The organism is Pseudoduganella umbonata (assembly GCF_014192225.1).
Lineage (GTDB): Bacteria > Pseudomonadota > Gammaproteobacteria > Burkholderiales > Burkholderiaceae_D > Rugamonas > Rugamonas umbonata.
The window spans coordinates 1-57,671 of the sequence record NZ_JACHXS010000003.1; the positions used below are offsets into that span (position 1 = coordinate 1).

General features: G+C 67.3%; 38 protein-coding genes (1 of these 38 running past the window's edge). 17 read left to right on the forward strand and 21 right to left on the reverse strand.

What is annotated here, in order from left to right; translation table 11 throughout:
- Positions 1-102 precede the first annotated feature (102 nt).
- The gene (locus tag FHS02_RS08875; RefSeq protein ID WP_137313091.1) at positions 103-1,401 is read right to left on the reverse strand and encodes a sugar MFS transporter; all 1,299 of its coding nucleotides are present in this window, start codon (positions 1,399-1,401) and stop codon (positions 103-105) included.
- A 271-nt stretch (positions 1,402-1,672) separates the two neighbouring features.
- Here FHS02_RS08875 and FHS02_RS08880 point away from each other — a divergent pair, with 271 nt between their 5' ends.
- Positions 1,673-4,348, forward strand: a complete 2,676-nt coding sequence (locus tag FHS02_RS08880) for a bifunctional diguanylate cyclase/phosphodiesterase (protein WP_137313092.1) — start codon at positions 1,673-1,675, stop codon at positions 4,346-4,348.
- 106 nt (positions 4,349-4,454) lie between these two features.
- On the opposite strand, the gene FHS02_RS08885 is transcribed toward FHS02_RS08880, so the two are convergent.
- From FHS02_RS08885 to FHS02_RS08895, 3 genes are all read right to left on the reverse strand, one after another.
- Positions 4,455-5,291 (reverse strand): ferritin-like domain-containing protein, encoded by an 837-nt coding sequence (locus FHS02_RS08885; RefSeq protein WP_137313093.1) that lies wholly within the window; start codon positions 5,289-5,291, stop codon positions 4,455-4,457.
- A gap of 58 nt (positions 5,292-5,349) precedes the next feature.
- The gene (locus FHS02_RS08890) at positions 5,350-6,741 is read right to left on the reverse strand and encodes a PQQ-dependent sugar dehydrogenase (protein ID WP_137313094.1); all 1,392 of its coding nucleotides are present in this window, start codon (positions 6,739-6,741) and stop codon (positions 5,350-5,352) included.
- Positions 6,742-6,984: 243 nt separating this feature from the next.
- Complete coding sequence (locus tag FHS02_RS08895; RefSeq protein WP_137313095.1) at positions 6,985-7,365, reverse strand: KGG domain-containing protein; 381 nt, start codon at positions 7,363-7,365, stop codon at positions 6,985-6,987.
- A gap of 441 nt (positions 7,366-7,806) precedes the next feature.
- Between FHS02_RS08895 and FHS02_RS08900 the strand changes: the two genes are divergently transcribed.
- A complete protein-coding gene (locus tag FHS02_RS08900) occupies positions 7,807-7,959 on the forward strand; it encodes a hypothetical protein (protein ID WP_175424742.1) in 153 nt (50 codons plus the stop codon).
- A gap of 249 nt (positions 7,960-8,208) precedes the next feature.
- Positions 8,209-8,355: a hypothetical protein gene (locus FHS02_RS08905; RefSeq protein ID WP_175424743.1), complete on the forward strand. Its 147-nt coding sequence runs from the start codon at positions 8,209-8,211 to the stop codon at positions 8,353-8,355.
- Between the two features lie 63 nt (positions 8,356-8,418).
- Here FHS02_RS08905 and FHS02_RS08910 read toward each other — a convergent pair whose 3' ends face one another.
- The 4 genes from FHS02_RS08910 to FHS02_RS08925 all read right to left on the reverse strand — a co-directional run bounded on the left by FHS02_RS08910 (position 8,419) and on the right by FHS02_RS08925 (position 11,827).
- Complete coding sequence (locus FHS02_RS08910) at positions 8,419-8,634, reverse strand: hypothetical protein (protein ID WP_137313096.1); 216 nt, start codon at positions 8,632-8,634, stop codon at positions 8,419-8,421.
- 245 nt (positions 8,635-8,879) lie between these two features.
- Complete coding sequence (locus FHS02_RS08915; protein ID WP_137313097.1) at positions 8,880-9,242, reverse strand: hypothetical protein; 363 nt, start codon at positions 9,240-9,242, stop codon at positions 8,880-8,882.
- Between the two features lie 214 nt (positions 9,243-9,456).
- A complete protein-coding gene (locus FHS02_RS08920) occupies positions 9,457-10,230 on the reverse strand; it encodes a nuclear transport factor 2 family protein (protein WP_175424744.1) in 774 nt (257 codons plus the stop codon).
- 193 nt (positions 10,231-10,423) lie between these two features.
- The gene (locus tag FHS02_RS08925) at positions 10,424-11,827 is read right to left on the reverse strand and encodes an LLM class flavin-dependent oxidoreductase (RefSeq protein WP_260115642.1); all 1,404 of its coding nucleotides are present in this window, start codon (positions 11,825-11,827) and stop codon (positions 10,424-10,426) included.
- Between the two features lie 375 nt (positions 11,828-12,202).
- On the opposite strand from FHS02_RS08925, the gene galB (FHS02_RS08930) reads away from it, so the two are divergent.
- Positions 12,203-14,950 carry a beta-galactosidase GalB gene (gene galB / locus FHS02_RS08930; RefSeq protein ID WP_229422554.1) on the forward strand — a complete coding sequence of 916 codons (2,748 nt, stop codon included), beginning with the start codon at positions 12,203-12,205 and terminating at the stop codon, positions 14,948-14,950.
- Positions 14,951-15,090: 140 nt separating this feature from the next.
- Positions 15,091-17,295, forward strand: coding sequence for a hypothetical protein (locus FHS02_RS08935; RefSeq protein ID WP_137313099.1), 2,205 nt, complete (start codon positions 15,091-15,093; stop codon positions 17,293-17,295).
- 17 nt (positions 17,296-17,312) lie between these two features.
- Here the strand turns inward: FHS02_RS08935 and FHS02_RS08940 are convergent, their stop codons facing one another.
- Positions 17,313-18,095, reverse strand: coding sequence for a ThuA domain-containing protein (locus FHS02_RS08940; RefSeq protein ID WP_137313100.1), 783 nt, complete (start codon positions 18,093-18,095; stop codon positions 17,313-17,315).
- Between the two features lie 198 nt (positions 18,096-18,293).
- Here FHS02_RS08940 and FHS02_RS08945 point away from each other — a divergent pair, with 198 nt between their 5' ends.
- Complete coding sequence (locus FHS02_RS08945) at positions 18,294-20,327, forward strand: tetratricopeptide repeat-containing protein (protein ID WP_137313101.1); 2,034 nt, start codon at positions 18,294-18,296, stop codon at positions 20,325-20,327.
- A gap of 10 nt (positions 20,328-20,337) precedes the next feature.
- Here FHS02_RS08945 and FHS02_RS08950 read toward each other — a convergent pair whose 3' ends face one another.
- Entirely contained in the window at positions 20,338-20,949 is a 612-nt protein-coding gene (locus FHS02_RS08950; RefSeq protein WP_137313102.1) for a histidine phosphatase family protein, read from the reverse strand.
- 145 nt (positions 20,950-21,094) lie between these two features.
- Between FHS02_RS08950 and FHS02_RS08955 the strand changes: the two genes are divergently transcribed.
- Complete coding sequence (locus FHS02_RS08955) at positions 21,095-23,914, forward strand: glycosyl hydrolase 115 family protein (protein WP_137313103.1); 2,820 nt, start codon at positions 21,095-21,097, stop codon at positions 23,912-23,914.
- A 171-nt stretch (positions 23,915-24,085) separates the two neighbouring features.
- Complete coding sequence (locus FHS02_RS08960; RefSeq protein WP_175424745.1) at positions 24,086-24,244, forward strand: hypothetical protein; 159 nt, start codon at positions 24,086-24,088, stop codon at positions 24,242-24,244.
- A gap of 75 nt (positions 24,245-24,319) precedes the next feature.
- Here the strand turns inward: FHS02_RS08960 and rnk are convergent, their stop codons facing one another.
- Positions 24,320-24,727: a nucleoside diphosphate kinase regulator gene (gene rnk / locus FHS02_RS08965; RefSeq protein WP_137313104.1), complete on the reverse strand. Its 408-nt coding sequence runs from the start codon at positions 24,725-24,727 to the stop codon at positions 24,320-24,322.
- Positions 24,728-25,139: 412 nt separating this feature from the next.
- On the opposite strand from rnk, the gene FHS02_RS08970 reads away from it, so the two are divergent.
- The gene (locus FHS02_RS08970; protein ID WP_137313105.1) at positions 25,140-26,078 is read left to right on the forward strand and encodes a DMT family transporter; all 939 of its coding nucleotides are present in this window, start codon (positions 25,140-25,142) and stop codon (positions 26,076-26,078) included.
- Between the two features lie 121 nt (positions 26,079-26,199).
- Positions 26,200-26,424: a hypothetical protein gene (locus FHS02_RS08975; RefSeq protein ID WP_137313106.1), complete on the forward strand. Its 225-nt coding sequence runs from the start codon at positions 26,200-26,202 to the stop codon at positions 26,422-26,424.
- A gap of 95 nt (positions 26,425-26,519) precedes the next feature.
- On the opposite strand, the gene galK is transcribed toward FHS02_RS08975, so the two are convergent.
- From galK to FHS02_RS09000, 5 genes are all read right to left on the reverse strand, one after another.
- Complete coding sequence (gene galK, locus FHS02_RS08980; RefSeq protein ID WP_137313107.1) at positions 26,520-27,683, reverse strand: galactokinase; 1,164 nt, start codon at positions 27,681-27,683, stop codon at positions 26,520-26,522.
- A 48-nt stretch (positions 27,684-27,731) separates the two neighbouring features.
- Positions 27,732-28,781 carry a UDP-glucose--hexose-1-phosphate uridylyltransferase gene (locus FHS02_RS08985; RefSeq protein WP_137313108.1) on the reverse strand — a complete coding sequence of 350 codons (1,050 nt, stop codon included), beginning with the start codon at positions 28,779-28,781 and terminating at the stop codon, positions 27,732-27,734.
- A 205-nt stretch (positions 28,782-28,986) separates the two neighbouring features.
- Positions 28,987-30,657 (reverse strand): sodium:solute symporter family transporter, encoded by a 1,671-nt coding sequence (locus FHS02_RS08990; protein WP_137313109.1) that lies wholly within the window; start codon positions 30,655-30,657, stop codon positions 28,987-28,989.
- A gap of 437 nt (positions 30,658-31,094) precedes the next feature.
- The gene (locus tag FHS02_RS31945; protein WP_175424746.1) at positions 31,095-32,288 is read right to left on the reverse strand and encodes a GGDEF domain-containing protein; all 1,194 of its coding nucleotides are present in this window, start codon (positions 32,286-32,288) and stop codon (positions 31,095-31,097) included.
- 278 nt (positions 32,289-32,566) lie between these two features.
- The gene (locus tag FHS02_RS09000; protein WP_229422555.1) at positions 32,567-36,199 is read right to left on the reverse strand and encodes a TonB-dependent receptor; all 3,633 of its coding nucleotides are present in this window, start codon (positions 36,197-36,199) and stop codon (positions 32,567-32,569) included.
- A 336-nt stretch (positions 36,200-36,535) separates the two neighbouring features.
- Between FHS02_RS09000 and FHS02_RS09005 the strand changes: the two genes are divergently transcribed.
- From FHS02_RS09005 to FHS02_RS09015, 3 genes are read left to right on the forward strand one after another with little or no spacing between them, the layout of a single operon-like run.
- On the forward strand, positions 36,536-37,126 hold the full coding sequence (locus FHS02_RS09005) for an RNA polymerase sigma factor (RefSeq protein WP_137313111.1): 591 nt from the start codon (positions 36,536-36,538) through the stop codon (positions 37,124-37,126).
- Positions 37,119-38,135, forward strand: a complete 1,017-nt coding sequence (locus FHS02_RS09010; RefSeq protein ID WP_137313112.1) for a FecR family protein — start codon at positions 37,119-37,121, stop codon at positions 38,133-38,135. Before FHS02_RS09005 ends, FHS02_RS09010 begins: the two co-directional genes overlap by 8 nt.
- A 27-nt stretch (positions 38,136-38,162) precedes the next feature.
- Positions 38,163-41,999 carry a TonB-dependent receptor gene (locus tag FHS02_RS09015; protein ID WP_137313113.1) on the forward strand — a complete coding sequence of 1,279 codons (3,837 nt, stop codon included), beginning with the start codon at positions 38,163-38,165 and terminating at the stop codon, positions 41,997-41,999.
- Between the two features lie 85 nt (positions 42,000-42,084).
- Here FHS02_RS09015 and FHS02_RS09020 read toward each other — a convergent pair whose 3' ends face one another.
- On the reverse strand, positions 42,085-42,471 hold the full coding sequence (locus FHS02_RS09020) for a response regulator (RefSeq protein ID WP_137313114.1): 387 nt from the start codon (positions 42,469-42,471) through the stop codon (positions 42,085-42,087).
- 141 nt (positions 42,472-42,612) lie between these two features.
- Entirely contained in the window at positions 42,613-43,626 is a 1,014-nt protein-coding gene (locus tag FHS02_RS09025; RefSeq protein ID WP_137313115.1) for an SDR family oxidoreductase, read from the reverse strand.
- 427 nt (positions 43,627-44,053) lie between these two features.
- On the opposite strand from FHS02_RS09025, the gene FHS02_RS09030 reads away from it, so the two are divergent.
- From FHS02_RS09030 to FHS02_RS09040, 3 genes are all read left to right on the forward strand, one after another.
- Complete coding sequence (locus FHS02_RS09030; RefSeq protein ID WP_137313116.1) at positions 44,054-47,077, forward strand: TonB-dependent receptor; 3,024 nt, start codon at positions 44,054-44,056, stop codon at positions 47,075-47,077.
- Between the two features lie 302 nt (positions 47,078-47,379).
- Positions 47,380-48,357, forward strand: a complete 978-nt coding sequence (locus FHS02_RS09035; RefSeq protein ID WP_137313117.1) for an aldo/keto reductase — start codon at positions 47,380-47,382, stop codon at positions 48,355-48,357.
- Positions 48,358-48,429: 72 nt separating this feature from the next.
- A complete protein-coding gene (locus FHS02_RS09040) occupies positions 48,430-48,891 on the forward strand; it encodes a transcriptional repressor (protein WP_137313118.1) in 462 nt (153 codons plus the stop codon).
- A gap of 269 nt (positions 48,892-49,160) precedes the next feature.
- Here the strand turns inward: FHS02_RS09040 and FHS02_RS09045 are convergent, their stop codons facing one another.
- From FHS02_RS09045 to FHS02_RS09055, 3 genes are all read right to left on the reverse strand, one after another.
- Positions 49,161-51,248, reverse strand: coding sequence for a TonB-dependent receptor domain-containing protein (locus FHS02_RS09045; RefSeq protein ID WP_137313119.1), 2,088 nt, complete (start codon positions 51,246-51,248; stop codon positions 49,161-49,163).
- A 131-nt stretch (positions 51,249-51,379) separates the two neighbouring features.
- Positions 51,380-53,491, reverse strand: a complete 2,112-nt coding sequence (locus FHS02_RS09050) for a hybrid sensor histidine kinase/response regulator (RefSeq protein ID WP_137313120.1) — start codon at positions 53,489-53,491, stop codon at positions 51,380-51,382.
- Positions 53,492-53,724: 233 nt separating this feature from the next.
- Positions 53,725-55,626 (reverse strand): glycoside hydrolase family 43 protein, encoded by a 1,902-nt coding sequence (locus FHS02_RS09055; RefSeq protein WP_137313121.1) that lies wholly within the window; start codon positions 55,624-55,626, stop codon positions 53,725-53,727.
- A 198-nt stretch (positions 55,627-55,824) separates the two neighbouring features.
- Here FHS02_RS09055 and galB (FHS02_RS09060) point away from each other — a divergent pair, with 198 nt between their 5' ends.
- A protein-coding gene (gene galB / locus FHS02_RS09060) for a beta-galactosidase GalB (RefSeq protein WP_137313122.1) crosses the window boundary here: on the forward strand, positions 55,825-57,671 show its 5' portion. The gene runs 706 nt beyond the window's last position; the window shows 1,847 of its 2,553 coding nt (coding positions 1-1,847); it begins with the start codon at positions 55,825-55,827; the stop codon falls past the right edge of the window.

Here is a 57,671-nt window from a genome sequence, read left to right on the forward strand (position 1 = left end):
CACCCATACGGCCTCCTGATATACATGAAGTATCTCAACAGGAGATCAGACAGCAGTTCCGGGGAGAAGTTCCCTCAGCTAAAGCGAACAGCGCCTTTCTCATTACACCTGCGTATCCGGGAACGCGTTGGTCGGCTTGGCGCCCCAGGCGGCGTAGAACAGGATGTACAGCTCGCAGACGACGGTCAGCAGGAACGACATCTGCAAACCGTACATGTCGGCCAGCCAGCCCTGCACGACGACCAGCGCGCCGCCGGCGATCGCCATGATCAGCAGGCCGGCGCCCTCTTCCGTCAGCGGGCCGAGGCCGCGGATGCCCAGCGTGAAGATGGTCGGGAACATCACCGAGTGGAACAGGCCGACGGCGATCAGCGCCCACATCGCCGTGGCGCCGGAAGCAAAGGTGGCGACCAGCATCACGACGAATGCGCCGATGGCGGCGCCGGCCAGCACGCGCTCGGCCGAGATCGAACGCATCAGCACGCTGCCGACGAAACGGCCCACCATCATGCCGCCCCACAGCAGGAACAGGTAATGCGAGGCGCGCTCGTGCGTCACGTTGCCGATGTCCGGCTGCGACACGAAGTTGATGAACAGGTTGGCCACGCCGATCTCGGCGATCAGGTAGATGAAGATAGCCGGAATGCCGAACACCAGGTTGCGGTGTTTCCACAGGGAATGTGCACCGCGCTCGTCCTTGGAGACGCGGCGCGACGTCATCGCCGGCAGCGGATAGCGCGCGATGATGACGGCCAGCAACACCAGCACGGCCGCCACGATCAGGTACGGCAGCTGCACGGCCTGCGCATCGGCCAGGCGCTCGGCCTGGGTCAGCACCTGGCCCGCCTCGGCGGTGCCGCTGGTGGAGCGGCCCAGGATCAGGTAGCCGCCGAACAGCGGCGCGAACATGGTGCCCAGCGAGTTGAAGGCCTGCACCAGGTTCAGGCGCGACGATGCCGTCTGCGGCGGCCCCACCACGGCCACGTAGGGATTGGCCGCCACCTGCAGCAGCGTGATGCCGCAGGCGATGACGAACAGCGCGACCAGCGTCACCGCATACGACGGCAGCCGCGCGGCCGGGATCATGCCCAGCGCGCCGGCGGCCATGATGCACAGGCCGACCACCATCGCCTTCTTGTAGCCGACCCGCTCGATCAGCCGCGCCGACGGGATCGACGCCACGAAATAGGCGATGAACCAGACGGATTCGATCAGCGTCGTCTGCGTATAGCTGAGTTCGAACACGCTGCGCAGGTGCGGCAGCAGCGTATTGTTGATGACGGTGATGAAACCCCAGATGAAGAAGAGGCTTGCGAGCAGCGAGAGCGCCGACTTGTAGCTGGCGGGCGATGACGCCTCGCCGGCGAGCGTCGCGCCTGCGGAATGGATTGGGCCGGCCACGAAGGATCCTTTTGTCGGAAGAAAAAAGGCTTATCGTAGGGCGTGTCTTGCCGGATGACCAATGCTTTAAATGATGGCCGCTATATCAATTCATGATATCAATTCATGATCGATCCAGGACATCCCGATCATACCGGTCGGTTTGCCCGCCCACGGTGGCGGCTACTGTTGCGTTCCGACCGGTGCGTGGCGGTGTGGCGAGGCCGACAGGAGTATCCTGCTGCCATGACGCCAGCCTGTGCTGCCGGCGCTCATCGAATCCGGACTCGACATGCCATTCAGGTTCGCCAGCCTGCGCCCCCCTCCGTTCGCGGCCTTGCGCCCCTACCTGGTGTTCATCCTCCTCTGGCCCGTGGCCGGGCTGCTGATCGCCGGTGCCTCATGGCTGTTCCTGCTCAACAACTTCAGCCGCGAGCGGGCAGCCGTCGAGCGCCAGGTGCTGTCCGCCACGCAGAAGATCGCCCAGGACGGCGCGGCGCAGAGCCGGGCGAACCTGGGCATGATCGACCAGGTGCTGACGATGATCCGCGTGCAGTGGCAGGCACTCGATGGCGCGATGAAGCTGGACCAGTTCGGCAAGATGCTGGACCCGTCCGGCGCGCCGCTGCGCATCACCGTGTTCGGCCGCGAAGGGCAGCTGCGGATGACCAATGCCAACGGCCTGTGGTCCGCCGGCGACCTGGCCCAGGTCATGGAACTGCCGTTTTTTGCTTCTCAGCAATTGCGCGCGGCGGACGACATGTTCATCGGCATGCCGCTGCTCGATGAAGCACGGTCGCGCTACACGGTGCGCTTTTCCCGCAAGCTGCTCGACGGCGAGGGCGAGTTCGCCGGCGTGGCCGTGATCTCGATCGATCCGGACAACCTGATCGCCGATTACGACGATGGCCGCCTCGGCACCCATGGCTTCCTGGCCGCGGTGGGCAGCGACGGCACGGTGCGGGCCTTCAAGCTGGGCGAAGCGTTCCGGCGCATCCAGCTGCTGCCGCCGCCGCTGCAACAGGCGCTCACCAACACCAGCGGCAACGCCTACATCCACGGCGCCGAGTTCGGCGACGGCGTCGGCCGCTATGTGGGCTGGCAGGCGGTCGAAGGCTTCCCGCTGATGGTGCTGGCCGGGGCCGACCAGCCGCATGCGCTGGCACTGCTGCGCGAACGCGAGCGCGCTTCGCGCCAGACGGCCGTCGGTGCCTCGGTCGCGCTGCTCATCTTCGTGCTGGTGGGCATGGCGCTGTCCGGCCGGCTGGCCCTGCAGCGCTACCGGCTGACGGTCGCGCAGGATGCCTACCGCAATGCCACCGAGGCCAGTACCGAGGGGTTCTTCATTACCGCGCCGGTCTATGGCGAAGGCGGCGAGATCGTCGACTATGTGACGGTCGACTGCAACGAACAGGGCGCGGCCATGTCGTACAGCACGCGCGAGGAACTGATCGGCAGGCGGGTCTCGACGCTGTCGCGCGAGCTCCCGGTGGAGTCGGCCACCGCGCTGCTGGCGCAGGCGATGGCGCAGGGCAGCGCCGAAGGCGACATCGAATCCGACTTCAGTGGCAAGGCTTCGTGCGTGCGCGTGAAAGTGCGGCGCTCGGGCGACGTGCTGGCCGTGACCTTGCGTGACGTGACGCTGGAACGGGCCCACCTGTCTAACCTGGAACGCAAGAATTTCGAGGATGCGCTGACCGGGCTGCCGAACCGCGCCTGGGTCGGCAAGTGCCTGCCGGAGGCGGTGGCAAGGGCGAAAGCCGGCGGCAGGCTGCTGGCGGTGCTGTTCATCGACCTGGATGGCTTCAAGGCCGTCAACGATACCTTCGGCCACGCCGCCGGCGACGAATTGCTGCAGATCGTGGCGCGGCGCGTGAAAGTGGCGGTACGCCCGGGCGACCATGTGGCGCGGCTGGGCGGCGACGAATTCATCGTGATCCTGGAACAGCTGAACGGCACCGCCGAGGCGGCGCAGGTGGCGGCACGCGTGCTGCAGGCGTTCCACGCCGGTATCGCGATCGGCGCCGGTACCGCGTGCGTGGGCGCATCGGTCGGCATCAGCATGTGCCCCGGCGATGCGCACGACGTCGACACGCTGCTGCGCCACGCCGACATCGCCATGTACGAAGTGAAAACCAGCGGCAAGAACGGCTACCAGTTCTTCGACCCGGCCTTCTATGGCGCGATGCGCCAGCGCAAGCAGCGCGAACGCGAACTGCAGGCCGCCATAGTGGAAAACCAGTTCGTGATGCATTACCAGGTGCGGGTGGACGCGGCGACGCAGCGGGTGGTCAGCCTGGAAGCGCTGGTGCGCTGGAACCACCCCGTCGCCGGCCTGCTGTACCCGGACGAATTCATTCCGCTGGCCGAGGAAACCGGCATGATCGTGCAGCTGGGCGAGCTGGTGGTGGACACTGTGTGTGCGCAGATCGCCGCGTGGGGACGCGAGGGCTGCGCGCCGGTGCCGGTGTCGATCAATGTGTCGAGCCGCCAGTTCAACGAGCGCGACATGCACGCGCTGTTCCTGCAGTCGCTGGAACGGCACGGCATCCCGCCCGAACGCGTGGAGATCGAGCTGACCGAATCGACGATGATCCGCGACCCCGAGCGCACCTCCGAGCGCCTGCAGGCGATGCATGCGCTGGGCATCCGGCTGCTGGTCGACGATTTCGGCACCGGCTACTCGTCGCTGTCGATGCTGCAGCAGCTCGATTTCGACCTGCTGAAGGTCGACAAGTCGTTTACGCACCGCCTGGGCCACGACGGACAGGGCGAGATCCTGTTCACCGCCATCATCACGATGGCCCATGCGCTGGGCATGAAGGTGGTGGCCGAAGGCGTCGAGCGCCCCGAGCAGGCCGACGTGCTGGCGCGGCTGCAGTGCGACGAGCTGCAGGGCTATTACATCGCGTCGCCGCTCGATGCGGTGGGCGTGCAGGGAGAGATCCGGCGGCGGCAGGCGGCGTAAAGGGGTGGCTTGAAGCGGGGGTGGCTTGAAGCGGGGGTGGCTTGAAGCGGGAGTGGCTGAAGCGGGGGCGGCTTGAGTCGGCCAATGCGCCCGGACAGCCCGGATCTCAGCCGTTCGACGGCGCGGCGGGCAGCTGGCCGATGGCTGCGAAGCGCGCCAGCTCCTCTTCCGTAAACCCGGCCAGGCGCCGCGCCTCCAGGTTGAACGGGCCTTTCAGCACCGGTGCCCGGTACTTCTCCACCAGCTCGTCGTAGGTGCCGTAGGGTTCCAGCCCCTGCCCTTCGCATAGCCAGCGGTACCAGCGGTTGCCGATCTCCACGTGGCCCACTTCGTCGCGCAGGATGATGTCGAGGATTTCCGCCGCCGCCAGGTCGCCCGCCTGCGCCAGCTTGGCGCGCATCGGCGGCACGGCGTCCAGGCCGCGCGCTTCCAGCGTGCGCGGCACGAGGGCCATCCGGGCGGTGACGTCGCCACGCGTCTTGTGCACCATTTCCCACAGGCTGTCGTGGCCGGGAAAATCGCCGTATGCATGGCCCAGCGTGGCCAGGTGCGCGGCCAGCAGGCGGTAATGCGTGGATTCCTCGTCTGCCACGCGCAGCCAGTCCGCGTAGTACTGCGCCGGCATGCCGGGGAAGCGCCACAGTGCATCGAGCGCCAGGTTGACGGCGTTGAATTCGATGTGGGCCAGCGCGTGGATCAGCATCGCACGCCCTTCCCCGGTCGCCATCGAGCGGCGGCCGACACGCGACGGCGGTACCAGTTCCGGTTTCGCCGGCCGGCCCGGGATCGCCGCCGAATCGGCCAGCACGGCATGCGGATCGAGCGTGCACGCGCCGGCCGCCCAGGCGGCGGCCATGCGCGCTACTTCATCCGTTTTCGCGACCGGATCGGCATCGAGCAGGCAGCGCTGCGCCCAGGCGCGCAGTTCGGGGGATGACGCCATGTGAGACCTCGTGCAGATGCAAAAGGCCGCAGTGTAGCAAAGCGCCAGCCCTGCTGCGTCAACGGCGGGGTACCAGCTTCAGCACGACGCCGGCATTGCCGCGCGTGGAGCCGTCCGCGTTGCCCAGCACGTAGATTTCGCCAGCGGCATCCTGCGCCATCCCCAGCACGGGAATGCCGAGTGGGTCGCGAGGCGGCGCCAGCAGCTGCTCGACCTGGTTGCGCACGCCCAGCGTCAGCAGCTTGCCGGTGCCGTCGTCGCCGACGTAATCGGCGAACACGTACTGTCCGCGCAGTTGCGGAATGGCCTTGCCGTCATAGACGTAGCCGCCGATGACGGCGCGCCGCAGCGTCGGCTGGCCCGCGCCGTCCGCGTGATCGTATTCGGCCACCGGGTCGATCAGGCCGGCCGGGGCGCCGGGGCTCGCCTGGTACACGAAGCCGCCGCTGGTGCCGTTGGCATCGAACAGGAAACTGCCTTCCTTGACGCGCCAGCCATAGTTGCCGCCGGAAACGATGTGGTTGACTTCCTCGATCGCCCCCTGCCCCACGTCGCCGGCCCACAGGGTGCCCTCGGCATCGAACCCCATGCGGAACGGGTTGCGCAGCCCATAGGCGAAAATCTCGTCCGCGCCGTCCCGGTTCACGAACGGATTGTCGGCCGGGATGCCGTAGGCGCCGTTTGCAGCGTTGCTGCCCAGCGGATCGATGCGCAGGATCTTGCCCAGCACGTTGCCGGGTGCCAGGCTTTGCGCGTTGCCTTCCGGTGCGTGCCCGGTACCCTGGTCGTCGCCGGCGCCGCCATCGCCGAGCGAGATGTACAGCATGCGGTCCGGCCCGAACGCCAGTGCGCCGCCGTTGTGGTTGCCCTGCGGCTTGTCAATGCGCATCAGCACGCGCACGCTGGCCGGATCCACCACCGGATTGGCGCTGCCGGGATTGGCCACGCGCCATTCCGACACCACGCTGTGATTGACCGGCGCAGTGCCGGCGGGCAGCGTGGAGAAGTCCGCCTGCCCCTGCACGGGTTCGGACGTGAACAGGTAGAAGCGCCCGTTGCTGGCGTAATCGGGGTGGAACGCCAGTCCCAGCAGGCCCCGCTCGTCGTACATATTGAGGGGGACCAGGCGGCTGCTGACGTCGAGGAACAGCTTCGACACGCCTTTCGTCGCGAAGCCGCGGACCGGCGCTTTCAGTATCCTGCCGACCTGGTCGACGATGTACAGTTGGTTCGGCTCACCCGGCGCGACGGCACCCGCGACGGGCGACGTCAGGTTCGCCAGCAGCGGGCGCACCCCGATGGCGACGGCACTGGCCGGCAACGTGCCGGGAATCGGGTCGGCGAGCGGCGTGTTCTGCGCCACCGCCGCGGGGATGGCGACGGCAAAGGCAAGGAACGCTGCGGCAATGGCGCTTGCGGCGGGTAACGGGCGAATCGGTCTGCGGGTCATGGCGGTCTCCGTCGTGTCAGGGGTATGGATGAGCAGGTGTATGGCAGCGATGCCGGAAAATCATGCGCTACTATTGGTAGTCACACAAGCACGCATTGACTGCCGTGCGCGCAAAGTGTCGAGTTTTAGCCGCGCCATGCATTCGACCGATACGGCTGGTATTACCCGACAGTCACCAACGTTCCCGGACGCAAAAAAAAAGCCGCCCCGAGGGGCGGCTTCGACGGTGACCGGCCTTTCCGGTCAGCGGTCGTTCTTGTGGCTCTGGCGGCCGGCGGCGGCGTGCTGTTCCGGCGTACCGCCTCGCGTGCTGCCGCTGCCGCGGTTGCCCGACTGGCTGTTGCCGCCCGACGAGCTCTGGCGGTTGCCGTCGTTCTTGTGGCTCATCTGGCCGGCGCGGCGCGCCTCTTCCGACGTGAACTCGTGGGCATTGCCCGAGGCGTGGGCCGCGCGGCCGCCTTCGGAAGCAATTTCACGCTGGCGTTGCGGGTCCATCGACGCGAAGCCGCGGTTGCTGGTGCCGCTCTGGCTGTTTCCCTGGTTGCCCGACTGGCTGTTGCCGCGGTTTTGCGTGTGCTGGTTGTTGCCCTGCGGGTTGTTGTTGTTCGAACGATTGGCTGCCATGATGATCTCCTTAAATGTAAAGTTGAACATTGCACATCCATCATGCGACCTGGTAACGCCAAGTCGCTTGAAGGAGCCGCCATGGTAGGCCGGACCGGACTGTTTTTTTATAAGCCCTGCCCTAACGGGCGCGTAGGACTCTGCGCCATTGCCGGGTCGGACCGATCACTCAATGTTTGCAACAGATGATGCAAAGGCGCCGTGCATCGCCTGCCGCAGCGTGCGCAAGTGACATGCGCAGGTGACAGACACCGGTGTTCTGGAAATGTTTCTCAAAAACCGGTGTCTGTCACCGGTCTTCTGGAAATGTTTCAGCGGATTGGGCCCTGCACCGGTTATCCAGAAAGCTTATAGCCAACATCCGAAATCGAAATTGGCCTTATATCTTGGCTTTACGTACCATTCCTTCATCGCATAACGCAACGTCTACAGGGAACCGCCATGAACGCCACGATCGCCGCTACCGCCACCGCCACCGAACGCAAGAGCGGCTCCGCCATCTTCCGTGCAGCCAGCAATCTGTCGGCCTTCATCCGCAACGCCATCAAGCAGTACGGCGCGCCTTACCTGAACGGCCCGCTGCCGCCGCTGTAAATCACGGGATCCGCAATACCGGACAAGACCAGGGTGCCACCCTGGTCTTTTTTTCTTTTCAGAAAGTTATTGCACTGCAGAGAAATAAGCAAAACGAATATTTACCGCCTGAAACTGTGATGACTGGGTTGGTCGAGATATTCGAATTACTTATCACCGGCATGGGAAATCAAAATTGGCCATATATCTTTGGCGCGCGTAAGATTCAACCATCGCAAAAGCAAACGCCAACAAATTCAGGAGCTGACCATGACGACCACCACCGCACCGCGCTTTGAAGCCGCCACCGAAACCTCGGGCTTTGCCCGCCTGGTTGCATCCTTCCTGGCCGAAGTCCGCCGCGCCATCGAACTGGCTGGCGCACCGTACGTGAACGGCCCGCTGCCGCCGCTGTAATCACGGCCGCCGCAAATGAAAAGCCTCCGCAAGCGGAGGCTTTTTTGTTATGGGCGGCAACCGTCAGTGGGCATGCCGTGGCGCCCGTATCCGCACGGCCGGCGCCGGGAACTGTTTTGCTTCGACGGCAAAGCGGTCGCCATCGCGGCGGTTGTCCGGGGCCGTCAGCACCCGCGTGATCACATTGCGCGGCACGCCTTGTGCCGCCATGTACACCCAGGCGTTGGCCGCGCCGCGCTGGGCGTCGACCACCAGTCCCTGCCTGACCAGGGCTTCCATTTCACTGTTTCTTCTCAACTGTCGCTTCATCATTGCCGCTCCATCGGTTGGGATTCCACATCGACTGCCTCAGACGTTTGCCGCACGGTACGGGCAATGCCGGCGTCGGCCCCTATCGGGTTCCGGAACCGGGCGGTGCCGGGACTGATCGCTTGGGGACCGCTGGCATTGAAACGGGCACCGCCGAATGGAAAGTGAAACCGCGGTGCCAGGTGCATGGACAGGAAGGGATTCATTTGCGAGCCTTATGGGTGATTGAACTGCGCAAGAAACGGAATCGCGGGAGCCGCGGGATCTCCCCGCGTCGTGCCCGCTCCGGGACGGGCGCTGGTAGCGCTCGCCGCAGTGTATTCAACATGGTAGCGGCTGGGGGATAAAAAACTGTCATCGATTGTAACCACTGCCTTGCGGAAATGGCCGGGGCGCCGGCCCGGCACTGGATGCGCCGTGCCGGGCGGAACGATGCCGGGGCCGATTCCTGCCGCGGATGCCCTGGCCTGCCCGGCCATGGCGACGGCCAGTACGGGCGCGGCCTCGATGCCTGCCACGGCCACGGCGATGGATGCGGCCCGCACCGGCACGATGCCGGCGCACGACATGGCGAGCATGGCTGCGCCGGCGATCAATACGCTACGGCATGTTCGCTTGCCGGGCGGCCAGCGTGTCGTCGTGCTTGTCCGATGCACCTGCTGAACTCCAATTCGATAACTGCGACGTGAATGGTGTTGTAGAAGTTACCAAACCATGCGGCGTTGCACAAAGAATTAAAAGTGCCATCGATATGCGTGCGGAAGATATGGGCAGCAGGCGGTGCCCGGCGCCCTACAGGCGCTTGCCCTGGTCGACCGGCTGCCCGTTGGCGCGCACCACGTGGCCGGACACCTTGCCGTCCGGCCCGGCGTTGAACTCGACTTCGATCTGGCGTTCCTTCATGAAGAAAGTGTTGGCGCCCTTCGGGTACAGCGTGACGGCGCGCCCTTCGACTTCGACCGACAGGTTGCCGCCGTCGCGCTTGACGTCCAGCGACTTCTGCATGCCGGAGCTGTAGCTGCCGACAAAGCGGTCCAGCTCCGCGGCGGACAGTTCGATCGCCTGGCTGTCGTTGGGAATCGGCTTGTGGTCGTAGCTGATGACGCGCGAGATGGTCCAGCCCTTGTCCGCGCCGCGCAGCCACAGCGTCGAATACAGTGCCTGCCCGACCGGCGCAACCCGGCTGCCGACCGGCCCTTCGGCAAAGGCATGCTTACCGGTGACCAGCGCGCCATAGACGTCCGGCCCCCGGTTCAGCAGGAAGATCTGCACGTCCTTCTCCTGCGCGGAACGCGTGACCGCCACCGCGGGCCGCCTGCCGCAGATATTCTTGCGCACGCTGTCGGTCAGGGCGGCGCGGCCATTGGTCACGCCGCCCTGGTCGTGATAGAACTCCACGTTCTCGGCCGTCAGCTTGTCGAGCGCGGCATAATCGCAGTCGTTGTATGCCTTCCAGTAGGCGGCGTCGGCCGTCTTCACCTCGGCCAGCAGGCCGGGATTGGCGTGGGCCATGAGAGCGGGAGCGGTCAGGGCGATGGCGGCAAGCGAGCGGCGAACAAGGGACATGGCATTCCTGGGAATGATTGATGGAATACGGATAGTAACAACCCGGTGCATCCGACAGGCCTCGATTGCCGCTCAATTGCTTGAGCAAAAAGCCTTGCATGAAGGTAGCCACTGGCGTCATACGGGGACCCTGGCGGCTGTTCGATGTCCGCGGATCTTTCAGCAACAGAGGCGCTGTAATGAAAGGTGCCTGTCACCGGTGGCCGGAGCGCTGATGGCCATGCCGGAACTGCGCACCGTGGTGATTGCCGGGCAGGCGCGCGCGGCCGGCACCGAACAGTTTTTCGCGCAGCGTGCCTTCCTCGTACGCGGTCTTATACAGGCCGCGGCCTTGCAGTTCGGGGATCACCAGCTCGATGAAGTCGCGATAGCATTCGGGCGCCACGGTGCGGGTCAGGTTGAAGCCGTCGAGGTCCGTTTCGGCGACGATCCGTGCGATCTCGTCGGCCACCTGCGACGGCGTGCCGACGATCGGCGCCTGCTGCGAACCGAAGCGGCGCGCGTCGAGCAGCTTGCGGCGCGTGGTCCCCGGCGCGAATCCGCCGCCACGCGCTTCGCCGACCCGGCGCAGCCGGCCCGGGTACAGTGCTTCGAGCTTTTCGTCGGTGATCTCTTCGTCCAGGCCGAAGCGGTCCAGGTCCACGCCGGCGCCGCTGACGAAGTGCGCCAGCGCGCCCTCCGGGCTGGCGTAGGCGAGATATTCGTCGTACTTGTCCCGCGCCGCCCTTTCGTTGCTGTCGACCACAACGGTGAGGTAGGAAAACACCTTGACGTCGTCGCGTTCGCGGCCCGCTTCGACGGCTTCTCCGCGGATCGCGGCAACCATCTTCGCCAGCGCCGGGCGATCCTGGCCGCCGGTAAACACGCACTCGGCGTGGCGGCCGGCGAACGCGTTGCCCCGCTTCGACGCTCCCGCCTGGAACAGCACCGGCGTGCGCTGCGGCGACGGCTCGGTAAGGTTGTATACGTTGTCGACCTTGTAGAACGGGCCGTCGTGACGGATGCGGTGGATCTTCGCCGGATCGGCATAGATGCCGCGCACGCGGTCGTTGACGACGGCGTCGTCTTCCCAGCCGCCTTCGAGCAGCTTGTAGAAGGCATCCATGAAGTCGTCGCCGCGGTCGTAGCGGTCGTCGTGGTCGATCTGCTGCTTCAGGCCGACGCCGCGCGCCGCGCTGTCGAGGTAACCGGTGACGATGTTCCAGCCGACGCGGCCGCCGCTCAGGTGATCGAGCGTGGCGAAGCGGCGCGCGAACAGGTACGGATGCTCGTACGTCAGGTTGGCGGTGACGCCGAAGCCGAGGTGTTGCGTCGCCTGCGCCATCAGCGGTACCACATAGGCCGGGTCATTGACGGGCAACTGCACCGCCTCGCGCGCCGTCACGTCGATGCCGTCGCCGAGCACGTCATAGACGCCGACGATATCGGCCAGGAACACGGCGTCGAACAGGCCCTTCTCGAGCAGTTGCGCCAGCGCGATCCAGTATCCGGGCTTGCGGTAATCGACGGAATTGTCGCGCGGATGCTTCCACAGGCCATGGTGGATATGGCCTACGCAATTCATGTTGAACGCGTTCAGGCGTATCTGCTTCGTCAATCGCTGCTCCCCGGCTGGCTGCGGCCGGCCCCATGCCAGGCCGCGAGGCAGCGTAGCACCCGCCCCCCGCGAACGGGAACGAAGGATTTCGCAGTTGCAAATGCGGATCGTGTTCGATGACATCAGCCCCCAGGGACGGACCCGGTCGGCGGGAAAGTTTCCCGGAAAATGGGGTCCGTCCCCATTTTCCAGGAAACATTTGCCGGATTGACTCGCTAATGCAATCACTCTACACTCCGCACTGGTTGCGCTAACAAAACCAATGCCGGGGGAAGCGAAGAATGGCACCGGCGCCTCATAAAGACGGGAAACGGCGGCGTTGATACACGCTACCAAAGCCCATCGGACAGCGCAGCGAGATGACTTGGAGGATTCGTGAAGCATTCACCTGAGGGGCGGCCGCCGGCCGTCCGTTTGGCATGGCCGCTGCTGGCGGCACTCTGCATGGCCGCGCCGCCGGCCTTCGTCATGACGGCAACGGCGGCGCCGCTGCAAGGGGCCGATACGCAGTCGCCGCGCCAGCGCATGCCGTTCAATGACGGCTGGAAGTTCCACCTGGGCGACCCGGACGGCAACTCGGCGCCCTATCTGTACGACATCCGCCCGGAAGTGAAGGAAACGGCCGATGGCAAGGTGGCCGATGCGATGCCTGAGGAAGCGGCGCGCATCGCGCGCGGCAACGCGCCGCTGCTGAAACCGTGGATCCTCCCCACCGGCAATGCGTTCATCAAGGACCCGGCGAAGCGCTACACGCGGCCGGCCCATGAACCGGCCATCGACGCGCCGTTCGCGAAGGCGGGTTTCGACGACAGCGCATGGAACAGCGTGACGCTGCCGCATGACTGGGCCATCGCAGGGCCGTTCCTCGCCACCGGTCCGTACGGCGGCATGGGCCGCCTGAAGACGTGGGGCCCGGCGTGGTACCGCAACAAGATCACCGTCACAGGCGCGGACGCCGGCAAGCAGGTCTTCCTCGATATCGACGGGGCGATGGCGTATTCGTCGGTCTGGATCAACGGCAGGCTCGCCGGGGGCTGGCCCTACGGCTACAACTCGTTCCGCATCGACTTGACCAGCTACCTGAAGCCGGGCGACAACACGCTGGCGATCCGCCTCGACAACACCGGCGAGTCGGCGCGCTGGTACCCGGGCGCGGGCCTGTACCGCAACGTGTGGCTGACAAAAACCGCGCCGCTGCATGTGGGCCATTGGGGCGTGCAGGTGCGTACCCCGCAGGTGTCGAAGGAATCGGCGCAGGTGGCGTGGAATGTCACGCTGGACAATGCCGGCACCGCGCCGGCCGCCGCCGAAGTCACTACGCAGCTGTATGCGCTGGACGACAAGGGGCGCATCGCCGGCAAGGCGGTGGCCACCGTGGTGTCGCCAACGACCACCGTGCCTGCCGGGGGCAGCGCCACCGTTGCCGGCGACGCCCTCCTGAAGAATCCGCGCCTGTGGGGCCCGGTACCGACCCAGAAGCCGAACCGCTACACGGCGGTGACGACGGTGCGCCACGATGGCCGCGTGGTCGACCGCTACGAGACGCCGTTCGGCATCCGCTCGCTGCGCTTCGACGGCGTGAAGGGCATGTACGTCAACGGCGAGCACGTGCCGGTCCGCGGCGTGAACAACCACCACGACCTGGGCGCGCTGGGCGCCGCCTTCAATGTGCGCGCCGCCGAGCGCCAGCTGGAAATCATGCTGGAGATGGGCATCAACGCCGTGCGCATGAGCCACAACCCGCCGGACCCGCAGTTGCTGGAGCTGACCGACCGCATGGGCATCCTCGTGCAGAACGAGGTGTTCGACTCGTGGGAACGCAAGAAGACGCCGCTCGACTTCCACCTGATCTTCCCCGAATGGCACGAGCAGGACCTGCGTGCGATGCTGCGCCGCGACCGCAACCACCCGTCGATCGTGATGTGGAGCGTGGGCAATGAAGTGGGCGAGCAGTACACGGGCGAGCACGGCGCCGCCATCGGCCGCAAGCTGGTCGGCATCGTCCACGAGGAAGACCCCGATGGCCGCCCCGCCACCACGGCGATGAACTGGGCCAAGCCGGACATGCCGCTGCCGGCCACGATGGACGTGATCAGCCTGAATTACCAGGGCACCGGCATCCGCACGCTGCCCGGCCAGTTCCCGGCCTTCCACGAGAAGTTCCCCGGCAAGGCGATCCTGCATACGGAAAGCGCATCGGCCCTGTCGTCGCGCGGCGAGTACCAGTTCCCGGTGCCCGGCGCGCTGAGCGCCGCGGTGCGGCCCGGCGCCGGCGGCGATCCGAAGACGCAGCAGGTGTCGGCCTACGAACTGTTTGCGGCCGACTTCGGCAGCTCGGCCGACCGCGCATTCGCCTCGCTCGACCAGAACCCGTACACGGCCGGCGAATTCGTCTGGACCGGCTTCGACTACCTGGGCGAACCGACGCCATATTACGGCGCACGCAGCTCGTATTCCGGCATCGTCGACCTGGCCGGGTTCAAGAAGGACCGCTTCTACCTGTACCAGGCGCGCTGGCGCCCGGACCTGCCGATGGTGCACATCCTGCCGCACTGGACGTGGCCGGACCGCGTCGGCGAAGTCACGCCGGTGCACGTCTTCACGTCCGGCGACGAGGCCGAGCTGTTCGTCAACGGCAAGTCGCAGGGCCGGCTGAAGAAGGCGTCGTATGCGTACCGCCTGCGCTGGGATTTCGTGACGTACGAGCCGGGCAACATCGAAGTCGTCGCCTACCGGGAAGGCAAGGAGTGGGCCCGTTCGTCGGTGAAAACGGCCGGCGCGCCCGCCGCGCTGCAGGCCAGCGCCGACCGCGCCACCATTGCCGGCGACGGCAAGGACCTGTCGTTCATCACCGTGCGCGTGACCGACCGGGCCGGCCTGACGGCGCCGCGGGCGAACAACGCGGTGCGCTTCACGGTCGAAGGTCCCGGCGAGCTGGTGGCCACCGACAACGGCGACCCGACCAGCTTCGTGCCGTTCCCGTCGCCGCAACGGCCCGCGTTCAACGGCCTCGTGCTCGGCATCGTGCGCGCCAAGCCCGGCGCGAAGGGCCCGATCACGGTCCGCGTGGCGGCCGACGGCCTGCAGGCCGCCACGGTCGCGCTAAGGAGTACCGGCCGCTGAGTACCTGCAACTGAGCAGCTGCAACTGAGCACCTGCAACCGAGCACCTGCAACCGACCGCCGCCGCGCCACGCCACGCAAACCATTGCAGGCGTGGCGCGGTTGTGTTTTTCTTCCCGATTTGTCATCCTGTTCCCCGCGGTGCCTTTACCTTTCCCCTTTGGCCACTGCAGGGAGCCGACGATCGCTGAAACCATCTCCACCCCGCGCCTGACCCGCACCGCCTTCCTGGCCGGCGCGCTGAACCTGTGCCTGTACCCGGTCCTGACGACGCTGGCCGGCAACGCCATCCTGCTCGGCCTCGAACAGGTCCGTGAAACCCTGGTGGCGTTCGGCGAGCCGGATGGCGCGGGCACGGCCGATCCGCTGGCATCGCCCAGCTACGCGCTGTTCATCGTCGCCCTGGCCTACTGGGCCTTCGCCAGCTGGTACTGTGCGCGCATCATGCTGGGCAGGCGTTTTCCGCGCGACCGCCTGCTCCCATGCATCGACGAACGCTTCGCCGGCTTCACGGGGCGCTGGCTGCCCCGCCTGCTCGGCCTGCTGGGCGTGGCGCCGATCACCGTGTTCTTCATGCTGGCCACGCCGTCGCCGCGCTACTGGCTCGCGCTGGCGGCGGTTGCCGTGGCATTCCTGGCCTTCGTGGTGTTCCGCCGCCAGCTGCCTGCCGCGCATGCCGGCTGGTCGCAACGCGAGGACGACCCCTACCCCCGTTTCGCCGCCCTGAGCGGCGGCGCGGTCGCCACCGTGCTGGCGATGTTCGCCGTGTCGTTCGGCGTGCTGCTGGCCACGGTGATCGGGCGCGAGACGGCGGCGCGCGCGATCGGTTCGCCGGCCCTCGTGCTGATCGCGCTCGGTTCCTGGACGCTGTTCGGCAGTATCGTGCTGACGTACTGGCCGCGCAGCGGCGGCTGGCCATCGCTGGCGCTGCTGCCGTTCGCGCTGGCCCTGGTGCTGTCGTTCTTCAACGAAAACCACTTCGTGGCCGCCGGCGGCGGCGCGCCGGCCGGCACCGATGCGCGCCCGCCATTCCCGGACGACCTGGAAGCATGGAACGCCGCCCGCGGCGCGCGCAGCGGCGATCCGATCTATCTGGTGGCGGCCGCCGGCGGCGCATCGCGCGCCGCGTTCTGGACCGGCGTTGTTTTGACCAGCCTGGAAAACCAGGCACGCGTGCGCGACCGCGAATTCGCCCGCAACGTCTACGCGGTCAGCGGCGTCTCCGGCGGCAGCCTGGGGCTCGCCGCGTTCGTCGCCGCGCTGGCGGCAGAACGGGACACGGGCGCCGATGGCAGCGGCCCGCTGGCGCCGCGTCCGACCGACTTCCTGGCCCGCGATTTCCTTGCGCCGGCGGTCGGCCAGATGCTGTACAGCGACACCATTGCGCGCTTCCTGCCGTGGCCGTGCATCGCATGCGACCGCTCGCGCGGCCTGGAGGAGGCGTGGGCGCGCGACTGGCAGCGCCACAGCCCGGCGCAGGCGTCGTGGTTCAGCCAGCCCCTGCGCGCGGCGGCGCCGATGCCGGGCGTGCTGCCCCGTACGATCTTCAACACGACCACGGTCGGCGACGGCCGGCTGGTGGTGCAATCGGACCTGCGCTTCGTGCCGACCGATGCCTACGACGTCTTCGACGGCGCGCTCGATACGGCACGCCTGACCCGTGCCGCCGCCGTCCACAATTCGGCGCGGTTTACGTATGTGAGCCCGGCGGCGGCAATCCGCCATGCCGACGGCCACACGGTGTGGGACTACGTGGTCGATGGCGGCTATTTCGAGAATTCCGGCGTGGCGGTACTGAATGCGATGATCGGCAAGCTGCAAGGCGGGACGCCGGCGCAGCAGCAGCTGGCGCGGCAGATCGTCGTCATCGTCATCGAGAACGATCCGGCCGGCAGCGCGCAGTGGATCTGCGATCCGAAGCCGCAGCCCCGCTCGCGCAGGCTGCCGATCGCCATGGAACTGAGCGCGCCGGCGTATGCGCTGTACCAGACGCGCTCCGCGCGCGCCCACGCGCTGGAAGCGGAGGCGATCCGGCTGCTGGGCGGCTGTGCGGCCGGCAAGGTGATCGAACTGCGCTATCCGGAGGCGGACCGCAACCGCCCCGGCCATTCCGGCGCCGGCCTGCTGAACGACGATCCGCCGATGAGCTGGTTCCTGAACGCGGCCAGCCGCACGCGCATGGCGACCGTGCTGTGCGGCGACGGCCGCTGGGACCCGCGCGACCTGCTGGCGCGCGAATGGCAGCGCGCGCTGGGCTGGATCGACCGGTCGTCGCCGCGCCCCGGCGTGCCGCGCGGCGATGCCTTCGCGCCGGCCGACATGACGCTTGCCTGCGGCAACCGATAGGCGCAGGCGGGCCCCGGCTATGGCGCGGCGATGCCGTTGCCGGTGGCGGCCCACCAGATGCCGCCATACAGGTGATCCAGATAGTGCCGGTCGCGGTACATGTTGACGTCGTGCCCCAGCGCGGACACGAATACGCGCGCCTTGCGGCCGCCGACGTGGTGGTACCAGCTCACCGGGTGCTCGGCGCCCATTCCGTTCGCCACCTGGCCGGGCCAGATCCGGGTCGGATCGTAAGTACGCTCGTCCACGTTCAGCACCGGCCTGATCGCCACGTTGTGCGGGTTGGCCAGCTCGTACCACTCGTCGCTCCAGATCCACCGCTCGGGAACGCCGAACGTGGCCGGGAAGGCCTTGTCGACGGTGCGCACGACGGCCGTCTGCATCTTCGGGTGGATCGTAAACGAGCGGCCGACCAGCTTTTCGTACCACGGCCATTTGCCGGGCGGGATGATGATCGCGCGATGGACGATGGCGACATTGCCGCCGCCGTCCACGTACTCCTCGAACTTCCTGCGCTGCGCCTCGGAAAACTCTTCGCCGGAGGTGTTCAGCAGCACGATGGCGGAATAGCGCTTCAGGTCGCCGTCCAGCGCCCACAGCTGCGTCGCGTACGTCATCTCGAACGCATGCAGCTTGCCCAGCTGCTCGAAGCTTTCGCGGGCGACGGGAATGTATTCGTAGTGGTATTTGTTCGGCGCCGCCAGCACCAGCAGCCGGAATTGCGGATCGGCCCAGGCAGGGTGGCAGAACGACAGGCAGCAGGCCAGGATGGCGGGGATGGCGAATGGATGCGGGCGCATGGGCAGTCTCGGATGAATGACGGCGTAGCATAGCGCAAGGCCTGCGCCGAAAACAACGGAATCGCGGGCCGCCGGCCACGGTCCTTGCGCGACGGTGAGCGATGGTTGACACTCGTCGTCATTCCCCCGGGCCACCTCGCGCCGTCCGGCGGCCGGCAATGGCACGGCCGGCGCCCCCCCGATCATGGAGGCCGCACCATGCGTGTATTCGTCATCCGGCCATTCGGCACCAAGGAAGGCATCGACTTCGAACGGGTCGACACCGACCTGATCCAGGGCGCGCTGGCGCTGCTGCGCGCCCGCGGCAGGCCGGTCAGCGGCGGCGGCACCGGCCTGATCAGCCAGCAGGGCAATATCCGCGACGACATGTTCCGGCTGATCGCCCTGTCCGACCTGGTGATTGCCGACGTGTCGATCCACAATGCGAACGTGTTCTACGAACTGGGCATGCGCCACGCGCTGCGGCGCGGCCATACGTTCCTGATCCGCGCCCAGTCCGAGGTGCCCTACCCGTTCGACCTGCAGACCGATCGTTACTTCATCTACGATGCCGCCGACCCCGGCGCGCGCGTGCCGGCGCTGGCCAGTGCGATCGAGTCGACGCTGGCTGCCACCAGGCCCGACAGTCCGATGTTCCTGCTGCTGCCCAGGCTGGCGCCGCATGGCCGCGGCCAGCTGGCCATGGTGCCGCCCGGCTTTCGCGAGGAAGTCGAACGCGCCCATAACAGCGCGCTGTTCGGCAAGCTGCGCCTGCTGGCCGACGAGGCCAGCGCCTTCGAATGGGACCAGGAAGGCTTGCGCCTGGTGGGCGACGCGCAAATCAGGCTGCGTGCCTACAACGGCGCCCGCGATACCTTCGAGCGCCTGCAGCGGGCCGGCGACGACGACACCTACGCGGACCTGCGGCTGGCAACGATCTACCAGCGGCTCGCAATGGCCGAACCGCAACACCGGACCGATCTGGTCACGCGTTCCGAACAGGCGCTTGCCCGCGTGCTGGCCGGGCCGGTGCCCGGCGGCGACTGCGTGGAAGCCTTGTCCCTGTCTGCCAGCAACCGGAAATCGGCCTGGATCGACCAGCTGGATGCGGCGCCGGCGCAGCGGCAGCAGGAGGTCACGCTGCGCTCGGTCCATTTCGAGAACATGCTGGCGCTGTACCTGAAGGCAGCCGGGCGCGACCTGAACGGCCATTACGCCGCCATCAACGCGCTGGCCGCACTGAAGATCCGCGTCGCCCTTGCCGCCGCCCATCCCGGGATCTGGAGCGCCATGTTCGACGACGAAGCCACGGCGCATGCGCGCCTGACGTCCGCACGGCTGCTGGCCGAGCGCCTGGCGGCAACGCTGTGCCTGGCCCTCGGACTCGATGACGCGATGGACAGCCGTGCGGCCGAACCGGATCCCTGGCTGCTGTGCAGCCGCGCCGATTACCTGGTGCTGACGCCGCCTGGCCGCCCGGCGCAGATCGAGCGGGCCTACCGCAAGGCATTGACCGGCGCCGACCGTTTCGCGCTGGAAGCCACGCGCCGCAACCTGGCCCTCTACCGGCGGCTCGGCCTGTTCGAGCCGGGGGTCGGCGCGGCGCTGGACGTCCTCGACGAGCTCGCGGCGGCCGCGCCGCCGGTACCGCCGGCGCCGTCGAAAGTACTGCTGTTCACCGGCCACATGGTCGACGGCGAGGACCGGCCGCCATCGGCGGCGCGTTTCCCCCGCACGGATGCGGCCTGCGAACGGGCACGCGGATTGATCCGGGATGCGGTGCAGCGCGAAATCGCCGACTGCCGCGGCACGGTCCTCGGCATTGCCGGCGGCGCCTGCGGCGGCGATACGCTGTTCCACGAAATCTGCCTGGAACTCGGCGTGCGCACCGAACTCTACCTGGCGCTGCCACCGGACCGGTTCGAGGCATGTTCGGTGCGCCGCGGCGGCGCCGGCTGGGTGAAGCGCTACCGCATCCTGGCCGGCCAGCTGCCCACGCGGATACTGCAAACCGCCGAGCCGCTGCCGGCCTGGCTCGTCGACAGGCCGGACTACGACCTGTGGCAGCGCACCAACCTGTGGATGCTGTACAGCGCCCTCGCCACCGGCGCCCGCGACCCGGTGCTGATCGCCCTGCACAACCGGCAGGCCGGAACGGAAGGCGCAGGCGGCACCGCGCACCTGATCGACGAGGCGGCGCGCTGGGGTTTCAGGCCGGTGGAGCTGGATGCCGCGGTGTTGCTGGACTCGTGACCGTGAGGCCCTAGCGCGCCGGCCCCGGCACGCCAAGCGTTCCCAGTACTTCCAGGCCGCCATCCGCCCTGGCCCGCGCCACCACCATCTCGCCCTGCGCCAGGCTGGTGCCGGTCAGCGCGCGCACGTTGACGTCATGGGTGACCAGCACCAGGTTGCCGGGCTCGCGCCAGGCGGCGGCGTACTTGCGCGCGGAAGCGACCTTGCGCTCCGCCACCGCATCGTCCTCCTGCCAGATCGAATCCACCATGTCGGCCGGCTCGGCGCGGCCGAACGCGAGCTTCGCGGTCTCCACGCAGCGGCACCAGCGGCTGGTCAGCACGCGGCCGACCGGCACCGCGTGCCGGCGGAATGCCGCGCCGATCGCCTGCGCGTCGGCACGGCCCGCGGGCGACAGGTTGCGCTGGGTCGCGCAATCGCCGAGCCTGAAGCCGGCCGGATCGCCGATGCCGGGCGTGGTGACGGCATGGCGCATCACCACCACGTGGCCCCCGCCGGACAGCCGCTTCCACAGGCCGGCTTCGTCCGCGCCGGCAAGCGGTGTGTGCAACGACAACGCGGCCAGCACTCCGATGGCCGGTGCCCCAAGGCTCCGCAGTCCTGATTTCAGCGAACGCAACATGTCGACTCCCGAAATGACCTGATCCACTCACCATGATGAGCGATGGACAGCGGGTTTGCCGCCCGCCACGTCGTAATATATCAGCGCCCGGTATTAGCCCACCCGACATCTGCCCACTCGATCCACTGTTCATTCGCCACCATTCATGACCTTTCATCCCGGCTGCCTCGCCCTCGGCCTCGCCCTGCTGTCCAGTGCTCCGGCTTTTGCCACCGATTTTGCCACCGATCACGCCACCGGTTTCGACCTGAAGGCCGGCCGCGCCGTCGCCGCCGTACTGGCGGAAGACGATGCGACGATGCGGCTCGCCGCCGATCTCGTACGGCGCGACCTGCAGGCCGTCGGCGGCGCGCCCGCTGCCCGCGCCGCCAGGCTGGCGGACTGCCGCGAAGTGTGCGTCGTCATCGGCCGCCACGATTCGCCGCTGCTGCGCGAGATCGCCCGGACCGAAGGCCTCGACTTTGCCGCGCTGGCCGGGCAGTGGGAACGGTACCAGCGCGTGGGGATCGATTCGCGTGCGCGGCCGGGCACGCGCCTGCTCGTGATCGCCGGGTCCGACGCGCGCGGCGCCGTGTTCGGCGCGGTCGACCTGACGCGGGAGATCGGCGTGTCGGCATGGGAGTGGTGGGCGGATGTAAAGCCGAGGACGGCCGACCGCATCGCCGTGCGCGGCGCGAAGATCCTGTCCGACGCGCCGTCGGTGCGCTACCGCGGCATTTTCCTGAACGACGAGGACTGGGGCCTGCAGCCATGGGCGGCGCAGACCTTCGACCCGGCCAGGGATATCGGCCCGGCCACCTACGCGCGCATCTTCGAACTGCTGTGGCGCCTGAAGGCCAACCTGCTGTGGCCGGCCATGCACGATTCGACGAAGCCCTTCTACCAGGTCCCCGGCAACGCGCAGGCGGCAAAGGATTACGCGATCATCGTCGGCACGTCGCACGCCGAGCCGATGATGCGCAATAACGTGCGCGAATGGAACAAGGGCGACGGCGACTTCAACTTCTTCACCAACCGCGCGGCGATCGCCCGCTACTGGAAAACCCGCGTCGATGAAACGACCGGCGCCGAAGCGTTCTACACGATGGGCATCCGCGGGGTGCACGATTCGGCGATGGAAGGTGCCGACACGATCGACGAGGCGCGCGCCGGCGTGACCGACGCGATCGCGCTGCAGCGCAGGCTGCTGGCCGATGCGTGGCGCAAGCCGCTGCCGCGGATCCCGCAGGCGCTGACCGTCTACAAGGAAATGCTGGACATCTACAACAGCGGCCTGCGGGTGCCGGACGACATCACGCTGGTCTGGCCCGACGATAACTATGGCTACCTGCACCAGCTCAGCACGCCGAAGGAAGCGGCGCGCAGTGGCGGCACCGGCCTGTATTACCACATCTCCTACTGGGGCCGCCCGCACGATTACCTGTGGCTCGCCACCACGCCGCCAGGCCTGCTGCGCGACCAGCTGCAGCGCGCCGTGGCCACCCGGACCGACCGCCTCTGGGTGCTCAACGTGGGCGACATCAAGCCGGCCGAATACCTGACCCAGTATTTCCTCGACGCGGCCTTCGACAAACGCCAGCTCGACCGCCCCGCCGCCGGCCACATGGGGGAATGGTTCGCGCAACAGTTCGGCGCCGCGCAGGCCCCGGCCATCGCCGACATCATGCGCGAGTTCTACGCGCTGGCCTGGGAGCGCAAGCCCGAATACATGGGCTTCTCGCAGACCGAGCCGACGACGCCGACACGCCAGGCCGACTACCTCCAGTCGGGCGGCGAGGAAGCCGAGCAGCGGCTGGCACGCTACGAGGCGCTGGCGCTGCGCGCGCAGGCGATCGGCGCCGCGCTGCCGGCCGACCGCAAGGATGCCTTCTTCCAGCTGGTGCTGTATCCGGTGCGGGCCAGCGCGAACCTGAACGCCCGCATCCTGAAACTGGACCTGGCGGCGCAGTACGCGCGCATGGGCCGGCCGTCGGCGCAGCATTACGCGAGCGCCGCGAAGGCGGCGCAGGCTGCCATCGCCGCCGACACCGCGCACTACAACGCGCAGGCCGGCGGCAAATGGCGCGGCATGATGGATGCGGCGCCGCGCCGCCTGCCCGTGTTCGCCGAGCCGGTGTTCCCGGCCTATGGCGCACCGTCGCGCAGCGATTGCGGCCTGGCTTTCCCCTCGCCGCTGTCGGCGCAGGGCGGCGCACTGTGGTTTACGCGCGGCGTGCCCGAGACGAAAACGCTGACGGTGATCCAGTACGCGGCCGCGCCGCTGCGCTGGTCGGCCGGCAAGGTACCGGCCGGGCTGCGCCTGTCGCACGATGGCGGTACGCTCGATGCCGCCAACGGCTACGAGCAGCGCATCGCCGTCGCGTATGACGGCAAGGGCGACACGAACGGCCTGCAGATCGGCTGCGGCGGCCAGCGTCTAACCGCCCGCGTGCAGGTGGCGCCCGGTGCCGCGATCGCGACCGAGCACGAACGGATCATCACGCTGCCGGCTACACTGGCCAGCGCACCGGGCTGGACGCCGGTGGAAATCGGCAGCTTCGGCATGGCGCAACGCGCCGACCTGGCACTGCCCTCGCGCGACGATCCGGCCGGCGCACCGGCGCTGGACTATCCGTTCCACAGCCACACGAAAGCCGGGGCGCGGCTGCGGATCGTGGCCGTGCCGGTCCACGCGCTGACCTCGGCCAGCAAGCTGCGCATCGCCGTCTCGCTCGACGGCGAGGCGCCCGTGACACTGGACTTCGGTACCGTGGGCCGCAGCGACGAGTGGAAGCGCAACGTGCTGTCGAACAGCGCCGTGCGCACGCTAGCGCTGCCTGCGCTGGCGCCCGGTGCGCACCGGCTGCGTGTGCAGGCGCTGGACCCCGGTTTCGTGCTGGACCGGATCGAGGTCGTGTTCGATGGTGCGCCGCAGTTCTACGGTGCGCCGCCAATCCCGGCGCCGCCGGCAGCGGCCGCGCGCTGAACCTCGCGGCGCACCTTAGATACCGCTTAAGTACATACCGTTTATACCGTTACTTCATGCAGCTGCCTATATAATCGGCGCGGCTCCTGCGTGCTGCGGCACGCGAATGCCTGCAACCGTGCAGGCGATGTTCAACCTGCCCCCTGCCGGGGCAAAGACCGGTGTGACACCATGAAAATCCGAAGCAAGGAAACGCTGCGCGAGCGGCGCCGCCTGAATTTCCGCTCGACGACTGAACTGATGGCGCGGCGCAAACGCCTGCGCAACCGGCTCAGCCTCGTACTGGCCCTGGGCGCGACGCTCGGCACGCTGCTGTTCAAGTTCGAATAAGGCGCGAGGCGGATACTCCCGGCCACGCCGCGGCCGGGGCGGCCGGCCGGGCGGCGCAGCGCCGCCCGCCTCACGCTAGCGGTGCAGCTCGCCAGCCCGCTCCGGCTGGTACACCACCTCCACCACCTTCACCTGGAAGGTCGCGCCGTCGGGCCGGGTCCATTCGATGCTCTTGCCCTCCTTCAGGCCCAGCAGCGCACTGCCGACCGGCGTCAGGATCGACAGCCTGTCGCCGCTGCCGTCCATGTCCTTCGGATAGGACAGCACCATGTCGCGCGCTTCGGCGGCATCGTCGAGCACGAAGCGCACCCGCGAGTTCATGGTCGCCACGTCCGGCGGCATGTCTTCCGGTTCGACCACCTGGGCGCGCGACAGCTCTCCCAGCAGTGCCTGCTGGGCCTGGGCCTGCGCGGCCGGCAGCGCATCGAGCAAGGCCTCCAGGCGATCCATGTCCAGCGACGATACGACGATTTTCGTTTTCATGACTAACTCTGCAATAGTGGCCCGGCCGTCGGCCGGGCAGGATGAATCGGTTTCGCCCACGTCAAGCAGGCGGCATTGGCAGGGGTGATGGGGCCCGGGAGGCCAGCTGGCCGGCGGCCGGCTGGGAGTTCCTCACCGAGCCCCGGAGAGCCGGGCGAAATCTCGCGAGCGCAGCGCCAGCGCGGGCGCAAGGGGAGCCGGGAGCGGCAGGGAAGACAGGAATGACGGGGACGACAGCGAACCTCCCTCGTTCAGGGGCGAACCATGAAGCCGGCGAAGACGGAATGGGTTCGTTGTCAGCATGTGTCCCGATTATACACACGGGCATTTTTTGCCGGGGCGGCTTCGCTGCGGGATGTCCGAATGTCACGTATCATCGCGTGTTTTGCCAACGGTTTACCCCCGAAGAACGATGAATCCAGCCCTGTCTCCCGATGTCCGCCCGTTCTTTGCGCGCCCGCGTTCCGTCTTCCTGGTGGCAACGCTGTGCTGCCTGCTGTGGGGCAGCTCGTACCCGTCGATCAAGAGCGGCTACGAGCTGCTCGCCATCGCCCAGCACGACGTGCCGTCGAAGCTGATCTTCGCCGGCTACCGCTTCCTGATCGCCGGCCTGTGCCTGGTGCTGCTGGCCATCGCGCTGCGCAAGCCGGCGCTGCGGCTGACCGGGCGCCAGCTGGGCCAGCTCACGATGCTGGGGCTGGCGCAGACCGGCCTGCAGTACGTGTTCTTCTACATCGGCCTGGCCTACACGACGGGTGTGCGCGCGTCGATCCTGAATGCCACCACCACTTTCTTCAGCGTGCTGCTGGCACACTTCATCTACCGCAACGACCGGCTGTCGCCCCGCAAGGCCGCCGGGTGCCTGCTCGGCTTCGCCGGCGTGGTGGCGGTGAACCTCGGCAGCGGCGGCTTCGATATCGCCTTCACCTGGCAGGGCGAAGGCTTCATCGTGATCGCCGCGTTCGTGCTGTCCGCCGCGTCGATCTACGGCAAGCACGTTTCCGGCGGCATGGATGCGATGGTGATGACGGGATGGCAGCTGGCCATCGGCGGCGCGGCGCTGCTGGCCGGCGGCTACGCGACCGGCGGCACGATCGGCAACATGACGTTCGCGCCGGCGCTGCTGCTGGCCTACCTGGCGCTGCTGTCGGCCGTGGCATTCACGCTATGGAGCCTGCTGCTGAAACACAACCCCGTGGGCACGGTCAGCGTGTTCGCGTTCCTCATTCCCGTGTTCGGCGCGGCGCTGTCGGCGCTGTTCCTGGACGAGAGCATCCTCGAATGGAAGAACCTGGTCGCGCTGCTGCTGGTCTGCGCCGGAATCTGGCTGGTGACGCGGCCGCCCCGTTGAGCGGCATGCCGTTGATTGACATGCCGTTGAGTGGCATACCGTACACTGACTAGCAAGTCCAACTTGACTTTTGGTTAACATTGACGGATGCTGCTTTGCACCATGAACAAGGAGGAACCACATGCATCCGCTCGACCGTCGGCTCGATCGCCGGCTCGATAACGACCTGGCCCGCGAAATCGATCGCGCCATTTCCATAGAGAATATGGAAGGTTCGTTGAAAGCATGGTCGCACCTGGTGCAGGTCGGCCTGTCTCCGAATGCGATCCGCCGCGTGCTGGCGCTCGATAGCGGCGCTCGGCGGCGGCGGCGCGCAGCCATCCCGTTCCGGGAAGCCGAGCCCTGAGCGCCGGCGTGCCTTGTGCGCGCACAAAAAAAGCCGCGCGGACCTTCCGGCCCGCGCGGCTTTTTCAGTAGCGAACTTCAGCGCAGCACTTCAGGTCAGGCCGATACCACGCCCGCACCCGCCGACGCCTTGCACACGTAGATCGTGGCGCCCTGCCCGTTCGGACCCGGATACTCCTTTTCGACCGCGGCGCGCACCGGCGCCACCTGCGCTTCCGGCACCAGCGCCACCACGCAGCCGCCGAAGCCGCCGCCGGTCATGCGCACGCCGCCGGTGTCGCCGATCACGTTCTTGACGATGTCCACCAGCTGGTCGATCAGCGGCACGGTGATCTCGAAATCGTCGCGCATCGACGCGTGCGACGCGGCCATCAGCTCGCCCATGCGCGACAGGTCGCCCTGGCCCAGCGCCGTATTGGCGGACAGCACGCGAGCGTTCTCCGACACGATGTGGCGCGCGCGCTTGAGCGTGACGGCATCGAGTTCGCCGCCGCGCGAATCGAGCATCGCCTGGTCGACGTCGCGCAGCGCCTTCACGCCGAAGTGGCTGGCGGCCGCCTCGCACTGCTTGCGGCGGGTGTTGTACTCGCTGTCCACCAGGCCGCGCTGCACGTTCGAATTGAAGATCATGATCGCCGCGCCGGCCGGAATCGGCACCGGCGTGGTTTCCAGCGAGCGGCAGTCGATCATCAGCGCATGGCCCTCGACGCCGGAGGCGGAAATGATCTGGTCCATGTTGCCGCACTTGGTGCCGACGAAGTTGTTCTCGGCGCGCTGCGCGGTCAGCGCGATGTCGATCGGCGACACGTCCTCGAAGCCCGGCAGCGTCGCGAACAGGCGGCCGATGGCCACCGTCAGCGAGGCCGACGACGACAGGCCGGCACCCTGCGGCACGTCGCCCGACACGACGATGTCGAAGCCCTGCAGCGGCAGGCCGCGCTCGACCATGTCGCGGATCACGCCGCGCACGTAGTTGGCCCACATCGGCTCGTCGCGGCGCTCGATCGGCGCATCCAGCGAGAACTGGTCCTCGGCGCCCGCGTAGTCGGCCGCCACGATATGCACGATGCGGTCGTCGCGGCGGCGCGCGGCGATCACGGTGCTGTAGTCGATCGCCGCCGGCAGCACGAAACCGTCGTTGTAATCGGTATGCTCGCCGATCAGGTTGACGCGGCCGGGTGCCTGCACCACCACTTCGGGTGCGGCACCGAACTTGTTTTCGAACGCGGTGCGGGTATGGTTAATCAGCGTTTCGCTCATCAGGATCTCTTCTTGTTTGCGTTGCTTAGTTGGATGGCTTGTTCGGGGTTACTGGCGCTGGAGATAGTGTACATCCGGCAGTGCGCGCAGCTGCGCGGCAGCCTGTTCCGGCGTCAGGTCGCGCTGCGCCTCGGCCAGCATCTCGTAGCCGACCATGAACTTGCGCACCGATGCGGAACGCAGCAGCGGCGGGTAGAAGTGGGCGTGCAGCTGCCACGGCTGCGTATCGCCCGCATTCCCGTCCACGTCGTATGGCGCACCGTGCCAGCCCATCGAGTAAGGGAACGAGGTCTGGAACAGGTTGTCGTACTTGATGGTCAGCTGCTTCAGGGCCACGGCCAGGTCGGCGCGCTGTTCCTTTGTCAGCTCTTCCAGGCGCTTGACCTCGAAGCGCGGCAGCAGCAGCGTCTCGAACGGCCAGCTGGCCCAATACGGCACCACCGCCAGCCAATGCTCGGTACTGACGACGGTGCGCTCGCCGGCGGCCGCCTCGCGCTCCACGTAGTCGAGCAGCATCGGCCGGCCGTTATCCTTGAAGTAGGCGCGCTGCTGCACGTCTTCCTTGGCGGGGGAATTCGGGATGAAGCTGTTGGCCCAGACCTGGCCGTGCGGGTGCGGATTGGAGCAGCCCATCGCCTGGCCCTTGTTCTCGAACACCTGCACCCACGGGTAGGTCTTGCCCAGTTCCCCGGCCTGCGCGCACCAGGTGTCGACTACCTGCTCGAGCCCCGGCAGATCCATCTCCGGCAGCGACTTGCTGTGGTCCGGCGAGAAGCAGATCACGCGGCTGACGCCGCGCGCGCTGGTGTTCTGGAACAGCGGGTCGGTGCTGGCCGGCGCGTCCGGCGTATCGGCCATCAGCGCGGCGAAGTCGTTCTGGAAGACAAACGTGCCCTTGTAGTCGGGATTGACTTCGCCGTTGACGCGCGTATTGCCGGCACACAGGTAGCAGTGGGGATCGTGCGCGGGTTTCGGGGTATTGTCGACCGCTTCCTGCTGGCCCTGCCAGGGGCGCTTGGCGCGGTGCGGCGAAACGAGCACCCACTCGCCGATGAGCGGGTTGAAGCGACGGTGTGGATGGTCTGTGGGATTGAACATACGGCTCCTGTTTTTGTGGCTTGCTGTGAGACTGTATCGAGACTGTATCGATACCGGGCGGTTCGCGGCGCACCATGCGGCTCGCCGGTGTCAGCAGGCGAACGGGGGCGGATGTGCCGGAAAACCGGGCGCGACCCGGCATGATAGCGCGTTGCGCGCAATCATGAATCCGGGCCGCGTGATGTGTGCGGGCTGGCGGGCTAGATTACCACCATGCTCCGTAGACGGCGATCAGGATCGCGCAGATGATGGCCGAGCCGATCGCGAAGCCGCGCTCGACGCGGAACATGCCGGTATCGACGATCATCCGCCTGGCCTCGCCGGAGACGGCCGAGGTCTTGCTGATCAGTACCATGCCGGCGACGACGACCCAGAACACGATGAACATGCGGTCCAGGAACGGGATCTCGTAGACGCCCGTGCCGTTGTCGACGGCGAAGCCGATCGGCGCCAGGAACGACAGGTCCATCATGCCCGGCAGGAACTTCAGGATGATCGACAGCACCAGGCCGCCAACGGTCGCGAACATGGCCGCCGCGTGCGTGGTCTTCTTCCAGAAGAAGCCCAGCAGGAACATCGCCAGGATGCCCGGCGACACGAAGCCGGTGTATTCCTGGATGAAGGCGAAGCCGCCCTTCTTGTCGATGCCCAGGAACGGCGCGATCAGCGCGGCGATGGCGATCGACACCATGACCGTCAGGCGGCCGACCCAAACCTGCTTCTGCTCGCTGGCGGTCTTGTTGAAGTGCTGCTTGTAGATGTCCAGCGTGAAGATCGTCGCGATACTGTTGGCCTTGCCGGCCAGCGACGCCACCACGGCGGCGGTCAGCGCGGCAAACGCGATGCCCTTGATGCCGGTCGGCAGCATGGCCAGCAGGGTCGGGTAGGCGCGGTCAGGATTCAGCTCGCCGCCGACGCGCATCGAGTCGCCCAGCGCGCCGGACTTGTCCAGTGCGTAAGCGGCGATACCTGGCAGCACCACGATGACCGGCATCAGCAGTTTCAGGAACGCGGCGAACAGCAGGCCTTTGCGGGCCGTCTTCAGGTCCGCGCCCAGCGCGCGCTGCGTGATGTACTGGTTGCAGCCCCAGTAGTTCAGGTTGACGATCCACATGCCGCCGATCAGCGTCGTGAGGCCCGGCAGGTCCATGTAGTTCGGGTTGCCGCGGTCGAGCACCATGTCGAAGTGCTCGCCGGCACGCACGAACAGTTCGCTGGCGCCGGCGATCGAGCCGCTCTTGCCGCCCAGCGTGGCGACCAGGTCCAGCGCGATCCACGTGGTGACGAGGCCGCCGACGACCAGGCACAGCACCTGGATCACGTCCGTGTAGCCGATCACCTTCATGCCGCCCAGCGTGATGATCGCGGCGAACACGGCCAGGAAGATCATGCAGGCGAACACGTTGATGCCGGCGACGCTGGAAATGGCCAGCGCGCCCAGGTACAGGATCGACGTCAGGTTGACCACCACGTACAGGCCGAGCCAGAACAGCGCCATCGTCGTCGCCACGGCCTTGCCGTAGCGCTGTTCGAGGAACTGCGGCATCGTGTAGATGCGGTTCTTGAGGTACACGGGCATGAAGAACACCGCGACGATGATCAGCGTGGCCGCGGCCATCAGTTCATACACGGCGATCGCCATGCCGATCTTGAAGCCGGAACCGCTCATGCCGATGAACTGTTCGGCGGAGATGTTGGAAGCGATCAGGGAGGCGCCGATGGCCCACCAGGTCAGCGAGCCTTCGGCGAGGAAGTAGTCATGCGAAGCCTGGCCGGAAGTACTTTTTTTCCGGCGGTAGATCCAGATGCCGTAGCTGGAGATGACGATGAAGTAAAACAGGAAGACAAGCGTGTCCAGGGTCGAAAATTGATTCATCGGAATATTTTTGAGTGTGTCTCTGGTAATGGGCGGTCTTGGATTCCGCCCTGCTTCTACTTATTGGGACCCCGGTCCGGCCTACGCTCATGGCCGGCTCCGGTGCCTTTTCCCCATGCGGCGACAGGATGCACCACGCAGTGCACCCATCGGCGATCGCGACCCGAAACACTCAGCAGGTTGATTGCTGCAACGCGCATTTGGTCATTGTTGCGATAGCGCTAACTATACCATGTGCAACTACATTGCAGAGTCAAAAAATGTAGTTGAAACCGATTCCACCAGTGCGCCGGGAGCGCATTGTGAAAAATTACTACGCCGTCCGGTCATTCTCGCTCCTGCGAAAGCCCAACGGCGCCAGTGCCGATCACTACTGGTGAGCGAAGATGCTTGCCGGATCCGGACTCCGCCGGCACGGGCGAGATGGCGGGGAAGCCTCAGGTAGCCACGCGTACCAGTTCGGGCACGCCGCTCAGCACAATGCCGCGCACGCCGTTGCGGCCGTTGTGCTTGACCGCATACAGCTGGGCATCGGCGGCGCCGACCAGCGCTTCGGCCGACGCCGGCAGGTGGGGATGCTGCGCCGGCACGCAGGCGATACCGAAGCTGGCGGTTGCGGAGGCCGTGACGCCGTCGCCGATGCGCGTGGCGCTGGCGGCAAACGCGGCGCGGATGCGCTCGGCCAGCGCCAGCGCGCCAGCCAGCTCCGTCTGGGGCAGCACGACCAGGAACTCCTCGCCGCCGTAGCGCACCACGCGATCCACCGTCTCGCGCGTCATCGCCCGCAGCAGGCCGGCGAAATCAGCCAGCACCCGGTCGCCGGCCGCATGGCCGTGGGTATCGTTGATGCGCTTGAAATGGTCGATATCGCACAGGATCACCGACAGCCCGGTGCCGTAGCGGCGGGTACGCGCCAGTTCGGCATCCAGCAACCCCTTCTGCAGGATGCGCCGGTTGTGGCAGCCCGTCAGCGGATCGCGGTCGGCCATCTGCTGCAGCAGGATGGCCGAGCAGAACTGCTCGCGCAGGCCGAGATGGAACCGGCGCGCCGCGATGTAGCCGAGCGTATTGGCCAGGATCAGCAGCAGCACCAGGGTCAGCAGGTCGTCGGCCCGCAGGTTGCCCTGGAACGCCAGCATCGCGCCGAACACGGCACTGGAACCGGCCCCGATCGCGACCGTGTAATGGATACGGTTGGGGAAATTGACGTAGACCGCCATCAGGATCAGCGCCTGCGACATGACGTTCCATGGCAATGTCTCGGGCTGGTACCAGCACACCACCATGAACACGGCAAGTGCGACGACGAGCAGCGCGCTGGAGGCGCTGTTCGACAGCGCGATGGAATCAGGCCGGCGACGGATCGCGTAAATGCCGCCCAGCGCCACCAGCGCCACCAGCACGCGCAGGGCGACCAGCGCGAAGGCGGTAGCGGTCGGGCCGAGCGTGGCGATGTCGGTGGCGCCGAACACCACGTAGAACACCGCGGCGCAAAGCAGGCTGATCTTCAGCTGACCATTGCGTTCCGGCAGCGTGTGGGCGATGAAACGCGCCTCGCAGTCCGGATCGGTGAATTCGGCACGCCGGCGGTCGATAATCAGGCTGGAGTCGGGCAGGTCTTCGAGGGGCACAGGGGTCGTTCCGGCAATAGTACGGGTCGTGAGCCCGCACGATCGCAGCCGGACGAACATCCGGCATCCCCACTTCCACATCGGACGACATCAGGGCTGGCGCGGCGGGCTGCGCCAGGCTCCTATTTTAACTCAATAGGAAGTTTTATTTCCGTATGGCATTAATTTATTTGCCGGGCCGGATGTCGAGTGGCGCGCAACATACACCGCTCATCCCCGCCCCGCCCGGCAAGTGCCCTCCCGTCCTCCTGCGGGACGCGGCATTGCAGTCCACGGTACTACAGTCCCCGGTACACCAGCCCCACGGTGACCCGCCGGCCCGCGTAGGCATAGTTCTGCAGGTACGGCGTGCCGTCGCTGTAGCCGGTCGAGGCGATGCTCCGGGTTTCCGTCTGGTTCGACAGGTTGCGGCCCTCGACGAACAGTTCCAGCTCGGGGCGCAATTTATACGAGATGCGCGCGTCGATGAAGCGGGTCGCATCGCGGATGTTCGCGGTGCCCGGATTCCACGGCAGCGACGTCGACGAGTTGACGTTGAAGGCCGGGTAGGAGTTCAGGCCCGTGCCGGTGGCGCCGCACGGGGCCGTGCAGCCGTAATACGCGGCGACCGCCTGCACGGCCACGCGGGCGGCCAGCTTGCCGTCGTCGTACCACAGCGCCAGGTTGTACGAGTACTTCGGCTCGCCCGATTGCGGCTGCGCCTGGCCCGTCAGCGGGTCGATCATCGCCTGGTCCATCGTCGACTTCTGGCGCGTGTAGTTGGCGTCCACGCCCGTGTAGCGCAGGTAGGAAGGCAGGAACGTGAAGGCGCTGCGGGTGCCGAACTCGACGCCGGTGCGGGTGGTCGGCAAGCCGTTCGTGTAGGTGGTGTAGTCGAACACGATGTCCGACAGCGGCTGGCCCGTCACCGGATTGACTTCGCCGGAGCCGGCGAACAGTGGCACGTCGAACACGCCGGTGGTCTTGCTGGCGCCGATGCGGCCTTCCTGGCGATAGGCGGCCAGGCTGAACATCGTGTCGGCGTTCGGGTACCACTCCAGCGACAGGTTCTGGTTGAAGTTGCTCTGCCCCTGCAGCGCCGGATTGCCGACCGTGTTGCAGCGCAGGCTGCCGTCGTCGCCCGCCACGTCGTCGGCATCGCGTTCGTCATAGGTGCAGGTACCCGATGCTAGCAGCCGCGACACCGGCGGCAGGGCTGCCGACTTGGCCGCGCTGTAGCGCGCCACCAGCTGGTTGGGAATGAGCCACAGGCCCACGTTGTAGCTGGGCAGGAAAATGTGGCTGGTGGCGTCGATCGCCGTGTTCTGCGTGACGGAACTGGTGACGATGCCGGCCGCCGCATCCGGATTGAGCGGATCGAACTGCGGCGTCTTTGTAATCACTCGGAACGTCATGCTGCCGGTGCCCTGCACCTTGCGGTGCACGTAGCGGTAGCCGAAGTTGCCGTCCACTTCCCAGCCGAACGGCAGCGCACGGCCGGTGAACGGGATGGTGTCGAAGCCGAAGTCCGTCATCAGGTAGAACGCCCTGGTATCCTCGCGCACCTTCGAGATCGGCTGCTGGTACACCTGGCCATCGCTGCCGGTGCACTCCTTGGTGCAGTGGTAGTCATAGTTCGGCATCTTGAGCAGCCCGATCACCTTCAGCACGTCGAGCTGGTTCCAGTTGTCCAGCGTGTTGCCGGGCCGGCCCGACGCGCCATTGAACAGCTTCGTGGCCGTGGCCGGATCGGTCATCGCGGCGCCCAGCAGGTTCTGGAAGTCCTGCATCGGCAGTACCCAGGTGCCCGACAGCGACGGCGCCGTGCCCGGCGTGTAGCCGTACTTGCACGCATTGGCGGTGCCGGCCGAACCCGGCGTGTCGGCGCAGCCGCGGATCACGCCGCGCACTTCGGTGCTGGGCACGGTGATCGCCGGGCTGTAGTCCGGCTGGCCGGCGGTGCCCTGCGCGGTGCGCACCGTATAGCCGCCGCCACCCCAGCTGTCGTTGCCGCTGCGGCGCAGGTTGAAGCCGGACTTCAGGTACTTGAAGACGGGAATCCTGTCCGACAGCGCATACGACAGGTCGAGCTTGGCGGTCTGTTCGTCGGTCTCGATCACGCGCGGGCTTTGCCATAGCAGGGTGCGGTCGGCGGTCACGTTCGGCATGGCCGGGTCGGTGCTGGCCACCGTCTGGTTGTAGTTGGCCGGATCGCCATTGTCGGGAATGCCGTTGGCGAAGTCGTAGCCCCAGGTGCCGTCCGGCCCCACCGAGGCGGTGGCCGGGCCGGCGTTGTTGAAACTGACCGACCAGCGCGCATTGGCGCGGCGGAAGTCCGATCGGGAAGCGCCCACCAGCAGTTCGGCCGTCAGGGCATCGCGCTTGAACGTGCCGCCGAACTGCAGGTACTTGGTGTTCACCTCCATCAGGTTGCGGATCTGGTCGGTGCCGGCGCCGCCGTTATCGAGCGAGAAGCTGGTCAGGTGGTGGCCCTTGTCGACCACCGCGGTGGCGGGGTTGAAGTTGACGGCCGCGCCCTGCACGATGCCGGTGCCGGAGGCGCCCAGGCCGTAGGTGTATGGCGACGTGTAGTTGCCGGTGCCCGGCGTGGCCGTGCGCACGCCATTGGCATCCACGTACGAGCCCGTGCCGTTCACGCTGACCTGGCCCAGGTTGTACGTCATGAAGTGATCGTCCACCGTGCGGCGGCTGTACGACCCCTTGGCATACACGGTGAGATAGTCGTTGACCTTGAAGTCGGTGCGCAGGTCGAGGCCCTTGCGCTCGTCGATCTGGCGCTTGACGAAGTAGCGCAGCAGCTGCGGGCTGTAGTCGTTCCACTGGTTCAGGCACGTCAGCAGCTCGTTGCCGCGGTGGTCGATGGCCCGGTTGACGTCGGCGGCCGCCAGGCCGGCCAGCGCACCCGACGCCTTGGTGAACTGCGGGAACGCGTTGAAGCATTCCTGCTTGCTCTGCGCGGCGGCGGCGCGCTGCAGCAGGTCCTGTGGCGTGGCGCCGGCGAAGACCACGCGGCCGCCGGCATCGCGCAGGGTCGTCGTCGGCTCGATCGACGCCGGGTTCGACATGTCCAGCGAACCGGGCTGGAACGTGAACGTCTTTTCCGGCGAGTTGTCGATGTCCACATAGCGGCCGTAGCCATTCTGGCCATTGCCCGAGGTCTGCATCTGGTGCGCCTCGTTGTCCAGTTTCTGGTAATTGGCGTTGACGACGATGCCCAGCCGCCCGCCGCCGAACTGGCGCGCACCCGTAAAGGACACGTCGGGCGTCCATTTCTCGTTCAGGCTGTGCTGGGTGCCCGAGGCGCGCACGGAAACGAACGGCTTCTTGAAATCGAGGCCGGTGCGGGTCTGGATGCGGATGCCGCCGCCCAGCGAGCCTTCCACCATGTCCGCCGTCTGGCCCTTGATCACGTCGACGCTCTTGATCAGGTCCGCCGACAGCGAACGGAATTCCACGCCGCGGCCGTCGCCGCCGCCGTTCAGGTCCGAACCGCCGGCCGACTGCACCGACATGCCGTCCAGCTCCACGCGCGTCAGGCTCGAGCCGTTGCCGCGCACCGACAGGCTGACGCCTTCGCCGTACTCGCCGCGGTCGATCGCCACGCCGGCCATCCGCGAGATCGCCTCGCCGATATTCCGGTCCGGCAGCGAGCCGACGTCTTCGGCGACGATCGAGTCCATCGCCGTCGACGCGTTCTTCTTGCGGTCGATCGACGACTGCTGCGAGCGGCGGGTGGAGACGACGACTTTCTGCACGTCGCCGGCGTCGGCCGCCTGGCCGGATGCGGTGTTCGCCGGCACGGGCGAGGCAGCCTGCTGGGCCAGCGCAGGGCCGGCCATCAGCGATGCCAGGGCCAGGGACACCGCGCGGGCGGCGATGGTGGGCTGGGGGAAGGCGCGTTTTACATGCATTTGTCGGTCTCCGGGGTTGTTGTGCACGGCAGCTGTGGCACTGCCTCACCCGGTTGACGAACCCCGCGAAAGATTCCCGCCGCCCCCTGCGCAAACAATCGCGCAACGTGATCGTTTCGCCGGCTTGCGGCAAATTAGTCACGGTTTCGCGCAAGCCGCGGTTGAGAACCCCCGCTGAACCGTGTATACATGCACACACTATTGATATGCCGCAGCACTAAGAAGCGGCAGCACGGTCGCAACGAGCGGACGGAGGAGATGCATGGATCGGAGCAGACAGCAGCAAGGCGCCGGCGGAAAGCCGCGCGCCGTTCGTCATCCTGGTGGGAGGGTCGCATGATCGCGCCCCTGGATCCCGCCATCGTCGCCTGGGTCAGCGCCCACGTGATTCCCTATGAAGCGGAGTTGCGGCTGCGCCTGCGGCGGCTGTGCAACAGCGATGCCGAAGTGGACGACCTGGTGCAGGACGTCTACTTCCGCATTTTGAACATGGCATCGGTGCAGCACGTGCTGGAGCCGCGGGCGTTCCTGATGCAGATCGCCAAGAACATCCTGGTGGACAGGTTTCGCCGCGACGCCATCGTCCACATCGAGGCGGTGGCCAGCCTGGAACAGCTGGACGTGGCCGATCCCGGGCCGTCGCCGGAACGGGTGGCGCTGGCCCGGGCGGAACTGAAGTGGGTACTGGGCCTGGTCGCCAACCTGCCGGAGCGCTGCCGGCGCGTGTTCAGCGCACGCAAGATCGACGGCCTGTCGCAGCAGGAAACGGCGCAGCGCCTGGAGATCTCGGAAAACGTGGTGGAGAAGGAAATGATGCGAGGACTGAAACTGGTGGCGGAGATGGTGGCGCGTGTCGGCGTCGAGGGTGGCGCGGCCGCCGGCCAGGCCGGACAGCCGCGCCGCGCCGCGCGAAAGCACAATGTCTAGCATCGACGACGCGGCACTGGAATGGGTGGCCCGCGAGGCGGCCGGCCCGCTGGACGCCGCCGCGCAGGCCGCCTTCGAAGCGTGGTACCTGGCCAACCCCAGGCACCAGGGCGCCTACCTGCGTGCCCGGGCCATCGCCCACTCGCTGGACGGGATCACCGTGCAGGCCAGCCTGAAGCCGCAAGTGGCCTACGCGCCGGACCCGGCTCCGCTTGCGGATGCAAACGTTGCCACGGCGGCGAACGATGAGGCCGCGGACGTCGCCAGGCCGGCGCGCAGCCGCCGCGCCTTCGTGTTCGGCGGCGCACTGGCCGCCGGCATGGCGGCGATCGCCGTCACGTCGCTGGCGCCGGACCTGCTGGGCCGCGTCACGTATGAAACGGCGCGCGGCGAGTTCCGCAAGGTGCGGCTGGCCGACCGCTCGACGATCAGCATCAACAGCGCCAGCCAGGTGGAAGTGCGGCTGACCGACGCCCAGCGCCGCATCGCGCTGGTCCACGGCGAGGCCTGGTTCGACGTGGCCAGGGACAAGACCCGGCCGTTCGTCGTGGAGGCGGGCGACGCGCGGGTGCGCGCCGTCGGCACCGCCTTCTCGGTGCGGCGCCACGCCGAAGGCGCCGAAGTGCTGGTGACGGAGGGCGTGGTCGAGGTGTGGGCGGATGGCAGCACGGCGGCGCACCGCCGGGTCGCTGCCGGCGAGCTGGCGCTGGTACCCGCCGACGGCAGCGCTCCGCGCATCGGCACGAATCCCGGCGAGGTGGCGCGCCGGCTGGCCTGGCGCGAGGGCAAGCTGGTGTTCGAGAACCAGCCGCTGGGCGACGCCGTGGCCGAGTTCAACCGCTACAACACGCGGCAGATCGTAGTGGCCGATCCGGCCCTGCGGCGCAAGCCGCTGGTGGGCCATTACCGGATCGACCAGCCGGAGGAATTCGCCAACGACGTGCATGCATTGCTGAACGTGCCGGTGGCCATTCGCGCCGATGCGATCCAGATCGGCGCGGCGCGCTGACGCGGGCGCCGGACGCACCCCACTCCGATGACGTTGCGCAGCCTGATGTTCGCGGCGGTGGCGGCGATTGCGCTGCCCCGCCCCGCCATGGCGACCGCCCTGCCGCTGGCGCTGCCGGCCGGCCCGGCCGCCGTGACGATGCCGGAATTTGCCCGGCAGGCCAACCTGCGCCTGCTGGCCAGCGGCGACGACCTGGCCGGCGTGCGCACCGGCGCCGTGCACGGCACGTTCACGCCGCGGCAGGCGCTCGACCGGCTGCTCGCCGGTACCGGCCTGGTGGCCACGCTGAACACCAATGGCACGGTACTGGTCAGGCGCGCGCCGCTGCCGGCCACACCCGCCCCACCACCGGCCCCACCGCCCGCCCTGCCCCGCCCGGCCGAACCGCCGCCGGCAGCGCCGCCGGCCCGGGTGAAGATCGTCGGCACCCGCGCCGCCGAGCGGGACTCGATCCTGCACAAGAAGAATGCCGCCACGGCGGTGGACGTGATCAAGGCCGACGAGGTGGGCGCCTTCCCCGACCGCAACGTGGCCGAGGCGATTTCACGCGTGGCCGGCGTGACGCTCGACCGCGGCGACTACGGCGAAGGCACCACGATCAACGTGCGCGCCAATACGGCCGAACTGGTACGGGTGGAGATCGACGGCCTCGGCGTGCAGGCGGCGGGCGGCACGGACCTGAACAACGGCGGCTCGGGGCGCGGCGTCGACCTGCGCGAGCTGTCCACGGACCTGATCAAGAGCATCGAGGTGGTCAAGGGCTCCACCGTCGACATGACCGAAGGCTCGCTGGGCGGCGGAGTGCTGATCCGCACCCGCTCGGGCCTGGATTTCGACAAACGCTACGTGGCGCTGCGCGCCGCCGCGCAGCGGAACTCGATCAACGGGCGCACCGCCCCGAACCTGAATTTCATCTTTGCCGACCGGTTTCTCGACAGGCGCCTGGGCGTGGTGCTGAACCTCACCCGCGCCGCGGCATATAACGAGAACCACACCGCCCTGTATTCGGCCTACAACCTGGGTACCGTTCGCCCGCTCGATGTCGACGGTTCGCCGGACAAGACGTTTTCCTTCAATCCGGCGACCGTCAACCTCGCCGATCCGGCGGCGACGGCGCCGCTGGCGCGCTGGGAACGCACCGGCGGCGGCACCTTCGATGCACTGAGCCCGCTGGAGATCGTGCAGCGCTCGGCGGCGGCGCACAGCAAGGCCGATTGCCGCGCAGCCTTCCCGCAATACACGGCGGCCGAACTGGCCGCGATCGCCAGCCGCGCCCACCAGGCCACGGCGCAAAGCCAGCGCGCCAACGAGTTCATTACCTGCCTGAACCAGTGGAACGACTACACGCCGCAGCAGGTGCGCTACCTGGTGCGCCGCGAATACGACGAGCGGCTGTACGGCGACCTGCGCGTCGACTTCAAGGTCGGCGACCGGCTGTCGCTGTACGCGAAGTTCAACCGCAACACGCGCAAGATCGACGACGAGCAGTCGTTCTTCGCGCTGGGGAACATCAGCGCCAATCCGGCCGGCCGCTACACCGACAGCGGTACCGCGCCGGCGATCACGCGCAGCCCGGCACCCGGGTCGAACACCTGGTTCTATCCATCGCCCGTCAACCTGGGCGCCAGCGCCACGGCCTGGCGCGGCATGACGGACGGCTCGGTGGCCAACATTGTGCCCGGCTCGGTCGTCGTCGATGCCAACCACCACCTGCTGCGGTACACGCTGACCGATGTCTCCGCCAACGTCGACCAGATCTACGACCGGATCGAGAGCTCGTCGCAGTACGCGCAGTTCGGCGGCACCTGGCGTTCCGGCCCGTTCCGCGCCGAGTTCCTGTACGGGCACGCCGCGTCGGATGCCTGGCGCATGCAATGGCGCACCAACTTCGGTTTCACGTACGGATCGGCAACCCTGTCCGTGGCGCCGAACGGCATGTGGACGCACGCGCTGCCGCCCGGCGCGACGTACGACCAGAAGAACTACGCCAACTACGGCATGCTGAACGACCCGGCCGATCCGGGGGCGCCGCGCACGTCGGGCGCCACGCAGCTGACGATGGCCAACCCGCGCATCATGGAACGGCGCGAGGACACGACGCGGCTGGACATGACTTACGCCTCCGCGGGGCGCATCCCGTTCGTCAGCCGCTTCAAGTTCGGCTTGCAGGGCCGCGACTACCGCACCGCGAACTGGTCCGGTGCCGGCTATACGGTGCGGCCGGCCACGGCAACGTCGCCGGCCGTCGTCGTGCCATGGGCGCAGGTACGGGGCAATTTCCAGGCCTGCGAGGACACGGCCGGATCGCTGGCCGGGGGCGGCCGGCCGTGCCAGTACGGCATCCACTACGGCAGCGACCCCGCCACGGCGTTTACCGGTTCGATCGTGATGACGCAGGCGCAGTACCGCGGCATCGTGGCGCAGGCGCTGACGAACGATTCGATCCGCTACCTGCACGGTGCCCGCGACATCCCGGACGGCATTGTGGCGGGCTGGACCGGGATCGACGTGCGCAAGGTGATCGAACTGACCGGCGTGCAGCATTTCAATCTCGATTGCGTGAAGACGTGCCGCGGCAGCGACGGCAACGTGTACGAGCAGCCGAAGACCGCGGTCGGCGAGCGCGTACTGGCCGGTTACCTGAGCGGCGACTTCACCATCGACCGGGTGCCGTGGACGGCGCTCGCGCTGCCGCTCGGTTCCACGATCGAAGGCAACTTCGGCTGGCGCGTGGTAAGGACCGACGTTGCCGGCACCGGCCTGATGACGCTCCAGTCGGTGACGAAGACCGCGGCCTGGGATCCGGACACTCCCGGCGCCGCCGCCGGCATCGTGCAGCAGGCCGCGGCCCGCAACACGACGCTGCGCAGCGGCAGCACGGACGTGATGCCGATCCTGAACGTGGCGTGGTGGACGGCCGGCAACCGGCTGGCCGTGCGCTACCACCGCGCCAAGGCGATCGCCCGGCCGCCGGTGCAGTACCTGTACAGCAACAACGTCACCTGCAGCTACGACGAGCGCCGTCTCGACGCGGCGCTGGAACAGGACATGACGTGCGACGGCACGCTGGGCAATCCGGGGTTGCGGTCACTCAGCAGCCGCAACCAGAACCTGTCCGTCGAGTGGTATCCGGACCGGGACACGGTGCTGTCGCTGGCCGGCTTCCGCCAGCGCGGGCTGAGCGGCGCGCCGATGCGGGTGGCCGTCTACGCGGCGCAGCCGTTCGCCGGCTCCGGCATCGCCGATCCGGGCACCGGCGCCGACCTGTCGGCGCTGCGCTATGCGTACGCCACGTACGTGAACGGCCCGTCGACGGCGCGCAACGGCATCGAGTTGAGCGGCAAGACCGCATTCACGTGGCTGCCTTGGCTGCTGCGCCATACAGGCCTGGATGCGAACTACACGCGGATGCGCTCGAAGGTGCTGGGCCAGCCGATCCGCGACCTGCTGACCGGTACCGCCCTCGGCCCCCAGCGCGAATTGCGCTATACGTGGAACGCCTCGCTGTGGTACGACGACGGCAGGCTGCAGGCGCGCCTGGCGGTGCAGAGCGCCGCCGGTTCGTTCCGCGAGCTGCCGGCCGGCGCCAACCACTACCCCGCCGTCGGCGTGGACAGCGCGCCGGCGCTGCCGTTCAACCCGGCGACGCCCACCTTCAACAGCGCCACGCGCTTCGTCGATGCCCGCATTGCGTGGCGCCTGACGCGCAACGTGGAGCTGTTCGCCGAGGGCCGCAACATCGGGCGCGCCGGCGAATCGACCTCCCATGGCAGCTACGCGCCGTACGCGGACGGCCGCCCGAACCTGGTCGATCATGCGTATGCGGGCACGCAGTACCTGTTCGGGATCGTGTTCCGCAACTGAGGGGCAATGAGGGAAGTGGTGGAACCGAGGGCGGCCGGGGGCCAACGGGAAGCAGCCATGCGGCAGCCTGCGCGGCGAGCCGTGTTCAGCCCGCGTCCAGCGCGCCGATCAGCGCCGGCAGGGGCGCCGGTTTCGTCAGGTGCAGGTTGAAGCCCGATGCGGCCGTCCGGGCGCGCGCCTCGGCATCGCCCCAGGCCGTGAGCGCGATGATGCGCAGGCCGGTGAATCCGGGGGTGGCGCGCAGTACCTGCGCCACCTGGTAGCCGTCCATGCCGGGCATGCCGAGATCGAGCAGCACGACATCGGGCTGGAACGCGTGCACCGCCTGCAGCGCGCTGGCACCGCTGAAGGCGACATCGACCTCGTAGCCCGACAGGCGCATCAGTTCGGCCAACAGTTCCGCCGCGTCGCAGTTATCGTCGACTATCAGAATGCGCCGCGCGGCGCCACGTCCGTTGCTGAAATTGCCCATCCCGCCTGCCGATTATTGTTCGTGCACCTCGACCATGAACGTTACTCCTTATCGGCAGGAAACTTGTAGGACGGCATCCCGACACGGTGTGGGAATGAAGCGCGGAACAATCTCATGAATCGCAACAACAAATCAAGCCGCTCAGCCCGTCGTCCGGCCGCGCGATCGCAGCAACAGCCAGGTGGCACATCCCAGTGCGCCCAGCACCGCCAGCTTGCGCTCCGGATAGTGCTCGACGTGACGGGTGTACCAGCTGTACGGCAGGGATTCGTCGGTCCAGGCGCCGGTGACGGAACCGGTGCCGGGCGTGGGCTGGAACAGGTTGTCGTAGCCATTGTCCGGCTTGTCCGTTTTCTGCGTCCTGAACATCAGGCCGCCCGCCACCATCAGCTTGTCCAGCAAGGCCGGGCTGATTTTTTGCAGGAGTGCGACCAGTGCGCCCTGCCCGCCGACGATGATGTCGCGCCGCGCGTGCTCCGCCGCGAACAGCACGGATTCGGCGACCGCCTCGGGCGCATAGACGGGAGGCACGGGGCGCGGCTGTACGCCGAGCCGGGACCGCGAATTCAGGAACAGCGGCGTATCGATGAAGCTCGGCATCACCATGGTCAGCTGGACCGGCATTTTCTCGTGCATCAGTTCCATCCGCAGTGCTTCCGTGAACCCGGCGATGCCGTGCTTGGCGGCGACGTACGGCGCGTGCAGGGGTGCGGCGCGCAGCGAGACGATCGACGCCACATTGATGATCGTGCCTTGCCGCTGGCGGCGCATCGGCGCCAGCGCCGCCTTCATGCCGTAGATATACCCCATCAGGTCGACCTGGATGATGCGTTCGATTTCCTCGATCGTCATGTCGGCCACCGGCGCGTGCTCGTTGATGCCGGCGTTATTGACCCACGTATCGATGCGCCCGAACCGCGCGATCGCCGTATCGGCGAGACGGGCCACCTGCTGCCACTGCGACACATCGCCTGGAACCACCAGCGCCCGCCCGCCCAGGCGCTCGACGTCACGCGCCACCTGCTCCAGCGCGACCTCGTTGCGGGCAGCCAGCACCAGGCAAGCCTGCCGGCGTGCGAATGCCAACGCGACGGCGCGCCCGATGCCGCTCGATGCTCCGGTGATCACGACAACTTGCTGTTCGATCGGTTTCATGACAAAGCCTTTCGGATCTCGTGTAAATGGGTTTTCTGCTCGGCGTCATGGTTGCCGACTTTGCGCGCCGGTGCAAATGACGCGTCAATGGTGCACTGCACAACCCGATGCCGTGGTGCACGAACCACCGTTGGCCGACGCACCGCACGGGTTTCGGCGACGAACTGAATGCGGGAAGATGTTTGCGCAACCAAAAAATGTTAGATCATCAAAACTTGCACTTGGCAAGCGGCTGTTCAGCGGGAATGACTGAACTACAACGCCGAACGAATCTCCATTGCCGATGCCGCCGAGTTGGTCTACATTCGGTCCTGGACAGGTGAAAACGGTTTCAACACAGGATCCGTTCCCTCATCCGCCTGCATGTTATGCATCACTGAGTGCACGCATGCAGGATACATATATATAAAAAACACAGGAGACAAAAGTGAGAAACCTTCAGAAGACGGCAATCGCCATTGCCGTGACTCAACTCGCCATCTGGTCGCACGGCGCCGCAACGGCGCAGGAAGTTAGCGCTAACGAAAACCAGTCCACCGCCAGCAGCGCTGCCGTCGTCGTCGTCAGCGGGCAGCGCGCTGCCCTGCAGTCGGCACAGAAACTTAAACAGGATGCGGACGAGGTGGTCGACTCGATCGTTGCCGAGGATATCGGCAAGCTGCCCGACCGTTCCGTGACCGAAATCCTCAGCCGCGTGGTCGGCGTGACGATGGACCGCAGCATGAGCAACGACCCGCAGCATTACGCGGTCGAGGGCTCCGGCATCGCCATCCGCGGCCTGACCTATGTGCGTTCCGAACTGAACGGCCGCGAATCGTTCTCCGCCAACGGCGGCCGCTCGCTCAGCTTCACGGACGTGCCGCCGGAACTGATGGCCGGCGTCGACGTCTACAAGAACCCGTCCGCCGAGCAGACCGAGGGCGGCGTCTCCGGCCTGGTCAACCTGCGCACGGCGATGCCGTTCGACTTCAAGGGATTCAAGGGCGCGGTGTCCGGTTCGTACACCTACTCGGACCTGCGCAAGGGCAAGGCCCAGCCGACCGGTTCGCTGCTGCTGTCGGACCGCTGGAATACCCGCTTCGGCGAATTCGGTGCGCTGATCGACCTGGCCTCGTCGATCAGCCACACCCGCACGGACGAGATGTTCATCGAAGCCTATTACCCGAATGCGAACGTGGATCCCAGCCGTACCGTCTGGGTGCCGCGCGGCGCCCAGTGGCGCTCGATGAACTGGGAACGCGACCGCAAGGGCCAGTACGCGGCCTTCCAGTGGCGGCCGAACCGCGACATCACCGCGGCGCTGACCTACTTCCAGTCGAAGTACAAGGAGGGCTGGTCCGAGCAGGCGCTGCTGTCGCAGGAAACCGGCGATCGCCCGTACGGCATCCAGGTGGAGAACGGCGTGTTCGACAAGAACGGCGCCTTCATTTCGGGCGTGATCTCGAATCCGGCCAACGGCGGCATCAACCTGAACTCGGACCGCCGCGTGTCCGACCGCCGCTCGGCGACGCGCGACCTGGCGCTGAACCTGAAATGGCGTATTTCGCCGGCATGGAGCGCGACGACCGACTTCCAGGTGGTGCGCGCCAGCACGCAAGCGCTCGATTCCGACGTGGCCACCGGCATCCGGATGCAGAAGGAAACCCTGGATTTGTCCGGCGACGTGCCGAAGATCACGTTCGACGCCGACGACGTCAGGTACCTGTCCGACCCGGCGAATTACTACTGGGCCTACACGATGGAGCACAAGGACCGCTCCAAGGCCGAGAGCAAGGCGTGGAAGACGGACGTCCGGTACGACTTCGACCACCCGGTGCTGCGCGACGTGCGCTTCGGCGTGCGGCTGCAGAACCGCAATTCGCGCAACCAGAACACCAACCCGAGCTACAACTGGCAGGCGATCAGCCAGCCGTGGATGCTGGGCTGGCAGGTCGACCGCCTGGCCACGCTGGACGATCCGAAGTTCGCCGGCGGCGCCACGCTGCGCAGCTTCAACAACTTCTTCGGCGGCGACGTGCAGGTGCCGGCGATCATGTTCCCGGACGACGCGGTGGCCCGCGGCTACCCGGACAGCTATGCCAAGCTGCATACCTACCACGACATCCTGTGCGCCGAGAAGGGCACCACCTGCACGCCGTGGCCGGCAGCCACCTTCGACAACGATCCGGCCGGCACCAACTTCCAGGAAGAAAAGACCCGCGCCTTCTATACGCAGCTGCGCTTCGGCTGGGACAACCTGAAGTATCCGGTCGACGGCAACATCGGCGTGCGCTACGTGAAGACGAAGTCTACGGCGTACGGCTACACGACCTACAACCCGACGATTCCGACGTTCGAGGATGCCGCCGCCGTCCTGGAACGCAACAAGATCGCCAACATCACGCCGTTCGCCACCCGCCGCGACTACGAGAACGATTACCACAACTGGCTGCCCAGCCTGAACCTGCGGCTGAAGTACAGCGACCAGCTGCAGTTCCGCGCGGCGATCGCCCGCTCGATGTCGCGGCCGGATTTCTCGCAGATGAAGGCCTACACCCCGCTGTCGCAGTCGATCACCACCGTCACGGATGAGGCGAGCAATATCGTGACGGTCACCAACACGTCGCTGACCGGCGCCGCCGACGGCAATCCGAACCTGCGCCCGACCACCGGCACGTCGGTCGACGTGACGGCCGAGTGGTACTTCGCCAAGGCCGGCTCGGTGACGCTCGCGCTCTTCAACAAGGACCTGAAGAACATCATCGTCAACCAGATGTACAACTACGAAGTGCAGGACGTGAACGGCCAGACGCAGCGTTTCGCGGTGACCGGTCCGGTGAACGGCGCGCATGGCTACGCGCGCGGCTTCGAACTGGCCTACCAGCAGTACTACGACTGGCTGCCGGGTTACCTGAAAGGCCTGGGCGTGCAGGCCAGCTTCACGTACGTGGACAGCAGCCGCAAGCTGGACAACCCGGTGTTCTCGGAATACTGCTCGGGCAACGCGGATGCGAACAACCTGAACCTGTACATCAACGGCTGCGACACCGATGGCCGCACCTTCGGCAACATGCCGCTGCAGGGCCTGTCGAAGCGCACCATCAACTTCGCGCTGATGTACGAGCGCGGTCCGGTGTCGGCGCGGGTGGCCTACAACTGGCGCTCGCGCTACCTGGCCGGCGTGAACCAGTGGGGCACGCGCGACACCAACGGCAAGGACACCAATCCGGCCAGCCCGACGTACGGCCAGAACAACGTGGCCTGGGGCCTGCCGCTGTGGCAGGAAAACTATGGCCAGGTGGACGCCTCGGTGTTCTACAACGTGACGGAGAAATTCCGTATCGGCCTGGAAGCGCAGAACCTGAACGACGCCACGTCCAAGCAGACCATGCAGCAGCACGCCGGCACGTTCGGCCACGCATGGTTCGTGACCGGCCCGCGGTATACGGTCCAGGCGAACTACTCGTTCTGATGTGACCGCACCATCGGCGCGCTGGCAGCCTTTATCCTGGCTGCCGGCCGCCGAACACCGGTGTCCGACACCATTTCCGGGGTGATTCATCCGGAAATGGCGTCGGACACCGGTTTTTGTTCCAATTGTGGTGTCAAGGAGTGATGGCATGCATGCCATCACCGCTTGGCAGGCGCGGAGCATGCTCCGCGAAACCCCTGCCAAGCCACCGGTTTTTTTACGCCAACAATGTAAACGCGCGGACAGATGAACGGCTTTTTACTATCATGTGCCGCAGCGTATTCAACGAACAAGGAACAGCAATGCAAACACGAAAACTCGCCGACCTCACCATCCCCGAAATCGGCCTGGGCTGCTGGCAGCTGGGCGGCGGCTGGCGCGACGACTGGGATGACGCCATCGCGCAGCAGACCCTGAACACCGCCTATGACGCCGGCGTGCGCTTCATCGATACGGCCGACGTCTATGGCGACGGCGCCAGCGAACGCTCGATCGGCACCTTCCTCGCCAGCCACCGCGACCCGTCGCTGGTCGTGGCCACGAAGCTTGGCCGTGCCGGGATCTACCCTGATGGCTACACGCGCGAGTCGCTGCGCGACGCCACGCTGCGCTCGATCGAGCGGCTCGGCGTGGAAGCGCTGGACCTGACGCAGCTGCACTGCGTGCCGACCGATGTGCTGCGCCAGGGCCATGTCTTCGAATGGCTGCGCGAACTGCAGCAGGAAGGCCTGATCCGCCGCTGGGGCGCCAGCGTGGAATCGGTGGAGGAAGGCCTGATCTGCCTGGAACAGCAGGGACTGGCGTCGCTGCAGGTGATCTTCAACATCTTCCGCCAAAAGCCGGCCGAGGAACTGCTGCCCCGCGCCCATGCGCAGGGCGTCGGCATCATCGTGCGGCTGCCGCTGGCCAGCGGGCTGCTGGGCGGGAAGATCACCCGCGAGACCGTGTTCCGCCAGGACGACCACCGCCACTTCAACCGCGACGGCCAGCATTTCAATGTCGGCGAAACGTTCGCCGGCCTGGAACTGGAACGGGGCATCGCCGCCGCCGAGCAGGTCGCCGCGCTGGTGCCGCCAGGCCTGACGATGGCGCAGGCGGCACTGCGCTGGATCCTCGATCACGAAGCCGTCTCCGTCGTGATCCCGGGCGCCAGTTCGCCTGCGCAGGTATCGGCCAACGTGGCCGCCGCGGGCGTCGCGCCGCTGCCGGCCACGCTGCGCGCCGCCCTGGCCCAGGTCTACGTGCAGCACGTGCGCGACCACATCCGCGGACCTTATTGAACCGGCCCGCGCGGCGCGTGCGCTGACGGCCCGGGATATGGGATAATGGCGTTTTACCCGATACGCATCGCCATGGAACGCTCAACCCGCCAGCGCACCGCGATTCGCGCGGCGATCGAAGCCGCCGCCCGTCCGCTCAGCCCCCAGGAAATCCTCGATGCCGTCCGTGTGACGGTGCCCGAGATCGGCATCGCGACCATCTACCGCAACCTGAAGCTGCTGCTGGGCGAAGCCGAGATCCAGGCCGTCACGCTGCCGGGCGAAAATCCCCGCTACGAAACCGCGCACCTGGCGCATCATCATCACCACCATTTCCACTGCGTGCCGTGCGACCGCGTGTTCGAGGTCGAGGGTTGCCCCGGCCGGATGGACGACCTGGCACCCGCCGGCTTCGTCATCGACCGCCATGAGCTGACGCTGTACGGCGAATGCGCCGAGTGCGCCGCGAAAGGCAAGGCCAAGGCCCGCGCCAAGGCGGCGCCGGAAGCAGCGGCGGCTGCGGCCACGCGGCCGGCTCGCGCCCACAAACACTGATCCACCGGAACTTCCACCGACGCCGCCTGCCGGCGGTCCGTGCCGTAAGCCTGCGGCCGAGCCCGTGTCCCGGTGCCAGGCACGGTGACACAGGCTCAGCCACGGTCACACGACAAAACCTGCGGCTGAGCCCGTGTCCCGGTGCCAGGCACGGTGACACGGGCTCAGCAACGGTGACACGACAAAACCTGCGGCTGAGCTCGTGTCCCGGTGCCAGGCAGCCGGGCCATGGCCCGGCAACACGGGCTGAGCCATGGCCAGAACAATGGTCAGAACGATACGCGCAGCCCGGCCGTGAGGTTGCGGCCCGGCAGCGGCGCGGCAGCCTTGATGAATGACGTGTGGCTGTACGCCAGTTCGTCGGTGACGTTGTTCAGCCGCGCGTACAGCTGCGCCGGCAGCCCGGCGATGCGCACGTTGTAGTGCGTGCCCAGGTTCAGCATGTTGTACCCGGACGTGCGGCCTTCATACGTTGCGGTGTCGTCCTGCGTGGCCACCCGGTAGGCTTCCACCATGCCGTGCCAGCCCTGCCATTCGCCATCCAGGCGGGCGCCGAGCCGGCCGGCCGGGATGCGCGGGATGTTGCCGCCGCCGTCGCGCAGCCTGGCGCGCACGTAGTCACCGAACAGCGTGGCCTGCAGGCTGGCCGACAGTTCCTGGCGCAGCTCCCCTTCGATACCGGTGAACGTGGCATCCTGCTGCGCGTATTCGACCAGCTGGAAGCCTTCATGGTTGTCCAGCGTGCGCGCATAGATGTAGTTGTCGATGCGGTTGTGGAAGGCGCTCAGCGAGAACGTGGTCGGGCCGGCGAACTTGCGCAGCGTGATGTCGACATTGTTCGACGTTTCCTTCGTCAGGTTCTCGTTGCCGATCTCCCACGTGCTGGTGGCCAGGTGGATGCCGTCGGCGTACAGCTCCTCGGCGCCCGGCAGGCGGTGGCTGCGCGAGATCGCCGCGCGCAGCGAATACTGCGGCGCGAATTTCCATACCGCGCCCAGCGCCAGCGACGTGCCGCGCGCATCGCGGTCGCGCTCGCGGGTACCCTCGACCTCGATATCCTGCCACTCGTGTCGCAGGGCGGCCTCGAAGCGCCAGGCATCCAGGCGGTACTCCTCGGTCACGAACGCGGCATGCTTCTTCGTCAGCGTGGCGGGCACGTAGGCTTCTTCGCCCAGCGCCGCGAAGTCGCGCCGCGTGGTCTGCAGGCCGACCACCCCGCGCCAGCCGGCCACCGGTTTGTGCTCCAGTTCCAGCCGCGCGTCATGGGCCTTGCTGGTGAAGGTCGTCGCCACTTCGGTGCCCTCGATCTCGGCGTGCCGGTAATCGGTGTACGACGCGCGCACGCGCACTTTCGAGAAGCCGGCCAGCGGGTCGCGGTATTCGCCGCGCACGTCCCAGCGGTCGCTGTCCAGTTTCACGTATGGCACGGCGCCTTCCTCCTCGTGGCCGTGATCGTGGCCGCCCTCCTCTTCCTCCTCGTGTTCGCCGCAGTGCAGGTGGTCGCCGTGCGGATGGCAGCCTTCGAACTCGTGGGCATGGCCGGGAATGCCATACTCGGTGCGCTCCTTCGTATAGGCCGCGCCGAGGTAGCCGCGCTCACCGATCCACGACACCCCGACGGTACCGGTCTCCGATTCCTTGAAACTGCCGTTGACGCGGCGGCTTTCCGCCCAGTCCTTGCCGACACGGTAGTCGCCCGCATCGCGCTTCGCGCCCTCGGCATGGAACGCCACACTGCCCGCCGCCGCCGTCATCTCGAACGCGCCCGCCTTTTCGCGCGCGGCCGAACTGGCACGCAGCTCGGCACTGCCCTCGACAGCCTTCGAAGGCAGCGCCGTCGGGATCTTCCGGTCGATGATGTTGACCACGCCGCCGACCGCGCCGCCGCCGTAGGCCAGCGCCGACGGGCCGCGCAGCACTTCGATGCGCTCGGCCAGCAGCGGTTCGAACGCCACCGCGTGGTCCGGACTGATCGTCGACGCATCCTGCACTTCGGCGCCATCGGCGAGGATTTTTACGCGCGGGCCGTCCATGCCGCGGATCACGGGCCGGCTGGCGCCCGCGCCGAAGTGGCTCGACGTGATGCCCGGCAGGCGCCCCAGCGTTTCGCCCAGGGTCGACTCGCGCACGCGCACCAGTTCGTCGCCGGACAGCGTGGTGGCCGGCGTGATCATGTCGTCGGACAGTACGCCGAGCGCGCTGGCCGAGACCAGCACGGTGGGAATGCTGTCCGGATCGCCGCCGTGACGCTCGCCGGCCCCTTGGGAAGCCTGGGCATACGCGCCGGACGCGGCGCAGAACGTGGAACCGAAGGCCAGCGCGATGGCCAGCGCGAGCGGGGTGCGTTTGTCGTACATGGGATACGGTCCTTGCAATGGGTGAAAGATTCCTCTAATTATAATGAGAATTCATTATCGTTAAAAGAGGGAATCGTCCATCGTCACATCGTCCGAGGGTCCCGAGCGGGCCGGCCGGGCCGGTCAGCCCTTCAGGCCGCGGCCAGTACCGCGCTCACTTCGGCCGGCACGGCCGGCTTCAGCAGGTGATGGTCGAAACCGGCGGCGCGGCTGCGCTCGCGGTCCTCGGCTGCACCCCAGCCGGTCAGCGCGGCCAGCCGGACGGACTGCATGCCGGGCAGCCCGCGCAGGCACCGCGCGGTCTCGTAGCCATCCATGCCGGGCATGCCGATATCGAGGAAGGCCACGTCGGGGTGGAACGCGGCGGCCAGTTCCAGCGCCCCGGCGCCATCGGCGGCGACACGCGTATCGTGGCCGCCCAGCGCCAGCAGGTCGGCCAGCGAACGCGCGGCGTCCACGTTATCGTCCGCGATCAGGATGCGCAGCGGCCTGCCAGCCGCCGGAGCGGGCAACGGTGGCGCCGGCGCCGCATCCGCCGCCGGCTGCAGCGCGTCCGCGAGCGGCAGCCGGATCGTGAACGTGCTGCCATGGCCGGGACCCGCGCTGGCAGCGGTGGCGGTGCCGCCGTGCAGCGCCACCAGGCGCCGCACCAGCGACAGGCCGATACCGAGCCCGCCGTTCGACCGCTCGGTGTGCCGGGCAACCTGGGTGAACATGTCGAACACGGCATCGAGCGATTCCGGCGGAATGCCGATGCCGTTGTCGGACACCGAGACCACGGCGGTGCCCTCCTCCACCCGCGCGGCGACGCGAATCCTGCCGTTGCGCGGCGTGTACTTGGCCGCATTGGTCAGCAGGTTGCCGATCACCTGGCTGATGCGGACCGGGTCCGCGTCGACCGGCAGCGGCGCGTCCGGCATGTCCACGGCCAGGTCGTGCCCGGCCGCCCCGATGGCCGGCATGGCGCCCTCGATCGCGGCCGACACGATGCGCTTCAGGTCCGCCAGCTCCCTGTGCAGCACGATCTTCCCGCTGGATACGCGGGCGATGTCGAGCAGGTCGTCGATCAGGTGCGTCATGTGGCTCAGCTGCCGGTCCATCATGCCGCCCACCCTGGCCACCTGTTCGCGGCCGCCGTCGCCCAGGCGCAGCAGTTCCAGGCCGTTGCGGATCGGCGCCAGCGGATTGCGCAACTCGTGCGCCAGCACGGCCAGGAACTCGGACTTGTGGCGGTCCGCCTCGCGCAGCGCCTCGGTCGAGCGGACCCGTTCGATATGGGCCCAGCAGCGCTCGACCACCGCCTCCACCAGGGCCAGTTCCTCGGCCGTCCAGCCACGCGGGTGCGCCTGGTGCACGGCCATCATCGCCACCAGGCGGCCGCCCTTGACGAGCGGGCAGCAGATGATCGCCTTGATGCCGATGCTGTTGAACATGCCGTCGCCATCGCCCGGCGCCAGCTCGCGGTCGACGTCGCTGATGACGAGCGTGCGGCCGATGCGCAGGTTCGACGTCGCCTGCGAGCCGAACAGGTCGAGCGAGTACACGCCCGTGGTACTGATCGCGCCCGGCACGCGCCAGTCGTGCCGGATCGTGAAGCGGTCGTTGTCCGCCTCCAGGTCGGCATAGGCAACGCGCGTCACGCCGAGGTGCTCGCCCAGCAGGCGCGTGGCTTCTTCCATGATGGCGCGCGGTTCGCTGGCCACGCGGGTGGCTTCGCCGATCTCGTCGAGCAGCCGCAGTCGCTCCATCGCATCGTCGCGCTCGCGGCGCGCCGCCACCCTGGCCGTGGTTTCCAGGCAGGTCACCAGCAGGCCGGCGATTTCCGCGGCCCGCCCTTCATCGGCGTGGATCGGACTGGTGAAGAACGTCACATGGACCGGCTCGGGGTAGCCGTTGCGATGGAAGACGAACGGCTGGTCTTCCACCGCGCCGGTGGCGTGGCCGCGCAGCGCATCGTCGAGCATCGGGCCGACCGGGCCGGCCAGTTCGGGCCACACGGCGCGGAACGGCTGGCCCATCACGCCGTCGTGCGCCCGCGCGCCCAGCAATGTGCGATAGCCGTCGTTGAACAGCAGGCGCAGTTCCGGGCCCCACATCACGCACATCGGCTGCCGCGAATGCAGCACCATGCCGGCCGCCGTGCGCAGCGCCGACGGCCATGCCGCGGCCGCGCCGAACGGAGTTGCCGCCCAGTCGAACGCGTCGTCGATGACAGGAGCTGGAACGGAACGGGGGTCGGGCATGGCTGAGAGCTACGTGGCGCGGCATGCCGCAAAGGCGCACGATACCATGCCGCGCAACAACGCGTCGCCCTGTCCGGGACAACTGCGCCTGGCAGTGCACGCGGCTGCCGCAGGTGTCGGACACCGGCTTCATGGTGTCGGACACCGGTGTTCAATGTGCGACGTAGTGGAAAACTGCCGTAGTTGAAAACCGGTGTCCGACACCGAAAACCCGGTGTCCGACACCAAACTCATCACCTGCCTGTGGCAGCAGGCGCAACGGCGCGTCCGTTCGCCACCGGCTCGCCCACGTCGCCAGGCCGGAACGGTACCGTCATCGGGTCCATCGGCCGGATCGCGCCGTCGGGAGTGAATTCCATCTTCGCCAGCACGGTCTGGCGCTGGTAGCCGTTCCCCTGCGGCAGCGCGTGCCGGTGGTAGGCCGCGTACCAGCGGTCGGTGCCGGGCACGTTGACGACACTGTGGTGCGCGGTGGCGACGGCCGGGCCGTTGCGCTGCAGGACGATGAAATCCCGCTGCGGCGAGCGCACCGGGCCGAGAGGCGAATCGGCCACGCCCCAGCCCACCCGGTAATCCGGGCTGCGCGCATCGTCGATCGACCACATGAAGTAATACTTGCCGCTGCGCTTGAAGACGACCGGCGCCTCGCGGTGGTCGCGCAGTGCGATCGTGTGCACGGGGCCGTCCAGCGTGACCATGTCGGGCTTCAGCTTGTAGACGTTGGCCAGCTTGCCGTTGCCGTAGTACAGGTAGGCCTGGCCGTCGTCGTCGATGAACGGGTACGGGTCGATCGTGTTGGTCTGGACACCGGTCCCCCTGGCGACCAGCGGCTTGCCCAGCGCATCGACGAACGGCCCGGTGGGCGACTTCGACGTGGCCACACCAATGTTGCCCTGCGCGCAGAAGTACAGGTAGTACGTGCCGTTGCGCTCGATGACGTCCGGCGCCCATGCTTCGACACTGGCCCATTTCAGGTCGTTGGCGACGTCGAGGATCATGCGCTCCTTCTTCCAGTCCACCAGGTTTTTCGACGACCATACGGAGAAATCGGTGGTCTGCCAGTTCGGCTTGTCCGACGTCGGATAAATATAATAGGTGTCGCCGAACAGGCGGATCGACGGGTCGGCCGTGAATCCTTCCAGGATGGCCGGCGGCGCGGGCTTCGGTGCCGCCGCCTCCGCGGCCGGTGTCCTCGTCGCGATATCCCTGGCAAGCCATGCGGGCACCGCCAGCACGGTGCCGTGCCGCTGGCCGTTCGCCACGGCGACGCGCGCCGATACGTCGGCCCACCCCTTCCAGTCGGTGGTCTCGAACGCGCCGTAGCGCTTCTCCGCGTAGAAATCGACCAGCAAGGTGGTCTTGCCGTCCTGCGTGTACAGCGTGGGGCCTTCGGCGCGCAGGCCGCTGACGATCGGCTCCGGCATCAGCCGGTAAGGGCCGAGCGCGCTGTCCGCCACGGCCCAGCGGATCGCACCCCACTTGCCCGACTTCTGCCGGTCGCCCTCCTTGAAGACGGCGATATATCTTGCTCCGTCGCGCACCACCGTGGTGTCGATGTGGTCGAAGCCTGGATCGAGGAACAGTGCCGGTTCGCTGAACGTGACGAAGTCCTTCGTCGTCACGTAATACGTGCGGTGGTTCATCCGCTCGTCCGATTTGGTGGCGGGAAAGCGGTCGTCGATGTCGGACGACACCGTGATCACGTACTGCTGCCCCGCCTCGTCGTAGAACGTTTCGGGTGCCCAGGCATCGGTGGCGCCCGCGGTTTTGCCGAAGACGGGCAGGTAGCGCTGGGCCGACCAGTTGACGAGGTCCGTCGATGCCGCGTAGCCGATGCCCTTGTCCTTCCAGCCGGTGGTCCACACCATCCGGAAGACGCCGTCCGGTCCGCGCAGGATGTGCGGGTCGCGCATCAGGCCTGACCCGACCGACGGTTTCAGGAACACCTTGCCCAGGTCCGTCCACGCCTTGCCGTCCGCGCTGGCCGACAGGTGCAGGCCGTCGCCCCTGCCCTGGAACGACGTGAACAGCCACGTGATGTCGGGCCATTTCGATGGCTGGGCCGCGGCGCCGGCGGCCAGCGCCAGCAGCGCCGTTGCCAGCGCGGCGCGGTGCAAGGTCGGATTGGTGGGCATGCTGTCCTCGTCGTTGTGTTCCGGGCGCCGTACCTTAGCATGGCGCGCGGCGGCTTGAGCGGGCCGGCGGCCGATCGCTCATCCGGTTGATCGGCTGGCCGCGCTATACCGCTTCCGCATAGCGCGCGCGACAAATGGAATAGCAATATTGTTGCAATCGAGGCTAGACTTTTCGGTCCACCATCCTGCAAGCAATCCATGTTCAGACACCTGTTACCCGTGCTCGCCTTCGGCTTCCTGTCGCTCGCCGGCGCGGCCACCCATGCCGCCGAGGCGCCGGTCCGCGAACGCATCGCCTTCAATGCCGACTGGCGCTTCCACAAACAAGACCCGGTCAAGGAAAGATCCGGCAAGGAAGTCGCCGGCAAGGCCACGGAACCGGCCGCGCAGCCGGGCTTCGACGATGCCGCCTGGCGCAGGCTCTCGGTGCCGCACGACTGGGGCATCGAAGGCCCGTTCCGCCAGGAATACCCAAACGACACCGGCAAGCTGCCGTGGTGGGGCACGGCCTGGTACCGCAAGCACTTCACGCTGCCGGCCACCGATGCGGGCCGCCGCGTCTACCTGGACATCGACGGCGCGATGTCGAACGCCCAGGTCTGGATCAACGGCCAGCACGTGGGCGGCTGGCCGTATGGCTATGCATCGTGGCGCGTGGACCTGACGCCGCACGTGAAACCGGGCGGCGACAACGTCGTCGCGGTACGGCTCGACAATCCGCCGGCCTCGTCGCGCTGGTACCCGGGCGGCGGCATCTACCGCAATGTGTGGCTGGTGAAGACGGCGCCGGTGCACGTCGCGCAGTACGGCACGTTCGTCACCACGCCGGTGGTGACGAAGGAATCGGCGACCGTCAGCGTCGAGGTAACCGTCGACAACCGCGGCGCCGACACCGACGTGCAGGTCGCCACCGAGATCTATGCGCTCGATGGCGCCGGCAAGCGCACCGGCCAGCCCGTCGCGCGCAAGGACGCGACCAGCCCGTGGAAGGCGCCCGCCGGCCACCAGGTGCAGCTCACCCAGGCGCTGGCCGTGGCCAATCCGCGGCTGTGGAGCCCGGCCTCGCCGCAGCGCTACGTGGCCGTCACCACGGTGACCGACAAGGGCCGCGTGGTGGACGTCGTCGAAACGCCGTTCGGCATCCGCACCATCGCCTTCGATGCGAAGCAGGGCTTCCTGCTGAACGGCAGCCGGCTGGCCATCAACGGCGTGTGCCAGCACCACGACCTGGGCGCGCTGGGCGCGGCGATCAACGTGCGCGCGCTCGAACGCCAGCTCGAGATCCTGCGCGAGATGGGCGTCAACGCGATCCGCACCAGCCATAACCCGCCGGCGCCGGAGTTGCTGGACCTGGCCGACCGCATGGGCTTCGTGGTGGTCGCCGAGGCCTTCGACATCTGGGGCCTGAAGAAGACGCCGAACGATTATCACGTCCACTTCGCCGAATGGAGCGAGAAGGACCTGCGCGCCATGATCCGGCGCGACCGCAACCACCCCAGCGTGATCTCCTGGAGCATCGGCAACGAGATCGTCGAGCAAGGCGCCAGCGAAGGCTGGAAGGTGGCGGCGCGGCTGTCCGAGATCGCACGCGGAGAGGACCGCACTCGCCCGACCACGGCGGCCTACAACCACGTCGGCTCGGCCTACAACGGCTTCCAGAACGCGGTCGACGTATTCGGCTACAACTACAAGCCGCAGGAGTACGCGAAGTTCCACGAGCACTTCCCGCACATCCCGCTGCTCGGCAGCGAAACGGCATCGACGGTCAGCTCGCGCGGCGAGTACTTCTTCCCCGTCAGCGACGACAAGTCGCAGGGACTGGCCAACTTCCACGTCAGCAGCTACGACCTGAGCGCGCCGCCGTGGGCTTCGCCGCCCGATACCGAATTCCGCGGCCAGGACGACAACCCGTCCGTGGCCGGCGAGTTCGTGTGGACCGGCTTCGACTACCTGGGCGAACCGACGCCGTACAACAGCGACAGCACGAACCTGCTGAACTTCACCGATCCGGCGCAGCGCCAGCGCATGGAACAGCAGCTCGATAG

Bases quoted from the DNA above. Each gene is read 5' to 3' on its own strand.
- FHS02_RS09005 (WP_137313111.1), top strand. From the start codon at position 36,536: ATGATCGCGCCCCTGGATCCCGCCATCGTCGCCTGGGTCAGCGCCCAC.
- FHS02_RS08915 (WP_137313097.1), bottom strand. From the start codon at position 9,242: ATGCTCGCCATGTCGTGCGCCGGCATCGTGCCGGTGCGGGCCGCATCC.
- FHS02_RS08890 (WP_137313094.1), bottom strand. From the start codon at position 6,741: ATGACCCGCAGACCGATTCGCCCGTTACCCGCCGCAAGCGCCATTGCC.
- galK (WP_137313107.1), bottom strand. From the start codon at position 27,683: ATGAGCGAAACGCTGATTAACCATACCCGCACCGCGTTCGAAAACAAG.
- FHS02_RS08990 (WP_137313109.1), bottom strand. From the start codon at position 30,657: ATGAATCAATTTTCGACCCTGGACACGCTTGTCTTCCTGTTTTACTTC.
- FHS02_RS08955 (WP_137313103.1), top strand. From the start codon at position 21,095: ATGACCTTTCATCCCGGCTGCCTCGCCCTCGGCCTCGCCCTGCTGTCC.
- FHS02_RS09040 (WP_137313118.1), top strand. From the start codon at position 48,430: ATGGAACGCTCAACCCGCCAGCGCACCGCGATTCGCGCGGCGATCGAA.
- FHS02_RS08970 (WP_137313105.1), top strand. From the start codon at position 25,140: ATGAATCCAGCCCTGTCTCCCGATGTCCGCCCGTTCTTTGCGCGCCCG.
- FHS02_RS08945 (WP_137313101.1), top strand. From the start codon at position 18,294: ATGCGTGTATTCGTCATCCGGCCATTCGGCACCAAGGAAGGCATCGAC.
- FHS02_RS08940 (WP_137313100.1), bottom strand. From the start codon at position 18,095: ATGCGCCCGCATCCATTCGCCATCCCCGCCATCCTGGCCTGCTGCCTG.
- FHS02_RS09000 (WP_229422555.1), bottom strand. From the start codon at position 36,199: ATGCATGTAAAACGCGCCTTCCCCCAGCCCACCATCGCCGCCCGCGCG.
- FHS02_RS09010 (WP_137313112.1), top strand. From the start codon at position 37,119: ATGTCTAGCATCGACGACGCGGCACTGGAATGGGTGGCCCGCGAGGCG.
- FHS02_RS08900 (WP_175424742.1), top strand. From the start codon at position 7,807: ATGAACGCCACGATCGCCGCTACCGCCACCGCCACCGAACGCAAGAGC.
- FHS02_RS08905 (WP_175424743.1), top strand. From the start codon at position 8,209: ATGACGACCACCACCGCACCGCGCTTTGAAGCCGCCACCGAAACCTCG.
- FHS02_RS09050 (WP_137313120.1), bottom strand. From the start codon at position 53,491: ATGCCCGACCCCCGTTCCGTTCCAGCTCCTGTCATCGACGACGCGTTC.
- FHS02_RS08950 (WP_137313102.1), bottom strand. From the start codon at position 20,949: ATGTTGCGTTCGCTGAAATCAGGACTGCGGAGCCTTGGGGCACCGGCC.
- FHS02_RS09025 (WP_137313115.1), bottom strand. From the start codon at position 43,626: ATGAAACCGATCGAACAGCAAGTTGTCGTGATCACCGGAGCATCGAGC.
- FHS02_RS08975 (WP_137313106.1), top strand. From the start codon at position 26,200: ATGCATCCGCTCGACCGTCGGCTCGATCGCCGGCTCGATAACGACCTG.
- FHS02_RS08910 (WP_137313096.1), bottom strand. From the start codon at position 8,634: ATGGAAGCCCTGGTCAGGCAGGGACTGGTGGTCGACGCCCAGCGCGGC.
- FHS02_RS08880 (WP_137313092.1), top strand. From the start codon at position 1,673: ATGCCATTCAGGTTCGCCAGCCTGCGCCCCCCTCCGTTCGCGGCCTTG.
- FHS02_RS08960 (WP_175424745.1), top strand. From the start codon at position 24,086: ATGAAAATCCGAAGCAAGGAAACGCTGCGCGAGCGGCGCCGCCTGAAT.
- FHS02_RS08895 (WP_137313095.1), bottom strand. From the start codon at position 7,365: ATGGCAGCCAATCGTTCGAACAACAACAACCCGCAGGGCAACAACCAG.
- FHS02_RS09055 (WP_137313121.1), bottom strand. From the start codon at position 55,626: ATGCCCACCAATCCGACCTTGCACCGCGCCGCGCTGGCAACGGCGCTG.
- rnk (WP_137313104.1), bottom strand. From the start codon at position 24,727: ATGAAAACGAAAATCGTCGTATCGTCGCTGGACATGGATCGCCTGGAG.
- FHS02_RS08920 (WP_175424744.1), bottom strand. From the start codon at position 10,230: ATGTCCCTTGTTCGCCGCTCGCTTGCCGCCATCGCCCTGACCGCTCCC.
- FHS02_RS09035 (WP_137313117.1), top strand. From the start codon at position 47,380: ATGCAAACACGAAAACTCGCCGACCTCACCATCCCCGAAATCGGCCTG.
- FHS02_RS08885 (WP_137313093.1), bottom strand. From the start codon at position 5,291: ATGGCGTCATCCCCCGAACTGCGCGCCTGGGCGCAGCGCTGCCTGCTC.
- FHS02_RS08985 (WP_137313108.1), bottom strand. From the start codon at position 28,781: ATGTTCAATCCCACAGACCATCCACACCGTCGCTTCAACCCGCTCATC.
- FHS02_RS09015 (WP_137313113.1), top strand. From the start codon at position 38,163: ATGACGTTGCGCAGCCTGATGTTCGCGGCGGTGGCGGCGATTGCGCTG.
- FHS02_RS09045 (WP_137313119.1), bottom strand. From the start codon at position 51,248: ATGTACGACAAACGCACCCCGCTCGCGCTGGCCATCGCGCTGGCCTTC.
- FHS02_RS09020 (WP_137313114.1), bottom strand. From the start codon at position 42,471: ATGGGCAATTTCAGCAACGGACGTGGCGCCGCGCGGCGCATTCTGATA.